We start from the raw sequence: 57003 nt of genomic DNA, 5'->3' as shown, positions 1-57003 counted from the left end.
GAAACCCGATGGGTTTTCCTTTCGTCCAAGGTGTGAAATCCCAATACAATAGACTATTCTTGTCTGGCGACCCCAGAGGGTTTCTTTCTTTTCGTCATGTCTTGTTGAAAATGTCCGTTCCTGGCCGATCTTAGACGGTTTCGTGACGGTTTTAGTACTCGAATGAATGTCCACTTTTCAAGCGAGACTCAGGCAATTCCGACTCTGTATGTCAGGTCAGTTGTCACAGCTATTACATCTAGCCATGTATGAAGCACCTTCTCTTCATTTGCAGTCAAAACCGATTGTGTAGCCCAACAGCAGAGGTTGTGTTTTCAAGTTATGATGGAGTTGGAAAAAGTGGACATTTTCCTTTTTTCACTCGGACGATCTCAGTAAGATTTGCAGCAATTGGTGGACGTGCCGGTCAGCAAAGACGAAGTGTATTTTATTCTGTAGACAATGTGGAGAGCGAGCTATTCAGCAGATGGTAAGTGACGCGGAGGATCCATGTTCTTATGGAGGATCCGGATAATGAGAATGTCAGAGCTTTTGATCGTATAAATGATTAGGTGGCTTTTATGCTGATAAATGCGAACTGGCGGATTAAATTCAGAACGCTCGCGGCAGATAAGCGGCGTTTGTGTCAAGATGGAAAAGCAATGTAGTAATTCCTGAGCGTATTTGTCAGCTTGAATCTCACCGAATGTAAAAAAGCTATAGTCATAAATAATATCTAAATCGTTTTCGGCTTCGGGTGTCAGTTTATAGGCCATGTTTTGCAGCCTTGGCTTTGGCCTTGGCGCGGGCCTCCTTGATAACATCTTCTACGTTACGATCACTAATCCCGCTTTCAATTCCCTTGGTTATGGCAGTTTGCAGGGCTTTGATTTGATCCTGCTCGTTTTGGTCACGTCGGATCAGATCACGAACATAATCGCTTGCACTACTATATTGTCCTCTTTCTTCAACTTGAGCTTCGACCCAGTCCTTCATAGGATCGGGAACGGAAATATTCATCGTCGCCATAATCATGTTTCCTTTCCCTTGCATTATGGCAGGTTATGACAATTTTTGCCAATATTTTCTGGCAAGGCTACAACGGTATCGACTTTCTGGACCCAGTGGATTGTATTAAAGAATTCACGAATTGAATCCTCCCGTCTTCGTTCGCCAAGTTTTGCCTCAAAAACAAGAGTATTAAAATGAAAGAAACCGCCGTATTATCGATGTGATATATGAAATCCTGTGCGACATTAAAGTTGAGGTCTTGACCTACCCCACCTGGGGTGGGATATGATGTGGGTATGAAAGACGAACATAAGAAAACCGCGATGAATCGTTTGAAGACCGTGCGAGGGCATATTGATGCCGTGATCAATATGGTTGAAGAAGAACGGTATTGTCCAGAAGTCATGAAGCAGGTTTCTGCACTGCAAGGGTCTTTAGAGAAAGTGAATCGGATTCTTTTGCAAAATCATATCGAAACCTGTGTCATGCATGCGGTTAAAGAAGGGCGCTCAGAAGAAATTGTTGATGAGTTATTAGAAACACTACGATATACGAATAAAGTCACTGGTCCCAATAACAAGTAAAGGAGAATTCTGATGGCATATGTCACACTTTCCGTCCCTGATATTTCTTGTGATCATTGCAAGCAATCCATCGAAGGTGCCTTGAAGGTGGTCGAAGGCGTTAGCGCGGTGGAAGTGCATGTGCCGGAAAAAACCGTGGATGTAAGTTTTGACGACACGAAAGTTCAACAGGGGATTCTTACTAAAACCATTGAGGATCAAGGGTATACAATAAAGAACTGAATTCCTGTCGCTCGTCGCTCGTCGCTTGTATCTCGTATTTCGTTTAGGATGAGAAATGATAATCTTTTTTTTCGAGAGACGAGCCACGATTCACGAGATACGACTGTAGTCTTGTAGGAAAATTATGAGTCAACAAGTTCTTGAAACGGTGAGTTTTGATGTGAAGGGAATGACCTGCGCATCGTGTGCGAGTCGTATCCAACGCGTTCTCGCCAAACAGGACGGGGTTCATGAAGCCACGGTGAACTTTGCCGGCCATGAAGCTCGCGCGGTACTCGCCCCAGGTGTTGACGTCACCGGATTACAGGCGGCCATTGAAAAAATTGGCTATGACATCAAACTCGTCAATGCAAACGAAGAGCGCGAAAGTATTGTTGAGCGCTATTCCCAGGAAGCGCTGACTCAGCGGCGCAATCTATTGCTTGCAGCGATGTTTACTCTTCCGCTGATGGTAGTGGCCATGGCGATGGATGAATCCATGGCGACTCGCCTGGCGCAATGGCTTCTTGCGACTCCTGTCGTCTTTATCTTCGGGTGGCAATTCCACCAACTGACGTTCAAGCGGTTGGCGACGTTGGATGCGACAATGGATACCTTAATTTCTGTAGGCACGCTCACGGCGTGGGGGTATTCGGTTTGGGCGTTGTTGACGGATCATGAAATATTTTTTGAAACATCAGCCATGATCGTTACGCTCATTCTCTTGGGCCGATATTTCGAAGCCCGCGCAAAGGGCCGAGCCTCACAGGCGATTGCTCGTTTGCTTGAATTGGGTGCGAAAGAGGCTCGTGTCATTCGAGATGGTCAAGAAGTTATGATTCCGGCCCCAGAGCTTCGGCACGGCGAGCATGTCGTGGTGTTTCCAGGAGAGAAAATCCCGACAGACGGGAATATCGTTAGTGGACAGTCTTCGATAGACGAAAGCATGCTCACCGGGGAATCGATGCCCGTAGATCGTCAAGTTGGCGATCATGTGTTCGGAGCGACCATCAATCAGCAGGGCCGGCTGGAAATAGAAGTAACCCAAATTGGTAGTCAGACGGCTTTGGCCAAAATCATTCAACTGGTGGAAGATGCGCAAGCCTCGAAGGCTCCTGTTGAAAAAATGGTTGATCAAATCTCTGGCGTGTTTGTTCCTGTCGTGATTCTCATTGCCCTTGCAGTATTAGCCGGTTGGTGGTTCGGAACGGGTGATGTGGCGACGGCTATCCGCAATGGTGTGGCCGTATTGATTATTGCATGCCCCTGTGCGCTGGGGCTCGCGACGCCAACGGCTATCATGGTCGGGAGCGGAAGAGGCGCCGAACTTGGCATTCTCTTTAAAAATGCAGAAGTCTTTGAGCAGGCTCGAGCTATTGATACTGTAGTATTTGATAAAACAGGCACCTTGACGCATGGGGCCATGACGCTCACGGATGTAAAAACGGATAGTGAAGAAGCACGCTTTTTATACCTTGTCGGAACTATTGAGGCGGCAAGTGGACATTCGATAGGAAAAGGCGTGGCGCTTGGCGTGGAGGAACGGAACATCGAACTTGGTACACCTGAAACATTAGATAGTGTTACTGGAAAAGGGGTGGTAGGAAGAGTCGACGGGACCGAGGTGATCGTGGGGAAACGAGAGCTGATGGTGGAACGTGATTTGGATATTCCAAGTCACTTCATGACAATCTTGCAGGAATGGGAAGAAGAGGGGAAAACCGCGTTCTTGGCAGGATGGGATGGATCTGTTCGTGGGATTTTAGCCGTGGCGGACACTGTTCGTCCAACAGCTGCTCAAACGGTTTCCGACTTACATGGCATGGGGTCGGATACGGTGATGCTCACAGGGGACAATCGGCAGACTGCAGAAGCCATTGCCACGCAGGCGGGTATGACCAAGGTCATTGCTGAAGTGTTGCCGAATGAGAAGGCTGATCATGTCAATCGGTTGCGGACAGAAGGAAAGACGGTCGCATTCGTTGGTGATGGGATTAACGATGCGCCTGCACTGAGTACGGCTGATCTTGGCATTGCTGTTGGTACGGGTACCGATGTGGCCATTGAGGCCGGAGATATTGTGCTGATGTCCGGGGAGCCATCGTTAGTGGTCACCGCACTGCAATTGGCGCGAGCGACATTCAAGACCATTCGTCAAAATTTATTTTGGGCATTCTTTTATAATGTTGCTGCGATTCCTCTAGCCGCGGCTGGATTTCTCAATCCCATGATGGCGGCAGGTGCCATGGCTTTCTCCAGCGTGTCAGTCGTCATGAATTCTCTTCGTTTACGAAAGTTTTAGATAACGTCTACCACGACCTTTTTCTCTACGACCATCTCTCTTCTGTCGTGTAATTCTTTGAGCCATTCAAGAAACTTGTAGATAGATATCTTTGGACTCACTTGCCCGTTTATCGAGCTATTTTTACTAGCCAGTTCGCTATCTTCTGAGCGTCACTCATATTTGGTCTTCCGTTTTACAATTGCTACTATTACTTTTCTACAGGATTTTAAATATGCTTGGGACTACTACTATTGCGAAACCAAATAACTTTCAACCGAATGTACATCATGTACACAGCGCAAAAACACACGTCGTACAGACGGAAGTAAATTGGAGCGGCTATAGTAATGTGTCGTGCTATACCCTCAACACATCGTGTTGTCTATGAAAACTCAGGCAATAGGGATTGAAGCCCTTCGGTATCTGATGCTTGGATGGGATCGGTACGTCATGAATCCGTTTGTCAGGGTTTGGCCGAAACGAGCCGGTAAGAAAATTTTATGTTTTGGCGACTCCAATACATGGGGTTCTATTCCCGTTACAGGATTACGGTATCCATTCCGGGTTCGTTGGCCCGGCGTACTTCAATCGGAATTGGGGAAGGGTTTTGTGATTATTGAAGAGGGTCGAAATGGGCGGACGACGGTCCTGGACGATCCCAATCAACGTGGGTGTAACGGGAAGCCGGCCTTGAAGCTGACATTACATGTTCATTACCCGTTGGATCTGGTTATTCTATTACTGGGGACCAATGATCTGAAGAACTCTTTTGATCGAGATGCTGAAGATATTGCACAAGGCGTGCAGGAACTTGGACGAATCGTATTGTCGAATGATCAGTCGTCAAGAGGAATAGCTCCGATGCTCCTACTGGTTGCTCCGCCAATGGTGAGGGGGGAGGCACATCCTTCAGGTTTTTTTCGAGGGGCCGACTTGAAGTCATCTTTTCTTGCTGAACAGTATCGAGTGGTCGCCAGTCGTTTGGGATGCGAGTTTTTTGACGCAGGAACGATTATTCAATCCTCGCTTGAGGATGGAGTTCATTGGAATAAAGAGGCACATGAAATGTTGGGCCGAGGATTGGCTCAATGCGTGAAGGCCACTTTGGTGAGTAGAGAGACCGTATGTTAAAAACCCGTGTGTCACGATTGTTCATCACATGTTCTCTGAATTTGTTATGACGGACGCGCGAAACCTTCTTTTTAGTTTGCGATGAAGAACATGACAACTGTTGGTGTGATTTCGGATACCCATGGACTCATACGTCCAGAAGCGCTTGCTGGGTTGGAAGGCTCGGAGTTGATTCTTCATGCGGGTGACATTGGGAGTGCTGCAGTCCTTGAGAGATTACAAGACATTGCCCCGGTGTATGCCGTGCGAGGGAACAATGATCGAGATGTCTGGAGTCGAGACATTCCATTGACTCAACGGGTTGAGGTTGGTTCGCATGCATTCTATGTGCTTCATGAGATAGAGCAACTGAACTTTGATCCCTCTGCCGTTGGGGTGAGCGTGATCATTTCTGGACATTCTCACAAACCACTCGCCGAAAAGCGAACCGGCGTCCTGTACCTCAATCCTGGGAGTGCCGGACCTCGGCGGTTTAGGCTTCCTGTCACAGTTGCTCGACTGTATGTGAAGAAAGAGTCACTCGATTATGAAATTGTTGAATTGTCGGTGTGATAAGTAAAGGATCGTGTCGTAATGGCGCTGTTAAAAATTGCTCGGTTAGGACATCCGGCCATTCGGGCTGGCAGTGAGATCATGACGGCGGGGGCCTGTGCCCGAGAAGATTTCAACATATTTCTAGAAAATCTTGTTGATACCATGCGCGATGCGAATGGTGTGGGGATTGCCGCTCCGCAAGTTCATGTGTTGGAGCGTGTGATTGCGATAGAGGTTGATCCGCAGAACCCCCGGTATCCCGATTATCCCCATGTACCGTTGACTATTTTAATCAATCCCCAGCTTGTTGCTCATTCCACGGAAACGAATGAGGATTGGGAAGGGTGTTTGAGTGTGCCAGAATTACGAGGCCGCGTTCCTCGCTGGACTTCGGTTCAGGTCCAGGCGATTGACCGGGAAGGGCGAACGGTTGACTTCACCGCCGAAGGATTTCATGCCCGTGTGCTACAACATGAAATCGATCACTTGGAGGGCAAGGTCTTCCTTGACCGAATGCGTGATTTTTCAACCTTGACACACCTGCATGAATACCAACAGTTTTGGCGAACATTGGAACGTCCGAGGTGATTGTCTGTTTGGACTTGTCGATGATTCTCATGGCTTTTCACGTTCGTCTTTTTCAGACAAGGTCTCTTGGCTGCTACAGCCAGTGACGGATTCGACGACGCCTTGCGCGTCAAAGTTGACTTTTGATGTGCCGTAAGCCCAGGTGTCGTAACGCTCATTGGCGTAAGAATGTTTTTCACCTGAGGGTTGTCCTAAGACTTTCTTGACGTCAGCGGGCGCCATTCCAGGTGAAACAAATTGACAGGCCATGTGTCCTGTTTTTCTGAGGCGCGTAAGAATGGCTTGTTGTATGCGTTGAAGTTCTTCTTCATTCTCCTGAAGTTTTCCTTCGGTTTCCTTCAAACTCTGAAGCTTGAGCCGTTGTGCATCGCCCTTCGTTGTATATTGCTCTAACAGTTGGTTGACCTGTTTCATCTGTTCGTCAATTGAGGTGAACTTTTCTTCCAGTGTCAGTTCAAGTTGAGTGATCTCCGCCTGCCGTTTATCAAGTTCTTGTGTTTGTTGGGCATACCCCTGTTGTTTTTGTGTGATGTGGTCAATGAGTGTATCAAGCAAAGCGGTCTGTTCATCGATGGTCTGCTGTCTTTTGAGTAAGACCTTCTGAATGTTGGCGAGTTGCTCTTCCGAGGCTTCGAGCTTAACGGCTTGTGCCTGGCGTTGAGCATGGAGGCGTGTTTGTGCTTCCAGGATCGCCGAGGTAGGAATGCGGAGAAGTTGAAACACATTCACCGATCCATTGGGATTCTTTTCGACGTAGGAGTGACGCGTCTCTACTTCCAACTGTTCTGCGTCAATTTCGGAGATCTTCGCAAAATTCATCAACTCAAGCTTTCCATGGACCAAGGCCTGTTGTTTGGCCTCTGGTAACGAATTCATGTTGGAAACCGTTCCGACAAGATAGATAAATTCGCCTTCAATATACGAGGACGATTGTGTCCAAAACGGACGAGCCGCGTGTGTTGGTTCAACGCCGATCGATATCAGCGACAGAATGGTGAAGAGGATTCCCGCATACATGGCTTGTTGGGATGTTGATGCATGTTGTGTGTGCATAAGTGAGGTCTGGTGGTTATTGATGATAGGCAAGAATACGATTGTCTTATAGTAGAATACCGTATTGATTACGTGATGCAAAGGGATGAAGCTTTTGCCTAGAATAAGATTGAGCCACGATAGAGTACCCTCAATTGTTATTGAGGGTATCGTATGGCCATGTATGCGGATTGACCGATTACAGCGGTATTTTGGGAGGAGTGGACATGTCACGAAATGAGAGAATGTGGCGATGGCCTTTCCCGTCATCCTTGATGATGAGTTCAATTGCCGTACCCTTAGGCAGCGTTTGCAGTTCTTCGAATTGGGTCGTGTTCGTCGGGTGAACGGCGAGAGTCGGTTCACCGGGAACGAATTGCCAATCCTTGGTAAAAAGCGGGCGATCGTCTGATCGTTCTTCCCAGTCAAGCCAAATGATTTCTTCTTCGACTTCAATATATCGGAGTTTCCCTCGAATGCCGGTAGGCTCCTGAAAGTCGAGTATATGATCCAAGAAGGTATCAAGGGGATGAGGTTCCGTTTCCAATGCATGGCCGGATACACTGAAGAGCAGGTAAAAGGAAATACATAGGGCCGTTGTTCTGAATTGGAAAGATGAAAAAAGCGACGGCATGAGCATGACCTCACAGAGAGTAAGGCGTATGGTCTTAGGGAGGCAGACTTGCTGATTGTATTAAATCATGTCTGTCAGTCTGAGCACAAGGAGACTTGTGTCATGAGGGTGAAGAGAGGATGATAGAATGCTGTGAGTTGAGCAAAACGTGAAACGCACTGTCCCGAACGGCCTTGTTCGTTGTCTTGCGCATGGCTGTTCTGATGCTGGTGGAAATTGATGATTATGCCTATTGGTCTTGATTGGAAAAGAATTGAGCAGACGTTTCGATTGCTCGGCTATGCGCAGATCCCAAAGGTCCTGGACCAGCGTGCCTGTTTGGACCTTATTCACAATTATCGGGATGACCGGAACTTTCGAAAACGTATTGTCATGGAGCGGCATAACTTTGGCGTAGGAGATTATGCCTATTTTGCCGATCCGCTTCCTCCCTTCATTGCACAACTTCGAACGGAGTTGTATCGAGGGTTGGCTCCAATGGCGAACCATATGATGGAAGCTATGCATCAAGAGCATCGGTATCCCAACACGCTTCGGCAATTTCTCGCGCAATGTCACGCACAGGGGCAGACACAACCCACGCCTTTGATCTTGCATTACGAAACAGGGGGAATGAATCGTTTACACCGTGACGTCTATGGTCCCACGATCTTTCCCTTTCAGGTGCTGGTCATGCTCAATCAAAAAGGTTGTGACTTTGAAGGTGGGGAATTCGTGTTGGTTGAACATCGTCCAAGGCAGCAATCCTTAGCAACGGTGCTTACCCCTGATCAAGGAGACCTTGTGATTTTTCCAGTCTGTGAACGACCGATTGAGGGCAAGCGGGGAATGTTGCGTGCCGGTATTCGCCATGGTGTGAGCCTGATTCATTCAGGCGAACGGTGGGTCTTAGGCGTTATTTTTCATGATGCGCCATAAGTGTTGTTAGCCATGGGGGTTTTCTCTGAGTCGGTCGTATTGAGGTTTTCCGAAATCTTTCCACAACATAAACAGTAGCCAACATATGGCAACTGTAGAAATGATCTGTGCCATGATCCAGACACCATTGCCTCCGCTGGTCCCAGCCATCATGAGATAGGAGTTGAAAAAGAAGGACAGGAAGTCAGCAAGAAATCCCCTGAAATACATCGCACCGAGGAGTGTGGCGAGTGCCGCAAAGAACAAGAGCCCGAGATGAAGTATTTTCATGATAAATGAGTAGAGTCCCCCGTTGGTTGTCCTGTTCCTGTTTTCAGTAATAAGCTAGAATGGGTTGATGGGAGTCGTCAGTACATGAACCTTGTCACTGGTTGATAGTACCAATGTCTATCGCGTTAAAGCGAGTGTACGAAAAGCCCACGAACCGTGATGGGTATCGCGTGTTGGTTGAACGTCTTTGGCCACGTGGTCTATCGAAAGAACAGGCTCACATTGACCTGTGGTTACAAGACGCGGCACCTTCTACGACCTTACGAAAGTGGTTCAGCCATGATCCAGGCAAATGGCATGAATTCAAACAACGGTATTTTGCAGAACTCGCTCAGCAGTCAGCCGTGCTAGAAGAGATTGGAGTGTTAGCGACAACACAGCGAGTGACCTTTGTCTATGCGTCAAAAGAGGAGCAGTATAATAACGCCGTTGCCTTAAAGGAATATATAGAACATGATCGGTGAGGACGCGTGACTGCGTGGTTTCTTGAGTTCAATGAATTGGTATGCTACAAGCGGTACCCTATGAACGCTGTTTTATTTCTTGTTAGCTGAGGGAGGATTTATGCAACGATTTCGTAATCATCAGACATCAAGCATGATCGCACTCGTGCTGATTGGTCTTCTGTTCATACAAGGATGTCTCCAGACGTCGAGAATTAATACCGATCCTCCCGGTGCGCAAGTCACGTTGAATGGTGCGCCGCTAGGTGAAACTCCAGTCTATCACAACACGCGTGCGGGAATTCCTAAAACTTACTTTCTTGAAATTGAAAGGCCGGGTTGTAAGAAAGTTGAAACCAAGCTCGAATCTGCTTATCGAGCAGATCTTTCTCTTGCCCTCTTGATTCCAGGGATCGTGCCGTATTTTTTCAGCGCACGGTTAGAGGATGATTATAAATATACGCTGTTACCGGCGGGCAGCAAGGCCAAGTGTTGATTTCGACGTACCCCTTTGTTGACTATCCAACAAGGGGGTCGTTGTTGGCTGGAAATTGAAAGCTCAAGCGGTATGGCTTTTCTGAATTCAGCGTACGTTGTTCTCCTGTTGTGTTCGTTCTGAAAGCTGAATCTGTCTCACATGCATTGGGAATTTTTCCAGAGAAACTATTATCGCCACATCCCATGTCTTCATCGTCTCAAGTTTCCTCAATCAAGAAGCCATATCATTGGCTTGTTCCTCTTCTTTTCATTGGAATGCTTCTGCTGGGTGTTGTCTTTCTACAATTAACAGAGTCGTATCTCCAAGATAGTAAGCCGTCCTCACAAGAGTCTCCGCCGGAAGTCTTCGGTCGCTCCACTATTCTCGTTGTGTTTATTGCGATGGCGGCTGGGTTTCCGGCTATCGGTATCGGGACATACTTGCTCTATAATGGCACCCAGATTCAAGCGACTCAGAAGTACGCTTTGTCTAAGGCTCAGATGAGAGATGATTTCCCAAGCAGAAAAGATTCTCGCTCCTCACTGAAAGGCCAGGCACTGATGATCTCTGGTGGGATCATTATCATGAGTGGATTGAGCCTACCGATTCTTGCGTGGTGGTTGGCGGAAAATTTGTAAGGGAGACGTTTTTTATGATTGTGACACTTCATCGTATTATCAAATCGTGTTTCATCTTGGTGATACTCAGTCTGATGTTCTTTATGATTATGGGATGCAACGTTGAAAAAGGTGTCTATGATTCGATGCAGGATTGGAAAGAACAGGAATGTTTTCGTGATCCTTCCAGGAACTCACCCGAATGTCTCGAACAAGGTGATTCCTACGAAGCCTATGAGCGTCAGCGACAACGCACAAATCCATGAGTTGTACCCATTTCATTTGAAGAACGTGGGTGTGATGAACGTTTGCAGTATGGGGTTTATCCCTAGGCTCTGCTCGTGACTTTTCTGCTAACTTTGAGTTCCTATTCCTTCTGAGTGTATGGTTTTCCCTTCATGGAATCTTCCCCGTCTTGCATGATCCCTCGCCTTGCATGTATCTAACTCATTGTCCTTTCGTGAGAAAATTTTCGGTATTCCATTTGTGCTTTTAGTGGCAAAATATTTGCTGCTGTAATACGTATGGTCTCTGAGTTCTCATTGGTCCATTTATTCAGTAGGGGGAAGATATTATGAAATATACATTACTGACCGTTGTTCTATTGATGGGACTGCCTTTCTTGCTTCATGCCGGGCAAGGTGATGCGATGCCTGGAATGGCTTCTCAGGGAATCGTTCGTTTGCCTTCCCCAGGAATGGTCGAGCAAACATTTGATCGAATGCGTGGCACCTCTCCTAGGCCGCATACGAGTCGTCCGTTCAAGTGGACGTCACCGAGAATTGACACAGCACCGCGAGAAACGCTGAGTACCGAACAGAAACTTCCAACTAGAGATGAGCCACTCGATAACGCGACTCACGTGAAACCCTCTGGTCAGTATCTGACTCGGTGATCAATCAATCCTTCGTTTTCTCGCTGTTCATTGAGGAGATACGAAGGATTGCGTGAGTAGGTCTACCTTCGCAAGTGAGAATGATATGAGACGTTGTCTTGTGTATTGCTCGTGCGTCTCTCTTCATTTCGGCCTTGCTGTTCATTGCTGTCTCACCACAGACCTGCTTCTCTCCTTTTACACATAAACGCTTGAGTTTACCTACACATTCGTCTTCGTTATGTCTCGCTTCATTATCGTATGAGGGTAGGAGTGCGATGTGATAGTGGGGACCCATGTAATGTTTTTCGATGTTCCGAGACTTCCTAATACGAAACCTTGCATATGTTGTGCATGGTAAGTGATGCGGGACTTTAGTCATGTGTAGATAGAGATAGAGAATGGAGAGTGCGGTCATGAAATTTCAGTTCCTAAAACGGATTTCCGTATGTGTGATCTTGGTAGTTTTTGCTACGCAACCTGCGTGGGCTTTTGATTTTTCGACGTGGGATAGCTTATTAAAGAAATATGTGAAGGAGACGACAATTGATGGCGTCAACCTTCATGGTGTGTATTATCAGAAACTTGCACAAGATCCTGCGTATAGGAATTTAGTGAACGATTTAGAAACGGCCTCGCTCTCTGACCTTCGAACGACACAAGACAAATTAGCATTTTGGATCAATGTGTATAACATCATGGCTGTGAAGATGGTCCTCGACCACTATCCTGTGGAGAGTATTAAAGATGCAGGAAGTTTCTTTCAGGCTGTGTGGAAAAAAGACGTTGGAACGGTTGGGGGAAAAACGAGAACGCTCAATGAAATCGAACATGAAATTTTGCGCAAGTTGAGTGAACCACGAATTCACGTTGCCATTGTCTGTGCTTCAGTCAGTTGTCCGGATCTTCGAACGGAAGCCTATAGGGTGAAAGATCTGAATGCGCAGCTTGATGATCAACTGCAGAAGTTTCTCGCCAATAAAGACAAAGGACTTCGCGTAAACCGTGCAAAGAACCAAGTCTATCTCTCGTCAATTTTCAAATGGTTCAAAGAGGACTTTGATTCTAAGGGGGGCGTGATTGCGTTCATCACTCCCATTGCCCCTGATGATATGCAGGCTACGTTAAAGAACGGAAAGCTTCGTATCTCTTATTTGGATTATAACTGGGATCTCAATGAGCGTTGAGTCATTTGATTGCGGAATCGTATCTGGGTTGTTGTTATGACAATTCAGTTCCGTGCATTCGAGCAAAGAGCTCCCAGTCAAATGGCTTGGGTGCGAGGGCATGCAAGGGGATCGGTTGGATAATTCCGGAATCGCGATAGGCCAACATGCACCCGATAACGTGTTCGGGCTGTTCGAGCAACCGCCGAATGGCTTCATAAGCTAAGTGTTGCGCCATGGTTTTATCCACTGGAGTCGGAGAGGCCCCTCGTAAGGTATGGCCAAGAATGGTCGCTTTGGTCGCGACGGAAAGAGGGTATGAGCCAGGCCGAGTTTGCAGGTGAGTCCACCGAGAAATTCTTCCGGCAACATAGTCTACCAGACCATGCACTCCACCTTCAGGATGATGATGATGTGGCGTGCGTTCGGCCACAATAATGATGTGGCTTTTATTTCGAACGCCCAAGGTCTGTTTTAGTGTGCCTAAAATGACATCTTCGATGTAAGCATCAGGATCCGGATGTTCATTGACTAAGAGTCCCTCGGCTCGTGCTTGGTAGGCACACATTAACGCGAGGTGACCGGACCCGGCTCCCATGACCTCGACAAAAAACACACTACCCATGGCAGCGCTGGTCGCTTTCAATGATTCAATAGACTGGTTGGCGAGAGCGACCGCAGATTGAAGCCCGAGTGATGTTGTTCCGGCGATATTGTCATCGATGGATCCCGGAATGCCCACAACCTGTACCCCAAATCGTTCAAAGATCGCGCGAGAACCGCGCATGCTGCCGTCGCCCCCCATGACAATTAACGCTCCATCTTCCATGTAGGGGGTGAGGTGATGGATGGCTGCTCTTTGGGCTTCCTCCTCCTTGAAAATTTCAAATCGGCTGCTTCCAATTGGGCTGCTGGCGTGATTACTCATGCCACGGGTGTCTTCCTCCGTCACTCGTTCAATCCAATTATTCGCTAACCCCAGGAAGCCGTGATGAGCAAAATAGACTTCCAGGCCTAACCGGTTTCCTGTGACGCGGAGTTCCTTCAATGCTGCACCAGCTCCAGCAAAATCTCCACCAGACACTAACGCAACGAGACGCTTCATTCGACGTGGTTTCAGGGTTACCTTTGTCCGCCGTTCTTGTTCCACCGTCATCCACGCCTTACGGATTGCCCGTTCTCGCTCCGACAATCCCACGGCGGTAGAATATCCTGATAATTGTCCATGCTCGAAGGTAAGAAGGACGACGTTATCTTGTCCTTCTTTATAGGCTCCAAATTCTGAAAACGCTTCACTGAATGGGCGGGGGTCTAGAAAAATTAACAAGGCACGCAAAGTCGAGCTATGCGTATACAAGCAGAGAACCTTTCCCTGATGTGTTTGTCCCAATTGATGAAATCCATCGACTAACTCGATGTAGAGTTCGAAAAACGAATGGCCTCCCGGATAACTGTACAGCGGATGTTTAATCAGACGTTGTGCCGTGTTTGTGTCGACGCCAAAGGCTTTGGCGGCTTCTTCGACTTCGGTCGTTTTCTCAATGCCTGTCGCCCATCCAAAGTCCTGTGATTCTAACGCCCATTCGGTAATAGGCTGGGTGGTTTCGGCTGTTTCAGGCGCAAGGATGGAGACGACCTGTTCAAAGAGCTGGCGGGTATTAGGACTTTGACTCACCATATGGACAAAGGAATTGGAGTCCAGGTAGTTGTGCAGATGGAGGAAGTCTAGTTGTTGGCCTACTAGACCCAATGTCCGGGCCAGGGCAGTCCCGATTGCCTCAGCTTTGGGGATTCCCTTTTCAGGATCAAGTATGTTGCGGAATCTTCGTCCAACACGAAATTTCTTACTGTCCATCTGGGAGACTCCGTGCCGCATGGTGAAAAACAATGTGCGAGCGCGTAAATCTCTGGGCATTAACCAGTATCGATCGTCGCCAATATCAAGGACGATCCGTCCTTCCGCTAAATTGGGGGTCATATGTTCTCGAGGCACGATAGCCACGGGGCGGCGGCGTATGGGTTTTTTTGTGGCCCCAATCGGCGCACGCAATAAAGGCGACAGTCCACCTTTGGCTAGCAGCTGATTCCACGCAGCAAAAAACACCAATGCATCGCCCCCGCAGGCTTCCTGAATGAGCGTCTGCCTTGCATGGCTGTATGATGCAGCATTGGCAAACCCGACTTGGGCATCTTTCACGAATGCGGTTATGGCGTTCATGGCTTCTTGAGCGCGTTGTGGACGGTCTTTGACTTGAGACGGAAGAGGTGGAACCTCAGCTCCTTGTACAGGCGGACAGTGCGCTATTGTCTCTCCGTAGGAGAGAAGCCCATCAATAGTCACAAAATCCAATGATTGACTGTTGTCTTCAGTCATTTCTTACCTCATCAGTGTGCCCAGTTCATGATCCACGAAATACGGAGTATGATTATAGCTGATTCAATGAATGTCCGTACCCTTGAAGCGTGTGATGCCACGTTGAACGTTCTATACTTGAACACCTGTAGTCAACACATCAATCGGCATCTGATGCCAGCTTAGGCGGCATTTCACACGCTCTCCGTTATCCAACTACCGTGTTCAAGCATACATGCTGTACATGTGGATTCGCTATAATACTACTGTTTTTGTTCTCGAGCGTAAACCTCGCGCGGAGTCTGAGTTTTGACGATAACGCGGTCGTCAGGAAGATATCACAATTTCTCGGGAGTGACGTTTCGGACGATGACTCCATTTTTCTAACATGTACACGACGTACAGGGTTTCGAGCATCCTCACTGCATTTGCAAATCCCTCAAAATAAGCGATAATTCACTTTTCACGGAGAGTCTTATGCAAAAAACACGAATTATCTGCACCATTGGGCCAGTCACAGAATCTTATGAGATGCTTCGGAAAATGTATGATGCCGGGATGAATATTGTTCGTCTCAACATGTCCCATGGAAGCCACGAATCGCATGCCAAAGTCATTAAGCACATCAAAACGCTGAATAAAAAGGTGGAGTATCCGATTCCAATACTCTTAGACACGCAAGGTCCGGAAATTCGTACAGGGGATTTGTCGATTGATCTCAATCTCAAGCAAGGCACGATTGTGTCTATCTCCGCACGTGGGCCTATGGATGTGGAGGAAAGTTCTATTCATATTAATTATGCGGATTTAATGGAGACCGTGAATGTGGGCGATAAGATTACCGTGGATAATGGGTTGATCAATTTTGAGGTTCTGGAAAAACAGGATCGGCTCATGCAGTGCCGCGTGCTTGATGGAGGGGTGTTGAAGAGTAAACGTCATGTCAATTTACCAGGGATTCGTGTCAACCTTCCGGCAATTACGCAGAAGGACGAAAAAGATATTGCGTTTGGGTTAGCTGCCGATGTGGATTTTATTGCACTTTCGTTTGTGCGAGAAGCTGACGATGTTCAGAAATTGCGACATCTCATGGGCAACAAAAATAGAAAGATCAAAGTCATTGCCAAGATTGAGGATCAGGAAGGTGTTCGCAACCTTGAAGAAATTATTGAAGAATCGGATGGCATCATGGTGGCGCGTGGAGATTTAGGTGCAGAAATCGATTTGGAGGATTTACCAAATGTACAGCGCAGAATTGTCCGACTCTGTGCTGAAGCTGGCAAGCGCGTGATTGTCGCAACTCATTTGTTGGAGTCGATGATTCATAATCCGATTCCCACGCGTGCTGAAGTTACAGATGTGGCGAATGCGATCTATGAAGAAGTTGATGCCGTCATGTTGTCAGGAGAAACGACGGTGGGAAAATATCCACTAAAATGCGTTGAACATTTAAAGAAAATTGCCATAAAAACGGAAGCCATTCCGGGCTTACAGTTTGCGAAACAGTTACGGCAGACAACTGACAAGCAGCAATTAGCGGTCGCGGCCGTTCAACTTGCGGAAGGATTGAAAGCGAAGGGAGTTGTGGTAATCACTCGACGAGGCCTTATGGCAGACTTTGTGTCAAATTGCCGTCCCTTTTCCACAAACATTTATACCTTTACCAACGGGAGTCAATCCCGTCGGACGATGACTTTGAATAGAGGCGTGTATCCATTTCGAATTGATTTCAGCTCAGACCCGGAAAAAACGTTACAAACCGCATTTAGGATTTTAAAAGCCCGTGAGCATTTTCAGTCGGGTGAAAAAGTCGTTATCATCTCAGACGTCTTAGCCCAACAGCGAGTGGACTCCATTCAAATCCGTGAAATTCCATGAATGCATCTTCTTCTGTACGGCAATTAAAAGGCAATACGTTGTGGGTAGTATGAAGCATTAGGGGGCGTATCACTCGGAATGGAAGAATTAAGGGTTGCTTGCAAGCTTCCATTGAAAAAACCTCAGGATATTCCGCAACAAATTGAACCCAACAAACGATGTACGACTTACTATTTCCCAAAATATGAAATGGACTCGTGTTTTTTCTCTCACGTTTGTCTCTATCTTTTTGTATTGTATGTACGAGGTATGATTTCCGGGGTAAGGTGAGGTCTACATGGATATCTATGTTTTGCAATATGACCAAGTCTAAATTCTTGAGTACCTCCTTCCAACTTAGCTTTGCCTGAACTCATCAGGGGGAGAGCAATGGTGGCTCATATTTACACAGATCATTCGTGTGGAGTATAATAGCTATAACTATAGCTATTAAGAGATCGGAGGTGTGATGAAGACAGTGCAAATGACTTTAGATGAAGGTCTTCTTGTTGCAGTGGATAAAGCCGCTCAAAAGATAGGCACAACACGCTCGGGTTTTACACGTGACGCACTGCGATTGGCATTGGAGAAGCTTCGAACGACAGACGCTGAACGAAAGCATCGTGCTGGGTATCGGCGAAAGCCTGTTAAAGCAAAAGAGTTCAGCGATTGGGAAGATGAACAGGTATGGGTAGAGTGAGATGAAGCATGGGGACATCCATTGGTACCGATTTTCCAAACCGGACAAGAAACGACCGGTGGTGATTCTCACACGAGACTCTGTATTGGAGTGGTTGTCTGAAGTGACGGTGGCCCCGATTACCTCCACCATTCGTGACATTCCATCTGAAGTGGCGTTGACTACGGCCGACGGGATGCCAAAATCCTGTGCAATAAACTTCGATCATCTTCAAACCGTGTCAAAAAGTAAAATCGGTCCTCGCATTGCTTCGTTAAGCACCAGTAAGTTGGCCAATGCACGGGCCGCGTGTCTATTCGCGTTAGGATTTTAAGTACGATTGCTAGTGAAGGAAGAAGAGATAGACTCAATTTTGACACCAAAGTTGAGTCGTGTGCAGATTCACGAAGTCGTAGAGCGGTACAAGTGTCTCATTTTTATCTTCCATAAGTCCGTGTGTCTTTCGCATTTCTCGTTAAAGGTTTTGATATGACTCAAGGATTTTCACATACTAATCGCAGTGAGTATGTCTTTACTTCATTCCTGATCGCCTGTCCCATTATGGCTAGTCAAGTTACAGTTGATCGTTATCCTGATGAGACGGAGCAATTTCCAGATGTGGTGACAACATTGAATGGGTGTGAAGTCTGGTGGGAGCTTGGAGAGTGGCTCAACCCAAAACAAATGCAAGCAGCAATGAAACTAAAGGATTTACGCTCGAAGCTTCGGGCTACTTTCGATGGACTTGATAATCTGACAAGGCATGTCATGCGATGCACATTACAACTTCGCAGGACAATGGAAGACCTGTCCGATAATTTGGCCCCAAAATGCTGCAAAGAGTTGTCCGACCTACTTCTTGACGCTGATGCGCTCCTACAGACTCAAGGTCAACTATCGGAACCAATTCTCTACCCAAAGGTCAAAGAGTATCAGGTGTTAGCAAAATTCATCGATCGTATTTGGATTTGGAAGAAGAGTGAACAGCAAGATAGGTTTTCTTCGGTTCCTTGGATAATGTTCCAAGATCCTGGAGGTTCATATGATCCAGAAGAAGCGAATTCAGCTCTTAAGAAAGTGGTCACGAAAAAGGTAAGCAGATATGCCCTTACCTTTGATAGAGATGTACGACTCATTATTCACTACGGTCAAGCCTATGCATACAATACGCCTTTTGAAAGTCCAACTCATCTCACCTTCAAAGAATTGGCACAAAAGTGTGCAGATTGGTTATCCTATCTTCCTCCTTCTGCATTCAGAAAAGTATATTTGCTAGATGAATGTAAACGGGAGGCTTATGAGTTAGCGCCTTTGTTCTGTAGTTGTGAATGATTGGATGATTAGGTATTTTGATTTCTTGAATATCCGCTTTCAAAGATTCCTTGGTGCTGTGTGAGAGCTAAGCGATGATGCCGTAATAGGACGATAGTCCTCTATCACTAGCCTAGAGGGTCTGTAGCAAAAGATTCATTTTTATTTTTTCCGTAACATGTTTCTGGTCGGCTGAGCCTGTAACGGGTCATCTGGCCAATAATGCTTGGGGTAGCGACCTTTGAGTTCCTTTTTTACTTCCTGGTACGTATTCCTCCAAAAGCTGGCGAGATCTTGTGTGACTTGAATCGGACGTCGTGCTGGCGACAGAAGATGAAGCATGACCTGTCCTTTCCCATGTGCGAGCTTGGGCGTCTCTTGTAGTCCGAACAGTTCTTGTAGTCGGACCGCGAGAATGGGAATGTCGTGTGAACAATAATCCAACGAAATTCTTGACCCTGTTGGCACCGTCATATGTGTCGGGGCTTGTTGTTCAAGCACCTGTTGTTGGTTCCATGCAAGATGTGCATGTAGCGGAACATTGAGTTGCATGTTCTTGACCTCGTGCAGCCGAGACATGCCGCTCACGTACGGTGCTAACCACTGTTCTAATGTTTCCAGGAGATGCGTGTCGCTAACATCGGGCCAGCCAGATTCTTCGCTTTCTATCTTTCGAATGTAGAGCACGCGTGCTTGCCAATTCCGAAGATCTTTTGTCCATGGCAGGCAGTCGATCCCATGTTGTCTGATGCCGTGGAGTAATGCGGATGTAATGAGACTGGACGACGATTCTTGAAGTGGGCGATCTTTTATCACTAATTCGCCGAGTCGGCGTTGTCTGCGTGCCTGTACAGCCAAGCGCAGGTCATCCCATTCAACGAATTCGATGTCGTTAAAAAGGTCAGGGCACTGCTCCTCGAGTTCGTCGATGCTCACTGGGGCGACGAGAACAACTTGAGCATGAGGTTGTGTGCCGTTCAATTTGGCGCACACGACATACTCTTCTGTCGCCAGTGATTCTGATTGAAGGAATCTGGCACTTTTGCCGTTGGATAGCCGAAACTGACGGTTCTGGCGGCTTTGGCGTTGTGCGATACGGTCTGGATAGGCGAACGCGAGGAGAAGGCCAATGGAATGAGTGCTAGAATAAGAGGGACGCTTATTTGGAGAAAGTTTCAGTTGAATTTTTAACTGTTCAATTGATTTCAGGATACGTTGGTAGTTTGCCCGATCAATCGTCTGCATTTGTTTGTTGATGGCTGATGGTTGCAGAAGATCGAGTCGAAGTCGAAGGTCGGCATTTGGCTTGCCTGCATGTGTGTGAAGTATGTCGCGCTCGTTCAGAACCGTTGCGATTTCTGAGGCGAGAAGTTCCATTCCTAATTCTTGAGATTTTAAAATCATATGCGCGAGCCGTGGATGTAGGGGGAGGGTTGTCATGTGTTTGCCGTGCGGGGTGATGCGGCGTTTCTCATCAATCGCTCCCAATCCTGTCAAGAGCTGTTGGGCTTGAGCAAAGGCTCCATCCGGTGGAGGATCCAGCCAAGAAAGTGTGTGAGGATCGGTAATGCCCCATGCCGCAAGTTCGAGTGCGAAGGTCGACAGATCGGCTTCGACTATTTCTGGAGAGGTTCGTGGACGTAATCGTGATTGCTCATTGGCTGACCAAAGGCGATAGCAGGCCCCAGGTTCCAGACGTCCGGCTCTTCCACGTCGTTGCTCCGAGGAGTCTTGGGACACGGATATTGTAGCCAGCCGAGTCATACCGCTATGTGGGGCAAAACGTGGGACCCGCATGAGCCCTGAATCGATGACCACACGAATGCCTTCGATGGTCAAGCTGGTTTCGGCGATCGAGGTGGCTAATACGATTTTGCGAATGCCAGCCGGAGTCGGTTGTATCGCCTGGTCTTGTTCTTGTTGAGACAGGTTTCCGTAGAGTGGTGCAATGATAAAGTGTTTCCCTACATTGGCCGTGAGCAGCATCCGTTGGACTCGATGAATTTCTCCCGCACCGGGGAGAAAGACCAATACGTTGCCTGTTTCATGTGTGAGTACGTGTTTAATACAGGCCACGATGGCTGACTCAATTTTGGTATTGGGGGGTTGCGATAGATAGTGAGTTTCTACTGGAAAGATCTTTCCTTCGCAGGTGATGATTGGTGCATGATTCAGAAGATTTGATACAGCTTCCGTGTCCAACGTTGCCGACATCACCAGGATGCGGAGATCTTCCCGTAATACTTCCTGAGTTTGCAGGCAAAGGGTCAGCCCCAGATCGGCGTGAAGACTACGTTCATGATATTCGTCAAAGATTACGAGGTTATATGGCGTGAGTGACGGGTCAGCTTGTAACAGTCGCGTGAGAATGCCCTCTGTCACGACTTCCAGACGAGTATGTGGTCCAATTCGCGTATCCAGTCGAGTGCGGTATCCGACGGACTGCCCAACCTGTTCATCTAAACGTGAGGCTATAAATGTTGCAGCGGAACGTGCCGCTATGCGACGTGGTTCTAGCATGATCATTCGTTGATTCTGCATCCATGGTTCATTGAGCAAGGCTAGTGGGACGCAAGTTGTTTTTCCCGCGCCGGGCAATGCACTCAGCACGACATTTCGATGAGTCAGAAATGTATGTTGTAACTTGGGAATGATCGTATCAATTGGCAGGTGAGGCATCTGTTGGCTTCATGTTTGCTGGACGCCTTCGTGTCCAGCCGTTAGTGAGAAACATGAGAGAGTGGGACGATGTATTGACGGGGCATGGCATTTCGCAAAAGGGTCGATTGCCCCTTGAAAAACAAATCAAGGTTTTGAGTATGGAGTAGCAAGCCGCATAAGTGGTGGGGAAAAATAGTAAGACGAATAACTTTTCAGTCTTGGTACGGGTCAAATGTGATAACTGATGAATCTGCTTGCCGTTGTCCTTGCATGTGTGCAAGCAGGGTGGATACAGATTGTGGATGCTGTGCTGTGGCGACAAATATGTGGTGAAAGTTTTCCTGTGCTTGCGTCTGAAACAATGCCATATTCTCTTCTTGAATCTCGAGCAAGGCTCCTAATGCGGTTAGGTATTCACCCTCTCCCTGAGCCATGTCTTGTTGAAGATTACGATAATTCGTTGCAATAAACGCATTCACTTTTTCCTCTGGCTTGAGAAGTCCATCGGCGGTAAACCAGGCTCCTGGCGTGGTAGAGGAGAGAATGTTGGTGGTGGTGTCTGTCAGTGATTCGGTGGTGGCTTTTAAGGTACAGCCAGCTCCCAAGAGAAGCAAGACACTTAACGTCATACTGTTGGCAATACTACATATGTCATGGTTCATGCCCGTTTCTCCTTTTTCATGCGCCTGGGTTACTGTCCCGTATGGTGGCGATAGTTTGGGTCGAGAGTCAAGTCCTGACACAATGCCTGGGTTCTCAAATAGCTCTCGCGCGCGCTCGGGCCCGTCTATCCTTCCTGTAGAAAGGTATGGCTCCGGAATGTGCGTTGAGTCAGTCGGTAAAATATTTGGCTCATTGTTTCAGGTTTTTAGAGGTTAAGCCAATCCTCCAATATTCCGATAATTATCTAGAGAAATGTGTGAAGCTTAATGATAGTGCGTTTGCAAGACCATTACTGACATTACATCGCGATCTATGAAGCCAGCCATACCCTTCTTTAGTCCGAGTGCGACACACACCTTTAGCAGTGCTTTGCGCGTATTGATCGTAGATTCTTGTGCGCCTGATCATGCGAGACTCGGAAAAGTTTTTGAGCATCATGATGTGGCTGTTGTTCCCTGTCGTGATGGATCAGAGGCTCTTCAGTTGGTTCAAGAGCAGGCATTTGACTTTATTTGCGTGAACTTTCCTCTAGAGCAGACAACGGAAAAGCGGTTTTTCGGTGGTTTGAAGTTGTCTGAATGTAATCAGCGAACGCCGGTCTTTATTTTTACGGAACATGGGGCGCAAGCTGTACGCACGGATGTCCATGATGGGTTAGTTCAGGTATTTTCGAACCAAGACCTGAATGAATTTTTTGAGTATATCACGGGTCTTATCGGATTGATTCAAAAGAATTGTTTTTTTAAAGGCCGACTCTTGTATGTCGATGGTCATTCTTCTGCTGCGAAGTCCATGAAAGACGCGCTTCAACGTATGGGACTGACCGTGGTGCAATTTGTTTCCGCGCAATTGGCCTTTGAGGCCTTTGAACGAGAAGACTATGATTTGGTGGTCGTCGCGATAGGGGAGAAAAGTCCGTCACGCGAATTTGATTTAATCGATGCGGTTCGATCGAGTCAAAATCCTAAATCTCAATGTCCGATTTTGGTTATCGGTGGGTCCCAAAAACGTTCGTCCGTGCCGGAAGCGCTGAAAAAAGGGGCGAATGATGTTGTCGGGAAACTTGCCGTTGAAGAGGAATTACAATGTCGCGTAAGAAATCTTCTCCTCATTAAAAACCTTGCGGATAAGGTTGAGTCTCAAGAGCAAGAGCTTCGTCAGTTAGTGATGACGGATGAGTTAACCTCTCTGTTCAGTAAGCCCTACCTTCTCAATGCCGGAAGTCAGCGAGCCAATGAAGCCTATCGGCACGGGTATGCCTTGAGTCTTGTCGTGTTTGGCCTCGATCATTTTCATCTCATTAATGAGCGGTACGGGCAAAGTATTGGAGATATGGTCTTGCAAGACGTGGCTAAAATACTCAAGACCTTTTCTCGGAATGAAGATATTGTCGCGAGGACCAATGACGATGAATTTGCATTGGCGTTGCCTCACTGTAGCGAGAGTGATGCACGCGAGAAAGTCGACCGTTTGCGCAGTGTTGTGGAATCCGCGAACCCAAGCGGTATTCCAGTGACCGCGAGTTTTGGAGTTGTCAGTCTCCCGTCGAACTTTCCTTGTGATTTTGAAGATATGTTTTCTGCTGCCGACCGCGCGATGGCTCAAGCAAAAGTCGATGGACGAAATCGCGCCGTCAAAAGTGAATTAGTGCCTTCGGAGTCTGGGCTTCTCAAAGTTGTCCTCAATCAATTCGTCTCTTCATAATTATTTTCCTCACCCTGTAGACAGCCTTTCTTTTCAAGCGTTTCTGCAATCAGGCTGAACGTGACAGTTTCGTATCCTCCGTTGAACAACTGCGTCAGTTTTCAGTCATGAGGAACCGAATTCAAATATCTTGATCTGTGGTTTTTCTTCTCTGTGGATGTAATCAAAGTTTGTTGGGGCCCCAGGGCGGTATTTGGGGAAGAGTTCAATGCCCGAATGGGTTGTGCGGCTTGTGGATTTGGGGGATGGAGGAGTACGCCATTCTAGTGCAGGTCGCGGTGGTGACCGCCATGGTAATCCCGGGGATTGAGGTTTTCGCCATTCCGATGATTCGAGAATCGTCTCGGAAAAGTTTGAACGATAGGAGTCCTCATCAGGAAGGATGACATGTTGGCCTGATTGTTCAATGATACCTGCTGCAAAGAGAAGAGGGATCACGAACATGAGGCCGCAGAGGTATGGTGAGGACCATTGTGCATGGCCATCAAGGCGATCTGTCATTGCTTCACTCCAGCATCTTTTCTCCACTCTAATGATCTAAACCAATATTTATGGGCCGATGCCAACCATGTGTCGGCTTCCCGGGCGATGATCCACGCGTTCAAGAAATTAACAAAATCAGCATCGCCCTTGTTGACCGCGAACCCCGCTTTTGTTGTCAGGAGTGGTTTTGATAATGGAGTGTCTACCTTGTCCGGATGATCAAGGGCGAGAAATGTGGGGAGCGGGTTGTGCTCGATATAGCCATGGACTTTCCCGGCCGTGATAGCAAGAATGGCTTTTTGGCTTGTGAGAAACGTCTGAATCGAAGCATTCGGGAATACCCGACGAGCTAGGTTTTCCGCTACGGTGTCCGTGACGACGGCAATCGTACTGTCAGGTTGATTCAAATCCTTGAGGCTGGTAAAGGATTTGGTACGTTGGTGATTGGTGGCGAGCCCTATGCCAGACTCAACATACGGATGACTGAAATTCACCTTCAAGGCTCTTTGTGGAGTAATCACCATGCCTGCGATGATAATGTCGATATCTTTATTGAGTAGTGCAGGGAGGATGTCATGCCAAGCCAGTACGTGGAATTTTGGTGTAACCCCCATATCTTTGGTCAACTTCTTAGCGATATCTATCTCAAAGCCCACAAGCTCTCCCTGTGAATTCTTTAACGTCCAAGGAGTAAACAGCGAAACGCCGATGTCTAATTGACCTTTTTTGAGGATAGAATTAAAGGTACTGGGCTTTTCAGGGTGCGCATTGTTGGTCTTGGCCATGCTTGCTGCACTCATGGAACTGATCAATATAAGGATTAAAAAGAAAGTGCCTAATACGTGTCCCGATTGTTGGTGAATCTTCATAGTTCCGCCGTCATGGTGAAATGATTAATAGTGAACGATAGTTGAATGTACCATAAACGTTTTGAGGGTAATAGTAGAGCTTCCACGAAAGTCGAAATTCGACTTGGAGAAGACAGGACGCATTGGAGGGAACCCAAGAAGGATGAGTAATGATGGCCCTAGGGTACACACGAAGGCGTTAGCCGTGCTTGGTACGGGTTCGGATGTCGGAAAGAGTCTCGTCACGGCTGGTTTGTGTCGATTGATCTACCGATGTGGGCTCAAGGTTGCACCGTTTAAAGCGCAAAATATGTCGCTCAATTCTTTTGTGACGCTTGAAGGTGGAGAGATGGGAAGGGCGCAAGTTCTTCAGGCCGAAGCTTGCGGGCTACCGCCGCATGTGGATATGAATCCAGTTTTACTCAAACCTCAAACGGATCAACGATCGCAAGTCATCGTGCAGGGAAAGGTCTGGAACACGCAAGAAGCGCAGGAATATTTTGGGAATAAGGCGGCCTTATTTGATATCGTGAAAACCAGTTATGAACGTCTTGCACAAGACTATGAAGTGATTGTGATTGAAGGAGCCGGGAGTGCGGCGGAAATGAATTTACGCGATCGGGACATTGTGAATTGGCCGGTTGTCGAGATGGCCGATGCGTCTGTGGTGTTAGTGGCAGACATTGATCGTGGCGGGGTGTTTGCTCAAGTCATTGGGACTCTGGATCTTCTTGTCCCCAACGAACGGGAACGCGTGATAGGGATCATCATTAATAAGTTTCGGGGTGATGCGACGCTGTTTGAAGATGGAGTGACGATGATTGAAGAGCGAACGGGTGTGCCTGTGTTAGGCGTGCTTCCCTATCTTCGTCATCTTGAGCTTGATCAAGAGGATAGTGTCGAAGTTGATCGATTTCGAACAACGTCTTTTCTTGCGACAACGATCAATGTCGCGGTGTTGCTATTGCCGCATATGAGTAACTTTACGGATTTCAATCATCTGTCTGCTGAATCTGATGTTGCCCTGCGTTATGTAAGAAGTCCCAAGGAATTAGATGGAGCTGATGTGGTGATTCTTCCTGGCAGTAAGACCACAATTACAGATTTGGAATACTTGAAAAACGAAGGATTCATGCAAGCACTGACAAGGCAGCTAGACCACGGTGTTGAAATTGTGGGGATCTGTGGTGGGTTTCAAATGCTGGGTCGTCAGATAACTGATCCGCAGGGCGTTGAAGGCGGGGGCGTTATAGAGGGATTGGGTCTGTTAGAGATGATCACGACATTGACTGCCGAAAAGAAGACTGTGCAGGTAAAAGCTCATCCTTTACTTTACGATTCGTTTTTCGGTCATGTTGTTGAAGGCTATGAAATTCATATGGGCGAGACAACGGGGAATGACCTGCACCCATGTTTTCAAATCATGTCAGACACAGAGCGTGTCTTTGATGGCGCCTGTCGCGAAGACAGAAAAGTTTGGGGAACGTATATTCATGGCGTGTTTGATCAACCCGTTTTTCGCCGTATGTGGTTGAATCGAATTCGTGAACGCAAAGGGCTTTCGGTGGTTGACGTATTAGAGTCAGAAGCTGTATCGCAACGATTATCGGATGCACTCGATCGATGGGCAGACCATGTGGAAAAGCACATCAATCTTGAACCGTTGACTTCATGTCTTCGGCCTTAACGACTTTCAAGTTGTAGAGACTTGAAGAGAACGATGCTGTTGAGACACGATACTGAAGTCCATGATCACTCTGAGTCGGGACACAGATTGCCTCGGAGCGTGTGTGTCGTGAGTTAGGACATACGCGAATATTCGAAAGGGGGTAGCGATATGGCCAAGTTTGAGATTCTCCCAGGACTGACCTTCGTTGATCGTCAAGGCTGGGGAGCCAAAAGCACGTTTCCGCGTCAGGGTCACCGTGTTCCACGGAGCAAGCGTACGCATGTGATTATGCATCATACCGTCGTGTCCGATAGGAGCGATTCATCTCCGTCCGTATGGGAAACCTTGTCGGAGGTGTACCGCAATATGCGCACGTTGCAAACGATTCGTCCAGATTTGGGCAATGACGTGCCGTATAATTTCGTGGTGTATTTGATGTCCAAGAATAATGGAATCGTGGTGTGTGAAGGTCGTGGCGAAGACCGTTCCGGCGCACATACGAAAGGGCATAATACCGAGGGTATTGGCATTGCATTGGCTGGAAACTTTGACGATGGCATGGTGGCTGGAATCGATGTGGGCAAGCGAATGTATCTGCTTTCAGGGTTTTTAGGATGGCTCAAGCATGACCCCAGTCATCCGAACTATGGAACGTTTCGGGCCATGAAGCATCTTGGCTCCATGCGTCCAGCCGATCGCGCGGTCTATGTTCATCGAGATTTTAAGAGTACCGCATGTCCCGGAAAGCGTGCAATTCCACATCTATCTCAACTAGCTTTTATTCACCCCAATGACTATTAAATCGGGTGCGTGGATTTTCTGTTTCTTGCTGTTGTGCCTACTCGGGGTGTGGTGTGATATTGCCGCCGCGGAGGCTGATGGCCCGGATTATTGGGCTGTGCATGGTGTGTCGCATGGAGCTGTGCTCAATCTACGAAAAGGGCCGACGATTCAGTTTCCGGTTCTGGCTCGGATTCCTGCAGGCTATGCACATTTAGAAAACCTGAGCTGTAGTCCGGAGTTCACGATGCAGGAATGGACACGTTTCACCGAACCGGAGCGTGACTTGGCGGTCTCGTTACGATGGTGCCGTGTGAGATATGAAGAGCAGACGGGATGGGTGAAAGGCACGTACCTTCAAGAGGGCAGGCCCCCAGAGGAATGAGTTGGCCTGTCACGCGAGAGTTCGTCGATGACACTAATCTGGTTGTCAGTCCTATTCTCCTGCGTTCTGCGCGACGGGGACATTCTTCGCGAGTGCCGCAATCGCTTCCTCTTCCGTCGGATAACAGGGAAAGACCTGATCGAGCCGTGTCATTCTTAGGAGAGTCTGAACATTTTTTCTGACCTCGCAGAGGGCAAACTCACCTTGTTTTTTGCAGGCCTTGTACACGAGGGCGAAGATGCCGAGTGCACTGCTGTCTAAGACACTGACTTCTTTCATGTTCAACAACAAATGCGGTGGATCAGTTTTGAGGAGTTCTAGCACTTGCTTCTTAAATTCGTCCGCGATGACTGCGTCTAATCTGGTTTCTTCAATTGTCACAATACGAACCTGCCCAACCGTTTTCTCTTGCAGTTGCATAGCACTCCTCAGGCTAGATTTATGAGAGAGAAGACGTTCACTCCTCCGTACCCTTATGAAATCGGTCATTGACCGGCGAGACTTTAGGTCGCGGCATGGGGGGCCTAATGTGAACCTTTTCTGTCGATAATCGAACGGACAGGTAACATCAGAAACGAGTCGAGAGGCCCAGCGAGAACGAAGCCCAAGATTGACCTGATTTGGGTAGCTAGGGACTGCGCGTAATCAGCTTCCAGTAACTTTGAGCGTGATGAAGCGTTGTCCAGGATGCGAGCGCTTGGATGATGCTCTCCTGAACGAAACCCTAGAGAAACATGCCCGTTTGTGTTTGAACAAGATCAAGTTGACAATCCTGGAACTACTGGCCTACAGTCGACGGCAACATATTAAGAGTGGAAGAAGGGAAGTGGGTGCAAGTCCCACGTGGTCCCGCCGCTGTAACTGGATGCAAATCTAGAAGCCAGAATACTTCTCCATTCAAGACCTTCTTTCCCTCGTGGGCTGGGGAATGGGTGAGGATGATGAAACGGGTGCAATCCTCAGGGTCTTTCAGGCCTTGGGGATTTTTTATTTTTGTGATTCGCTATGACATTCGGCATATTCTCGCAGGACTGTTGTGTTGTGCCATGGTGTGCGGAGCGAGCGTATCGGCGGCTCTGGCTACGGATGACTCAATTATGAAACGACGTCAACAAGGAATATTAACTGGGATGCCGTTTATGGCGAACTTGGCGCCACGGACATTTCTTGATGATATGGGGCGGAAGTTATTTCTGGCTAAACATCCCACACGGATTATTTCACTGGCTCCGAGTATCACAGAGATTCTCTTTGCCATTGGTTTAAACGATGAGATTGTGGGAGTCACAGAGTTTTGCGATTATCCTCCACAGGCCAAAGAAAAGACTGTGGTCGGGTATGCACAACCCAATATCGAGTCCATTGTCGCACTGAACCCCGATCTCGTCTTAGCTCCGAAATCGTTTATGCGAGCCGATCTCCTCAGGAAACTCGAGCAGTTGAAAATTCCCACATTTATCTTAGATCCCCATACCGTTGAAGAAATTATGGCGCATATCAAATTACTTGGACGGATGGTGGGACGCTCCGATGCGGCGAATGAGCAGACGACTTCGTTGCGCAAGAAAATTGCCGAGCTATCGGAGCAACTGAAAGATCGTCGTCGTCCAAGTTTGTTGTATGTCTTAAATTCCGAACCACTCATCACGGTCGGGCCGGGGAGTTTTATCCATCATTTGATCGAGCTTGCCGGTGGTCGCAATGCGGCTGAGGAGGCGACGACGCCATATCCTCGACTGACAATGGAAGAAGTCTTGCGGCAAAACCCAGAAATTTTACTGTTTCCTGTTGGCCGGTTTGAAGGGATTCCGAAAGCCGAACAAGACCGCTGGAAGCGCTGGGATACCATCACGGCCGTAAAAGAGAATCACCTGTTTCAAGTGCAAAGCGATCTACTGAACCGGCCAGGTCCACGGATTATTGAGGGGCTCAAGCAGCTTGTTCGGTTCCTTCATCCCGAAGTGCTGCAGAATGAGACCATAAACCAACGTGATGATTAGTCTAAGGTCTGAGTTTTTTTAAGGTGCCCCTTTAGACCTTAAACGTAAAAACTTTTCTTGTGATCATATCGTGAAGCCCACATTAGAGATTCCACCCTTACCGTCCTCGCAGTCTTCAGTCGATGTCGCTGCGCCAGTTCGTTCGGAGGTTCACCGAAAACCGATTGTCTCGAATTTTCGCTCGCTCACACTCCGTCGTTGGTGTGTCTGGGTTAGTGCCTTTCTTGTGTTCGCCATGTTGGCTTTGATGGTCTGTCTGCGGTATGGAACGCAAGTCATCGAACTCCCACGCATATTCACTATTCTCGTGCAGGCCATGACGGCGGTATCTCAAGGTGGTTCGGGGGAGGACCCAACACATGTGATCCTTCTCCAAGTCCGATTGCCACGTCTTCTCTTGGCGTTCTTGGTTGGTGCCAGTTTGGCTGCGGTTGGCGTATCGCTTCAGGCACTGTTGCGTAATCCTTTGGCAGACCCATTCGTCCTCGGGATTTCCAGTGGCGCTGCGCTTGGGGCTGCTATCGCACTTTTATTTGGAGTCGGTGTGTCTATGTGGAGTTTATCGGCGTTGCCAATATGTGCGTTTCTTGGAGCGGTTATTTCATTATTGATTATTTACCGGATCGCCGCAACGCAATACGGATTTTCTATCTATACCCTGCTTTTGGCCGGGGTGGTGTTGAGCGCGGTGTTTTCCGCCCTGATCATGTTTCTGACGAGTGTGGCCGATCCGAATCGTGCCTTTGGCATGTATGCCTGGTTGATGGGATCACTGACTGGACCCGATTACCCGACGTTGGGAATTTTGGCAGTGTATCTTGGCATTGGGCTGTTGATCTTGGGGTCTCAGGCGCAGTCGCTCAATGTGTTGACGTTAGGCGAAGAGGCGGCGCGATCCCTTGGCGTGGAAGTGGAGCGAGTGAAAAAGTTGGTGTTCTTTGCCACAGCCTTGGTGACGGGAGCCGTTGTGGCGTTTAGCGGCCTGATCGGGTTTGTGGGGCTCATCGTTCCGCATGCGGTTCGTCTGGCATTGGGAGCAGATCATCGTCTTTTACTGCCGATTGCTGGGTTAACCGGCGGTATCTTTCTGATGGTGGCCGATACGGTGGCGCGAACGCTCTTTAGTCCGGCTGAGATTCCCGTCGGAGTCGTGACGGCCATCGTCGGGGGACCAGTTTTTCTTTACCTCTTAATGAATCGCCGAGCGCAGCTAGTGTCGTAGAATCAAATGATTGTGATTTTACCTAAGAATAGTCAAGTTCATTACGGAAAAATTGTTAAAGGAGCGTAATATCTTCCTTGCTACAGGGTTTCGGTTTACGACACTATAGCGAAACCAAGTAACTTCCAGCCGATTTTACATCATGTACACAGCGCAAAAACACACGTCATACAGATGGATGTATATTGGAACGGCTATAGTGACATGATGAAACTGGAGAATTCCCGTACGCCCCCTGCATTGTCTGTGCGAGGGATGACCTACCGTTATCGGTCCCGCTTTGCGAAAACCCCCGAGGCGGTCTTAACGGATGTGAACTGTTCGATTGATGCGGGGTCAATTCTCGGGATACTTGGACCCAATGGATCCGGGAAAAGTACCTTGCTCAAACTCTTGGCGGGAGTATTCTCCATCCAAGAAGGACGTATTGAGTTCTACGGGCAAGATATGCAGCGGCTCTCGCAAGCAGCCATTGCCAAAGCCGTGGCATTCGTTCCACAAGAAACGCAGCAAATTTTTCCGTTTACCATTGGCGAAATGGTTTTGATGGGTCGTTACCCACATCATACTGGTTTGGGGGGCTGGCACTGGGAAGATTCCGAGGATCTTGTGATTGCGGAACGTGCGATGCAAGATCTGGATGTCGCTCATCTGGCTGATCGACTCATTACGGATGTCTCGGGAGGTGAACGACAACGTGCAATCATTGCACGAGCGCTCGCTCAAGATCCGAAGGTGTTACTCTTGGATGAGCCGACGGCATTTTTAGATTTGCATCATCAGTTGGATATTGCCAGAATATTGCGAAGATTGAATCAAGACCGCGGACTTACGGTCGTTCTGGTCTCACATGATCTCAATCTTGCCAGTCAATATTGCGAGAGGTTGATGCTTCTGGATCGTGGGCGTATCGTGAAAAGCGGTACGCCGGAAGACGTGATCCGACCGGATGTCTTAGAGCAGGTCTATGGATGTTCGGTGTTGGTCGATCGGCATCCGCAGTCGGGGATGCCGAGAGTTTCGTTGCCGGTCTAGAATTTCGTATCTCGTATCTCGTCGTTTGTATCTCGCAAGAAAAGAACATGCATGAGAAGATTTGTTTCGCGAGATGCGTTTTTAAAACTTACAACAATAAGGAGAAGAGGTATTTAAGTAATCGCGTTGGCAGTGAAGGGGAAGCTGGTGGAAATCCAGCACGGTGCCGCCACTGTAAGCGGGAAGCAACTCTACAAACAGGTCACTGTGGATGCTACATCCATGGGAAGGCGTAGAGGCGCAACGATCCGCAAGTCAGGAGACCCAACTGTCCAATTTTCTCCATAACACCCTTCGTGCGAAAGGGAGGTGGGTTCATGTTTTCTTGCTATCATCGATCGATTATTCGTGTTTTCGTGTTTTTATCTTGGAATCTCGCCGTATTTTTTCCCACGTTTCTGTTGGCTGAAGAGGCACCGACATCGGAAGACGTTCAACAGTTAGACCCTGTTATCGTCAGTGCCACCAAAACTCCATTGCCGCTCAGTCATATCACGAGTGCAGTCGAAGTTATTACAGCAGAAGATTTTCAACGTCGAAACGATCGCACCCTTGTTGATGCACTTGGGTTGAGCCAAGGCGCAGCGATTTTTTCAACAGGCGGACCAGGGACGACGGCATCTCTTCGAATTCGGGGAGGACAGTCTGGACAGACATTGGTGCTCATTGATGGCGCTATTATTAACAGTGCCACGTTAGGGGATGCGAATCTGGGAATATTGACGACGGACAACATTGAGTCGATTACGGTGTTGCGAGGAGCCCAGAGCATGTTGTGGGGATCGGATGCTATGGGAGGTGTAGTTGATATTCGAACGAAACGGGGCAAGGGAGTCCCAGTGGCAAGAATTTTCTCTGAGTATGGGTCATTCAATTCGACTCGAGAGGGTGGAAGCCTTGCTGGACAGGTTGGACCTATAGATTTTTCTGTGGCTTTGTCGCGTTGGGATATGAGTAAATTTTCCTCGATCAATTTTCGTCGAGGTGCTGGAGAACGTGACGCGGTTAGAAATTGGCAAGGGTCTTCGTTGATCGGGGTGAATACGCCCTGGGATGGACGGTTGGAATTTGCGTTTCGATGGATTAATAATGATATCGACCTTGATAATCCGAGTACCATTGGCGGACCTTTTGATGTCTACAAAGCCAAGTCAACGAGCCGTCAGTATATCTACAGCGGGACGTATCATCAGCCAATCACAGATTGGTGGGATCAAAAGATTACGGTGTCTCAAGCCCGTGAAACCGGGATCACTCAAGCAGGGACGAATCAGCTCAGCCTCACGACAGGACTCACGAGTGTCCCACCGGATTTTGGGAATTCAGATATTCGAACGAAAAGTAATCGGCTTGAATGGCAAAGTAATTTCTATATTGGGAAACCTGTCATTGTGACGGTCGGGTATCAATTTCGTGAACAGCTTGGGAAAAACAAGGGCAGTTTTGCAGAGAAAGTTATTTCGAGTCATGCGGGCTTTGCCCAGGCGCAACTGAATCTGTTTGATCGATTTTTTGCAACAGCTGGAGTTCGTCAGGATGCGCATAATACGGCCGGGGATAAGACCACCTATCGCGTGACCGGCGGGTATTTATTGAAAGAGACGGGGACGAAATTACGAGCGAGCTATGCCACAGGTTTTCGAACGCCTGATATCAATGAACTCTTTTTCCCAAACTTTGGGAACCCTACGTTAGTCCCAGAAACTAGTCAAAATTTTGATGTGGCAATTGATCAGACGCTCTTCCAAAAACGTCTTAATATGAGTATTGGATATTTTTGGAGTCGATATCGGCAATTGATCGTCACTGCGTTTGATCCAGTCGGTTGTGCGCCGTTTACGGTATTTGGGTTTTGCGCGCAAAACATCGGAAGTGCGAGAGTGAAAGGCGTGGAAACAAGTCTAAATGTGGTCGTTGCTGAAGACTTGCCAGGTTTTAAACGTGTTAGTTTGGATGGTCAATATACTTATACCTCGACGAGAGATCTGATGACCGGCACCCGATTAGCGCGGTGGCCTGTTCACCAAGGAAGTGCGTCTCTGACATATCAGCCCACGGAGCCGTTGAGTCTGACGGGTACTGTCCGCTATGTGGGATCGAGGTTTAGTACGACAGGCAATCAACGTCCTCTCCCTGATTTTTATCTCTTCAATCTTTCAGCAACCTTCCACATGACGGACAATGTACAAATTTATACGCGTGTCGAAAATCTCGCTGATAGAAAGTATGAGGAAGTTTTATTTTACGGGACACCTGGTCGTTCAGTCTGGGGAGGTGTGCGTGTGAATTTTGAACTTCCTGTTTTCTCTGAACCTTCAACAGAAGAGTAAATGATGACCTATCCTCGATTATTGATTGCCGGTACACATAGTGGCGTGGGCAAAACGACCGTGACCTTGGCGCTTCTTGCGGCGTTCCGGGCGAAGGGGCGTTGCGTCCAGCCGTTTAAAGTTGGCCCGGACTTTATCGATCCGGGGCACCATCGCATGGCTAGCGGGCGGGATTCAAGAAATCTTGATGGGTGGATGCTCGACCATGAGACTAATCGAACGACCTTTCTGACAGCGGCTCGCGATGCGGATCTTTCAATCGTTGAAGGCATGATGGGCCTTTTTGACGGGAGTTCTGCTGTCAGTGATCGAGGCAGCGCCGTTGAGCAGGCCAAGCAGCTTGGAGTGCCTATTCTCCTAGTTGTCGATGCCAGCGCCATGGCTCGTTCAGCTGCGGCCATGGTGCATGGATATGCAACGTTTGATCCAGCCCTTCATATCAATGGTGTCCTATTTAATCGAATTAAAAGCGATGGCCATTTCCAACTTTTGAAGGATGCGGTTGAAAATGAAACGAAGGTCAACGTGGTGGGCTATCTTCGTCCGAATCCTGAACTGACGATTCCCGATCGGCATTTGGGTCTTCAAACAGCGCTTGAGGGAAAAAGTGAACAGTTTTATACAACGTTAGGGGAGTCGATAGCAGAAACAGTCGATCTGGATTTGATTGAACAGCTTGCGCAGTCAGCGCCTGAACTGACGAGTCACGAGGAGCGTGAAGCAAGAGATGTTCCGAGTCGAAAGGCGAAACGCACAATCAAGGTTGGTGTGGCCTATGATCCAGCCTTTTGTTTTTACTATCAAGACAATCTTGAAATGCTCGAGGCAGAAGGTGCAGAGCTTGTGAAGTTTTCTCCACTCAATGATGAAGAACTGCCGGATGTCGCTTTACTCTACATTGGTGGTGGCTATCCAGAAGTCCATGCCGCGCAATTGGAGCAGAATGTGTCGATGCGAAAGGCGATTCAGGAGTTTGCCTCTCACGGGAAGCCGATATATGCGGAATGTGGCGGCTTGATGTACCTGACCTCTACTCTTGTAGATTTTGATGGGCGATCACACGAAATGGTTGGTGTGATTCCTGGGGAATCAGTCATGAGTCGAACGAAGATGATACTTGGGTATCGCGAATTGACCTTGACGTGTCCTGGGATTCTAGGAGAGCAGGGCATAAAAGTTCGTGGTCATGAATTTCACTATTCATGCCTCCAAGCCAAGGGTGACCTGGAGTATGGTGGAAGGATTGTCGATTCGCAGGGACGAGATCGAGGCAGTGATGGGGTTAAGGTCAGAAACGTTATGGCTTTGTATACGCATTTACATTTTTCCAGTAATCCTCAGGTTGCATCTGCACTGCTGCAGGCTGCACGAGTTTGAGAACCACGATGACAAGTGTCGGGTATCGAATGACGATTTCCACTTGCACCGCAAGGTTCTTTCGTGTGCTGGGTGGCATGCTGTTCATTCTCATTCTGACGACGAATGTGAGTTTTGCAAAGACGCTTCTGGCTATTGTCTCGGATCGTTCGGCTGCCGATCTTGCGGCTGGGGCGGATTTCTTTCATGAGCGGTATCAATCTCATCAATTAGTGTTTCGAACGAATTTCCAACTTTCTACGATGAGTGATGCGGAAGTTCAAGCATTACTCGACCTGAGTGATGCGTTCTTGGCTGTAGCGATGTTTGGGGATGACGCAGCACGACTTCAACGTTTACTGAAAAATTACCGTTCAAAGCCCATATTCGCTATCAGTTCGTCTCCGTCTCTGGTTACGCAGTCGCGTGATCATATGGGGCTGGTCTTTCGTGGCATGAGCGCCGATGCGATTAAGGCAATTGGCGAAGCTCCACGAAAGAATCAGAGCGCCTTGGAGTGGATCAAGGAACGTTCCACGAAATTTTCCCGTCAAAAGAGTTGGATAGAAGTCAAAGCCTATTGGCATGCTCGTGGTCAAGCGAATCTTGCGAACATGATTGCTCTGATATTCAAGACGGTCGGAGTCGACATGGCTATCGATGGTGTTCGTTCTCGAGATAATGTTCGCATCTATCACCAACATGCTATGAAGCCATTAGATGAAATTGCGTTGCAACCCGAAACGCCATGGATTGCCATCCTCGATCATGATCGAGGAGATAGTAAGGGTAATATTGATCTGATCAATCAATTATGTGCGTCAGCCAGCAACGAAGCATTGGATTGTCTTGCCGTCTTTGCGATATGGGGGGAAAGTAGTACGCAAGCGTTGACGCTGATCGAAAAATTGAAAACGCATGCTCCACTGGCCGGCATTATTTCATTGCAGGATTTCGTGATTGGTGGCGGGGAGGGGCGTGCAATAGCCACCCAGGCCTTGTCGCGTCTCAACGTGCCGGTCCTCAAAGGACTTCGTCTGACTGATCGTACGCATGGTCAATGGGAACTATCGGGTGACGGACTTCCTTGGAATTCTGTCCATTATCGTATTGCGATGCCTGAAGTTCAGGGTGTCAGTCAGCCTCTCATACTGGCGACCGCTACGAAATCTTGGATCCATCAATTGACGGGTTTGCGTCTCAGTATTACCAAACCTCTTCCTGAGCAAACGACCCGGATCGTCAAGCGAGTGAGTCAGTGGTATCGGTTACGTAAGATCTCAAATGCGGAAAAGCGTGTGGCCATTGTGTATTACAATCATCCACCAGGTCGACACAACATTGGGGCTGACAATCTCGATGTCCCTGCAAGTCTTTGGCATTTGCTTACGCAGATGAAGGCGCAGGGGTATGAGACGGGAAAGCTTCCACCTGATCCCCAAGCATTATTGGACCTTATTCAGGAGCGCGGCGTGAACTTGCCAGAACAGGCAGATTCTCTACGTCGCATGTCCAAGCTGATTGCCACAGTGTCTCCGAATACCTATCGAAGCTGGTTCACTCAACTCCCGGCTCCCTTGCAAGCTGAAATGGAGTACGGTCCGTTAGGGTATCTTCACGAAAATGTGCGTAGTGCAATTGAGGCGACTGAAGGAACGCTTGCGGTGAAATTATTGGAGTCGGTCCTGGAGAACGTACGATTTGTTCTTGATGGGGCAACGCATGCCAGTCGAGATCGTGCCCACGACCTCTTAGTGCAACTGGAACACGAATATCGTAGGCTGATAAACGGAGGAACCGACTGGAGTCATGCCCAAGCGTTGATTCAGGCTATTCGTGACGCTGAAATAGAAGGCTTGAGTGGATGGGGGCCGAGCCCTGGGCGTGTGATGGTGCAAGACCAACAACTGCTTATTCCCGGCATACGATTTGGAAATGTGTTCATTGGTCCCCAGCCACCACGAGGTTGGGAATTGAACGAAGAACTGTTGCATGCCAATACGACGTTTCCTCCCACGCATCAATATCTGGCGTTTTATTCTTGGCTTCGCGAAGCGTTTCAGGCCGATGGCATCATTCATTTAGGGCGGCATTCAACCTACGAGTTTCTTCCACGCCATAGTACTGGTGTTGGTCTGTTGGACTACTCTTGGCATATCGCAGGAGACACGCCCGGCATCTATCCCTACATTGTTGATGGCGTAGGGGAGGGGATTCAGGCCAAACGCCGAGGTCTCGCGGTGATGATTAGTCATCTAACCCCACCGTTGAGTACGACAGAATTATACGATGATCTGTTGGGTCTTCGGCAATTGGTCGAAACGTTTGAGGCCGCAGATCCTGACCCTGCTTCATCTGCACGCATTCGTTCCGTGGCGGCCATTCGCGAGCGGATTGACGGATTGAATTTACGAGATGAGCTGGCCGTCAGCATGGCCGATGAATTGAGCATACGCGGCATAGGTTTTGAGGACGTTGATGATGACCTTCTCGTGCATGAAACCGGACATTATCTCACGAAGCTACAGGAAAACTATATGCCACTAGGACTCCATGTTTTTGGTAAAGATTGGACCCCGCAGGCTCTGGACACCATGATGGCCTCCATGGGGGGGGATAGTGAAAAAACATCAGAGTCTGGGTTACGACGACAGGATCTCGCAAACTCGCCGAAGGAAGAGTTGCGATCGCTGTTTAATGCTTTAGCTGGAGGCTTTGTTCAGCCGGGAAAAGGCAATGATCCGATCCGCACTCCCGAAGTCTTGCCAACTGGGCGAAACTTTCATGCGCTTGATGGCAGTCTGCTGCCTACACGCTTAGGGTTTGCCTTGGGAAAGGAACTGGCGACCAAAGCACGATTGGAGACACCAGCATCAAAAGATGGCAAAGAGGCCGTAATTCTCTGGGCATCCGATGCGGTACGTGATGAAGGGGCGATGGTGGCCTTTGGGTTGAACATGTTGGGCATTGAGCCGGTATGGAATAGCCGAGGCATCTTAACGTCGATTCGCCGAGAATTGTTGACGGACAACAGTGAACGCCGTGATGTTGTCTTTGTGACATCTGGTTTGTTTCGGGATTTATATGGAGCACAGTTGGAATGGCTGGATAAAGCCGTGTTGTTGGCGCTCGATGGGGCGAGCGAGACGATTCGACGTCAGTATCCGTCGCTTCGCTCGGCATTCGAGGCTGCGTTGGAACCGTTAGGACCATTGGCCAATGGTGGAGAGGAATCTCTTCGGCAAAACCGAGTGGCTGCCCAATGGGTGAAGGAAGCGACGGCTTTACTGGCAACGGGTGTGCTGGCGCAAGTTGCTGGACGAGAAGCCAGCCTGAGAATCTTTGGAACAGCCCCGGGGTCGTATGGGGCTGGCGTCAACACTTTAGTGGAACGTTCCGGTGCATGGGAAGACCGAAAGGAGGTGGCTCAGGCTTATATCAATCGTATGGGACATGCGTACGGGGTCGGCTATCGCGGAAAACGTATGCAAGAACAATTTCAATCGAATTTACAACAGATTGAACATACATACTTAGGACGTGCTAGCAATCTTTATGGGCTATTGGATAATAACGATGCGTTTGATTACCTGGGGGGATTGAGCCTTGCGGTCGAAAGTCTGACGGGGTCTTCCCCGCATTCCCGCATTGTGCGGCATGCCGATCCGAAAAATGCCAAATTGGTGAATTTGGATGAGGCCCTGATGACAGAACTTCGTGGGCAATTTCTCAATCCTGTCTGGTTGGGAGCCTTAATGAAACACGATTATGCTGGTGCTCGCACAATGGGGAGTGAGTTTCTTGAGTATCTGTGGGGTTGGCAAGTGACGAACCCCGAGATCATCTCAAGTGCGATGTGGGATGAGGTGAAATCGGTGTACCTGGATGATCGCTATGACCTCGGCCTCGATTCGTTTCTTGAGCAAAGTCATAACGTTCATGTCAAGACCAACATGCTGGCGGTGATGCTCGTGGCCGCGCAAAAGGGTTTTTGGAAAGCGGATGAACGAACCTTGAACGAACTGAGTGCACAACTCACCGATTTAATCATTCAACATGGGTTGCCAGGTAGTGGTCATACTCGACCAGATCATCCAGTATTTGACTGGATGGCGAATCGTCTCGACGCCGGTCAATTGAAGGGGTTGCATGAGGTGTTCGTCCGTGAACAGATTCCAGAGGTTGCTCAAGAAGAGAGTCCGACAGCGATTGCAGAGATTGAGACGGATGAGGCCTCGGCGAACACGGATGCCTCTCAACTGGAAGCGGCTAAGAATGTGGTCGATGCGGCGGTGTCGCATGTGTGGATTCTTCTGAGTCTCGCAGTTCTTCTCCTTTATCTTGGTATTCGGACAGGACGTGGTATGCGTCGGGAGAATACCTAATGTTCAGTGGCGTTACTATTACGGTCATGCATGACTTTGTGTCGGTTCTGTTGTATCCCATTATTTTTGGGTTGGGTCTTATGATGATGCTAGCGGTGTGGGAAATCGGCATCACGATTGGTGAGCGGTTTTGGGGATTGAAGGAAATTGTAACAGCCAGTGATCGCATGCATTTCGAAAAGGTTGCACGATGGCGAATCGAACGAACTGATATCTTAACCCGCGTGTCTCCAATGTTGGGGTTGATGGGAACCTTGATTCCCTTAGGGCCAGGTCTATCGGGACTAGGTCAGGGAGATCTGTCTATTCTGACAACCGCAGTCACCGTAGCATTCGATACCACAGTGTTGGGTCTATTAACGGGTATCATTGGTTTTGTGCTTGGACGAGTTCGCCGGCGTTGGTATGACGAGGTGTTGAGCGTGGTGGAGGAATGAAGAAGATATGCATGTGAAGCGATCTACCTGGCGATCAAGTCGCTTTGATATACAGGAAGATGAGCCGTTGGGGCCACTCGCGAATTTGGTGGATATCATGCTTGTCTTTGCGTGTGGTTTAATTGCCGCCCTTGCGGCCCTCAGCCCAGAACTGATTGAACGGTTGACTCAGCCTCAAGTGGTCGAAAAAGGACAAGAACTCCCCAATGTCCCACCTGGGATTAAACATATGGGGGAAGGATACGAGTCTATGGGGCAGGTTTTCCGTGATCCCAAAACAGGGAAACTCTATCTGATCGAAAGGAGTTCGGAACAATGATGATGGTCCACTAATGCTCGCATAAACATTCTCCATCTGGTTGAGGGAAGATTGGTGGAAATCCAACACTGTCCCGCAGCTGTAAAGGGAACGAAAGCCATGAAATGCCACTGTCATGTTTGACGGGAAGGTGTGGTGAGTAGGAGGCCCTGAGTCAGAAAACCTGGCCAGACTTTAGAAAGAAATCCTCGAGGAAAGGGATAAGGATGAAACGAGCAATCGAGATGTGTCTGGCTGTCATGATCCTGGCCGGGGCGCTTTCAGACGTGCGGGGCGAGCAACGCCTGAGCGAAAAAACAGAACAGTCAGATGACCCCATTCGGTTAGATGAAGTGGTTGTCATGGGACAAGATCTTCGCTTCAAAGATTCTCCAACAACCAGTAGTCGACTTGGGTTGACACCATTACAGACGCCTGCATCTATTCATATTATTGATAATGTGCGATTAAAAAAGAATGGATATCAATCTGTCGCACAGTCTGTTGAAATGGTTCCTGGGGTGCTTTGGGGAGACCCTCCTGGTCAACCCTTTAGCTTTTCAATGCGAGGATTTACCGTCAATCAAGTCACAGTGTTGCGTGATGGGATTTGGCTTGGTCCGGCCTCGATGGTCGGTCGTCCACAGAATGGATTTAATTTAGATCGGATTGAACTCTTGAAAGGTCCTGCCTCCGTCTTACACGGGCAAGGCGCCATTGCTGGAACATTGAATATGGTCACGAAACGTCCTCTAGTTCAGCAGGAAGAATCATGGGAAATGTTGACTGCCTATAGTCGTTACAACACGGTGAAGCTTGGGGGCGGGGCTGGCGGATCGTTGAATGACACGCTTTGGTATCGAGCGGATTTGAGCCATTCCGTTTCGGATGGCTATGTGGAGGATGCTCGCTCGCGATCGTTCAATGGCACCGCGTCACTCCTCTGGAAACCTCTCGAAGAATTGGAGGTTGCTCTTGGTTTTGATTACTTAGAAGATACCTTGCCAAACTATTGGGGCACTCCGCTGGTTTCACGGACATTCGGGACCAGCCCTCTCAAGGGTGTCGTTGAGACGTCAGATGGTCGAACGCTCGACAAGCGGACGCGGTTTCAGAATTACAATGTTTCGAATGAGCGGGTGACGTCACATCAATACTTCACGAATCTGGATGTGAAGTGGACATTGAATCCTTCGTTCTCGTTACGCAATACGTTTTACTATTTCGCTGCAGATCGTGAGTGGCGTAATTCGGAAACCTATACGTTCAATGCGGCGACAAATCTTATTGACCGTGATCGGTTTTTTGTGTCGCAAGATCAACTCACTTTTGGCAACCGTGTCAATGCGACGGTGAACAATACTGTCGCAGACTTGCCTTATACGGCTTTATTCGGCGTGGATATTAGGTATGTCGATTTTACACGAAAAAGCCGGTTTGTGGGGAATGTCGATAGTGTTGATCCTTTCAATCCGAATCCTGGATTATTTTCAGACCCTGGGCAATCGTTTCTGAACCCGACAACAATCACAACGATAGCGGTGTACATCGAAGATGCTCTTGAAGTGACCTCCGATTTGCGACTTGTTGCGGCGTTGCGTCAGGATTTCATTCGACTTAACCGTACCAGTTTTAATTTAGATGGGACGATGAATTCCGCCAATACGTTTGAACGAACTTTTCGGCCGCTCAGTTGGCGACTTGGGGTCGTGTATGATTTTACTCCTTCACTTGTGACCTATGGCCAATGGACCTCAGGGGCCGACCCCGTTGGATCTAATATTTTCCTTGTCAACGGTAATCAAGACTTTGACTTGACCAACGCGAATCAATGGGAGGTTGGGATCAAGTCTCAATTCTTTGATGGGCACGCAGAACTGTTGGTAGCGGGATATCATATTGAACGGAAGAATATTCTTGTGGCCGTAGGGAGTGGTGGACAGGTTGACAATGTTGGAAAACAACAGTCGAGTGGATTTGAGCTTGAAGGAACGGTTCGAGCAACCTCTCAATGGTTGATGGGAGCTAATACGGCCTATACCGTCGCCGAATTTAATTCTTTCGGAGAGAATTCAGGAAACAGGCCACCGAATGTCCCTCAATGGATTGTGAACGTATGGACACGGTATCGCAATGTAGCAGATCTTCCATTTGAGGTCGGCGGACGGTTCAGGTATCTCAGCGATCGATTTAACAATAATGCGAATACGGTGACATTAAAAAGTTATGAACGTGTTGATGTTCATCTTGCCTATGACAACGGACCTGTACGGATCCTAGCAAGGATTAGCAACATTTTTGATACGGTGTATGCGTATTGGGGTGATACGTTTTACCCCGATCAGGTTCTGTTGGGATCTCCTCGATCATATGAATTGAATATGCAAATTGACTTTTAACCTCTTTGAGCTGTCGTGACTATGTCTGTGATTCGTTTGCTGCATCGTTGGATAGGCATCGTCCTGTGCTTGATGTTTTCAGCTTGGTTTATCAGCGGTGCAGTCCTGATGTATCATCCTTTTCCTTCGCTTTCTCCGACAGAACGTCAAATGCACCGTTCGACAATCGATTTCTCCAGTATTGTTCAATCGCCCAAGGCCGCACTCAACGTTTCAGGAGTGAGGAAGCCAACTCGTTTGCGAATAATCGATAGAGATGGAAGCCCAACCTATGTTGTCCATTCCGGCGAGCGCTCTGTTATCCCCATTGATGCTGACGATGGAGAAATTGTTCGTTCCATGACAGGGGAAATGGCTGGTCGTATTGCCTCTGCTTTTTATGATCATGCTGTCCTGAAGGTTGAAGGCCCTCTCGATTATGATCAATGGATTGTGCATCAACGGTTTGACCCCTATCGACCTTTTTTCCGTGTGATATTTCACGACCAACCGGGAACGGTCCTGTATGTCTCAGCACGGACAGGCGAAGTCTTGCAGAAAACGCAGCGATATGAACGAGCGTGGAATTATGTGGGAGCCGTTGTTCACTGGATCTATCCCACGATCTTGCGCCGTCATTGGGCATTGTGGGATCAAGTTGTTTGGTGGATCGCGTTTTTCGGAATCTTGACAACGATTGCGGGGTTATGGCTTGGTGTGAAACGATTACGCCAGGTAAAGAAATCGTCATATGCTCATGGCTTCAGTCCTTTTCACGGTTGGTTGCGTTACCATCATGTCTTAGGGTTAGGTGTTGGGGTGCTTGTCTTGACATGGATTGGAAGTGGATGGATATCAATGGATCATGGGCGCATCTTTTCAAGCCCGATACCCACTCCAAAGCAAATTGAAGCTTTTCAGGGGATATCCTTAAACGATGCAACGACAGTCTTTACGACGAAGTCATTGCGAAATCTTTCGCATGTGAAAGAGTTAGAGTTTCTGGCTGTTGCTGGAAAACCGTTGGTTCTTATCAAGGAGAAGCAGGGGCTTCAATTATATGAGGTGTTGAACTCTCAACGCCTCGCAACTATAACGTTGAAGAGGGATGAGATTGTTCGTGCGATTCAGCGTGGCTGGCCTGGGTCATCAGTGAGAACGGTCCAAATACCCCAAAAAGACGATCTGTATGGACAGCTCAGAGCCAGTGTTCTTCCTCACGGTACCCTGCGCTTTGAGTTAGATGATTCTTCTCAGACCTGGATTCATATTAATATGGTAACCGGTGAAATAGTCTCGATCATGGATCTGGGCCGACGGATCTATCGTTGGCTCTTCAATGGCTTACATAGTTTGGATTTTCCAGGGTTAGTCGACTACCGTCCATTGTGGGATATTGTGATGCTCATTCTTCTATCTGTTGGCTTTATGTTTAGTGCCACCGGGGTCGTTATCGGGTGGAGGAGGGTATTTGAATGATGTTGATTCTTAAGAAACTTCAGAATGGCCTCTGATGATGTTAGAGGGGATGCAGTGAGGATGACAAGGGTGAGAAATTTTTTTTGAGAAAGAAAAAGTCTGAGTTGCTACGGTACAGGCTTAGGGGCTGGTCTTTACGTATAAGAATTAATTCTTGCCGCGCAATCGTTGGGAGAGGTCGCGAGTTGTTTGTCGGACTTGAGTTTTTTTGAAGAACGAAGGGCAGGTAGGTATAGTGTCGGACGTCACCATTCGTCAAACTACTGTCAGTGATGCAAGCGCTATTGCGTTTATGGTTTATGACCTGCTTCAGGAAGTCATGCAAGAAACAAATGTGTCTTCTTTTGATGTGAGTCTGGATCTAATGAAGGCGCAAGCTAGACAGTATATTGAAGCCGAACAATACGTGGTTTTTCTTGCAGTTCTTCCTGACCGGGAAGAACCTCTCGGCCTGTTGTCGGTGTGTGAATGTTGTGCCCTCTATGCGGGAGGAACGTTTGGGGTCATTCCAGAGTGCTATGTTCGTCAAGATTTTCGTTCTCAGGGTATTGGTGGCTTGCTCATAGCAGCTGTCAAAGACTATGGAAAACAAAAAGGTTGGAAAAGACTTGAAGTGACGACTCCACCGCTTCCAACGTTTCGGCGAACCTTCAGTTTTTATCAGAAGGTTGGCTTTGACGTATCAGGTGGGAGAAAGTTAAAGGTTTTACTATGATGGATCAAGATCATCAGGCACGAATGCAGCGACTCAAAGCATCGGTCGATCGGCGCATTGAAGCCGCCCAAGAAGAAAAAGGGCTCCTAATCGTGTACACGGGTGCGGGAAAAGGCAAGACGACGGCTGCTCTGGGTATGGCGATGCGCAGTGTCGGTCATGGGATGAACATTGCGGTCGTGCAGTTTATCAAAGGGGCGATTGATACGGCAGAAGAACGGATCTTGAAAGGCTTTGGCGAACAGGTTACGTTCTTACGCATGGGTGAAGGGTATACCTGGGAAACGCAGGACCGGGAACGGGATAAGCGGTTTGCGCAAGAGGCGTGGAGCATGGTGCTGACCATCTTGCGTGATGAGCGGTACGGCATGGTGATTCTCGATGAGTTGAATATTGCGATTCATCATGAGTATGTCACCCTTCAGCAGGTCTTGGATGGACTCAATGAACGTCCGTCGATGATGCACGTCGTCATCACGGGTCGTGGAGCTAAGGAGGAGTTAATTGAAGCCGCCGATCTGGTGTCGGAAATGAAAATGCTCAAACATCCATTCCGGAAGGGGATTAAGGCGCAGAAAGGCGTCGAGTTTTAATTCGTGAATCGTCGTTCGTATCCTGTATCCCGTGTTTAGTTTTGCGTTTCACATTTCACGCTTGCGCGCCGGGGGCGCTGCACGAATAACGCTTTACGTTTTTTCCAAGACGAGATACGAGCAACGATTCACGAGCGACAAGCCTATCAGAAGCACTTCATTGAATTGTATGCTAGCTAATATGGCAACATGAAGTATGGAATATCAGAAGCTTAAATCCTGCAGCCGATGTGGAGTCTCGTTCGGATGTACGTCCGGCCATGACTGTTGGTGTCAGGATGTGTCGCTGACACGTGCGCAACTCCAATGGATCGAATCACGCTATGATAATTGTCTCTGTCCGGATTGTTTGATGGCTGTCGGGCAGAGGCAGCTTGGCGGCATTGATGAAAAGACTGTATCCCCCAATGAGTAAACATGCGTTTTCTACGATGGAACGTGATGCCGTGTATCGGGCAATTTTTGAGCGGCGCGATGTGCGAAGGAATTTCTCAAAGAGGCCGATTGCCAAAGCGACATTAGAGAGAATTTTGCAGGCATCTCATCATGCAGGTTCTGTCGGGTTCATGCAGCCATGGGATTTTGTTGTCGTTCGTGATAAGAAGACCAAACAGTCAGTGAAACACTTGTTCACGAAAGCGAATGACGAAGCATCTCAACGGTATCGTGGATCGAAAGCGAAATTATATCGTAGCCTGAAGCTTGAAGGTATTGAAGAGGCGCCGATCAATCTGTGCGTTACCTGCACCAGGCAACGTGGAGGACCACATGTGCTTGGACGATCAACCATTCGCGAGACAGATTTGTACAGCACATGTTGTGCGATTCAAAATCTTTGGCTGGCGGCTCGCGCCGAGGGCATTGGAATCGGCTGGGTGAGTATCCTCGATTATGACGCGTTAAAGAATCTTGTAGGAATTCCACGACCCGTGAAGGTGGTTGCGTATTTGTGTATGGGCTATGTCAAAGAATTTTCATTGAATCCAGATTTAGAGAAGGCCGGTTGGAGAAAGCGACTGCCGCTCGAACAGTTGGTGCATTACGAGACATGGGGACGAAAACATGGAAATGACAATGTGAAGAGAACTGCGAAACGGTAATTGGTCGTAACGATGAGAGTCTTTCACAAGGAGGAGTCGAGCCAAGCCGTAAATTTTGACCGGGGCCATGGTTTATCCATCCATGAGGTGTCCGGCAGAGGCCGAGTCATGGCTTCTTCGACCGTTTGCCAGCCTGAAGGTATGTCAACGTATGCCGTTGTTCCTTTTCGAGTGATCCAGCGAAACGCGTTATTCTTTTCACTGGTTTCGGCAATGTCTAACGTCAGTCGACAGTCTTGAGCGACATAATCGAGAACACGCTGATATTCGCCATCTTTCCACAATTGAGGAGCAACTGATCCGTCAACGTTTTCGGGTTTACTGAGTCCAAGGGCTTTGGCCGCGGCGTTGAGCCCAACACCAAATCCTTTTTCGCAGAAAATATGAAACAAGATGTCAACGTGCGTACGTGCCAAGTATCGACAATCATCCCAACGATTAGATTCTTCGGCAAGCACATCGAAATCGAATCCCAAGCCGTTCAGTGTGAGGATGCTGTATCCATTCTGGGCTTGATCCAGAAGAAAGTCGACAAATGCTGAGAGGTCCTGTTGGTTCATTTGAGCGGTTGGCGTCCCATCGGGTTGTTGCGAATAAAACAGTTGGGCTGACGCTTCCTGGCTGCCCCATGTTGCAGCACAGCAGATTCCAAGTGGACGATGCGCAAGCAACTCGCCAAAGTCTTCTGGAAGAATTTTGGCAGTCTCAATATCAAATGCCAAATACTTACGGTTCATGATTGACTCCTGTCATGTCTAGAAAACAATTTGTGACGCGTCATATTCTTCATAAAGGGTTTGTCTTCAATAATCAAAATGGTCTCAGTTAGTCAACTCATGGTTGTCTTCACGTGAGGGCGTTTCGATCGTTTCATCTTTTAGTCAATGGTGTGAGGAGATAGGCATGCGAATTTCTAAAGTGTATACACGTACGGGCGATGCTGGAAAGACGCGGTTAGCGGGAGGCCAAGAAGTCTGGAAAGATTCCCTGCGTGTGGAAACGTATGGGACGGTTGACGAATTGAATGCAGTCCTTGGATTGGCTCGGGTCTTCAATAGCCAAGAGAAGCCGACACGTGATGAAGCTGAACGTTTGGAGCAGACGCTGCAGTGGATTCAAAATAAATTATTTGATCTTGGAGGCATCTTAGCGACCGCTCCGGGAGAGACGTTTCAGAATATGCCGACCGTCACAGCCGAGCATGTGAAGCGCCTTGAAAACATCATTGACGAGTGTCAACAGGATCTTGAGCCATTGAAGGAGTTTATTTTGCCGGGTGGCGGGAAAGTCTCGGGGTTTCTTCATCAAGCCAGAACAACTTGCCGACGTGCCGAACGATTATGTGTCACGCTGGCACGAGATGAGCCAGTTGATGAACACATGGTCAAGTTTCTGAATCGATTAAGTGATGCCCTCTTTGTCTTGGCGCGATGGGTCGCGAAAACGCAAGGTGAACCCGAGTATCTGTGGCAGCGAGAATCGGCAGAATGAGAGAAGTGGGGAAATGCAAAGTGAACAATGCAAATGGCAAAATGAAGAGTCAGAAACCTCAACTGAAGTAACGTTCACAACCCAGGTTCTCGTTTCCTAATTTTTATTTCTACTTCTACCTTGTAATTAACTATAAAATGGCAGGTGTATCAAAAAGAAATAGGACGAAAACATCTTCTCCTGCCAAAAAACGGTCTTCTCAAGCGAAGTCAACGAACAAGCTGATTTTCATCTTGGGAGGGGCACGATCAGGGAAAAGTGACTTTGCCCTAACTTTCACTCGAACGATGAAGCCACGGGTGTTTCTTGCAACAGCAGAACCATTAGATCAAGAAATGGCTCTGCGGATACGGAAGCATCAACGAAGCCGTCGAGGAACATGGGATACTGTAGAGATTCCCGTATACATGAGTCAGTGGTTCAACACAAAGGGCCATGGATATCAGAGTGTGGTGGTTGACTGTCTGACTCTTTGGCTTAGTAATATTCTTGGAGATACAATTCTTCGTAAGAAATTCCCTTCTTTGCTAAAAGAGTTTCTGAAGTCTGTTCGTCAGGTGCCTGGTCGAGTCATTGTGATTAGCAATGAAGTTGGGCTCGGTATTGTTCCCGGTGATCCCTTGACTCGGGAATTTCGAGATCTTGCAGGCCGTATGAATCAACAGGTCGCCGCGGCTGCCGATGAAGTCTATTTTGTGGCGAGTGGAATTCCACTTCAACTGAAATGATGATTGAACGAACAATGAAACCAATTCTTCCTTTAGATCCTCGTCTTCTTGTCCATGCGCAAAGCAAGCTCGATCGACTGACTAAACCGCGTGGCAGTCTGGGGCGTCTTGAAGAACTGGCTGCGCAGTATGTGGCGATTTCGGGGGAGGAAAATCCGTCGTGTCCCAAAGCCAGAGTGTTGACGCTTGCGGCGGACCATGGCGTAGTCGCCGAAGGCGTCAGTGCTTATCCGAGTTCTGTCACGGCGCAGATGGTGGCCAATTTCCTCAATGGTGGCGCCGCGATCAATGTGCTGGCCCGTCAAGTCGGGGCGGACATGCAGGTCGTGGATATGGGCGTAGCTGGCAATCTCGATCACCTCATTGGATTGGTTTCGAAAAAAATTGGACCAGGCACCAAGAACATGGTTATGGGGCCGGCAATGTCTCGTGACGAGGCTATCCGTTCCGTCGAAATAGGCATTGAATTAGTTGAGCAAGCTGTTGCCGACGGTGTGGGAGTGGTGGCGACCGGAGAAATGGGTATCGGCAATACGACTTCAAGCGCGGCGATTACCGCCGTCATGACGGGGCAGCCTATTTCCCGCATCACGGGTCGAGGCACCGGTGTGGATGACGAGGGCTTGACTCGAAAGCGACGAGTGATCGAGCAGGCTCTTCGAATCAATGATCCACAAGCTGGCGATGCGTTTGATGTGCTGAGCAAAGTCGGCGGTTTTGAAATTGGTGGGTTGGTGGGCGTCATGCTTGGCGGGGCAGCTTGTCGAATACCTGTTGTCTTGGATGGGTTTATCGCAGGAGCCGCGGCGCTCCTTGCTGTGACGCTTGCCCCTACATGTCGAGAGTATTTGATCGCGTCTCATCAATCGGCGGAAGATGGTCACGGAGTCGTGTTAGAGCATTTACGATTGCAGCCGTTACTCGATCTTCAGCTTCGTCTTGGCGAAGGCACAGGTGCGTGTTTAGCGATTGGATTATTGCAATCCAGCCTTCTACTCATGACGCAAATGGCGACATTTGATACTGCAGGAGTGGATGAACGTGAAACGACTGAACCGGAGAATGTATGAAGGGGCTCTGGCAGTCATTTTCGTTAGCTTGGAATTTTCTCACCATCATCCCCTTGCCCTTGAGTCGTCAATCGCATATTCAGCCACAGATGATCGCCGCATCATTCGGATGGTATCCGTTTATCGGATTTTTGCTTGGGACGATACTTGTGCTCAGTGATCGACTGTTAGTGATGGTGCTGGCTGCACCAGTCGTCAATATGGTGTTAGTCATCGTTGTGGTGCTGCTGACCGGAGCGCTGCATCAGGATGGGCTCGCTGATACGATTGATGGTGTGGCAGGGGGGAAAGATCCTCATCATCGATTAACGATAATGCGAGATAGCCACATTGGGGCCATTGGAGCGACGGGTCTTATCCTGGCAATTGGATTGCGGTATGCCGGATTTGTCAGCCTTCCTTCAGGATCTCGTGAACCGTTATTACTCTGTATGCCAGCACTTGGTCGATGGTCCATGGTGATGGCTTCTTGGAAAGTCACGTATCCTCGTCCGGAAGGTGGGGTCGCGGCGGCGTTTATTCAGTACATTTCTGTTCGCGATGTCTTCATGGCCACGATGATCATGGTCATTGGTCTGATGTGGGCGATTCATCCATTCCAGGCCATTGTGCTGTTGTGCGGGATTGTTCTCCTGACCAGGTTGATGGTTTGGTGGGCCTCACGTGTCTTTGGTGGAGTGACGGGCGATATTCTCGGAACGATCAATGAAGTTATTGAATTGATGTTCCTGGTGTCAGCTCCGTGGCTCGTGGGCAGTCTGTAAAGGAAGTCGGAAAATGAAACGTCGAATTCCTAAGACATGTGAACGATGCCAGCAAGCGTTTATCTGTGGCCTCTTTGGTTGTTGGTGTGGTTCGATGCCGGTGACCAATGAACAATATACATCGATTGTCGAACAGTTTCATGAATGCCTCTGTCCCGCATGTCTCGCTGAGTTGACCGGAACAACTCTCCCGCCTGCTGTTCTAAAGTTGAGTGTGCCTCATACTGACCCATGATTGTTGCTTTAAAAGTGTTGGCCGCCTGTGGCTTAGATGCAGCTATTGGCGATCCGCGATGGTTTCCGCATCCGGTTCGGCTCATGGGGTTGATCGCTCACTGGTATGAACAGCGCGTGTTGGTTTTGGCTCGAAGTACGAGGAGTCAATATGTCGCAGGTGTGGTGTTGGCGGTGGGTCTTCCCTTGTTGTGCTATGTCAGTGTCGAATGGATCCTCTTCATGACCTCAGAATTCAATGAGTGGATTAGTCATACCCTGTGGATTTTGTTGGGCTATACGGCGCTGGCTGCAAGGGATTTAGCCGATCACGCGAAGCAGGTGTATCGTGCGTTTCAGAATGGATCGCTGGAGCAGGCCCGTGCTGCGCTCTCATTGATTGTTGGTCGGGATACGGAAGAATTGTCTGAGCCTGAAGTCATTCGAGCGACCATCGAGACCGTCGCCGAGAGTACGTCTGACGGAGTCGTGGCTCCATTATGTTATCTCGCGCTTGGTGGTCCATCGCTCGCCCTTGCCTATAAGGCGGTGAATACCTTGGATTCCATGATTGGTCACCGAACCGAAACGTATCAGTACTTCGGCTGGGCTGCGGCGCGTTGCGACGATGTGTTGAATTGGGTGCCGGCACGATTGAGTGGAGTGTGTCTTGTCCTGGCAGCAGGGCTTCTTAATGGAACTGGAGTTCATGCATGGAAGACCCTGCTGCGTGATGGGGGAAAACATGCCAGTCCCAACAGTGGACGTCCTGAAGCGGCGATGGCGGGAGCGTTAAAAGTGCAACTTGGCGGAAGCAATTACTACCAAGGAATTCTTGTGAATCGGCAATTGATTGGTGAGCCAATTCATCCTCTAGTATCCAGTCATATTGTTCAGGCGATTCAATTGATGGCCATAGCTTCTCTACTTGTCGCCGGTCTCCTGGTAGGTCTGGTGTGGTTGTGATACCGTCCCCTTTACATGGAGGTAATGTCCATGCGGTAGCTCGATCACAAGGCCGGTCTGTTCAGCACGTGCTTGATTTTAGCGCCAGCATCAATCCCCTCGGACTTTCTCCTTCTGTTCGCCGTGCTATTCAACGGGCAATTGCCCTTGCCATTCATTATCCTGAAATTGACGCACAGTCTTTGCGAGCGCAACTCGCGAAGCATCATCGCATTCCTGAAGAATGTTTGATTGTCGGAAATGGATCAGCTGAACTGATTTCCGTCATACCTCGTGCGCTTGGTAGCCGTCATGGTCTCGTGATTGGTCCGACGTTTATGGAATTTGAGCGCGCGTTGATGTTGGCCGGGGCGCACTGTACGTATGTTCATGCCACGCCAAATGCTCGGTATGCTCCTCCCATTGACGATGTGTGCATTCTATTACACAAGCAGTCGGGTATGAGAACAAACCCGTCTCGTCGTGGGATTCACCCGATCGATACCGTCTTTCTCTGTCATCCGAATAGTCCGACGGGGCAAGTGATTTCTCGAACATCGTTTCAGCAATTGTTGGAGTCCGTGCAACAGGCTGGCGCACGTCTGGTTGTGGATGAAGCATTTGTTGATTATTGTGCGACTCGCTCTGTATTTCAATATGCGGGGAAGAGTGAAACGCTGTTAGTCCTTCGCAGTTTTACGAAATTCTTTGCAATTCCCGGTCTTCGTCTTGGATATGTGGGCGGGCCTGCGAATGTTGTAAGTCACATTCGTTCAATACTTCCGCCTTGGTCGGTGAATGTGCTGGCATCGGCTGCCGCAGAGGCGGCGCTTCGAGATACAACATATCGGCGACAATCCGTGCAATGTATGAAAAAGGAGCGATCGCGCTTTGCTCAGGCATTGCGTCAGATTCCAGGCTTGCGTGTATATCCTTCAGCAGCCAATTTTCTCCTCGTGCAATTGAATGAACACGATCAGGTTTCCCTATTAACTCAGGAGTTGTGCGCTCAAGGCATCGTCATTCGAAATTGTCACAACTTCGCAGGAATCGATGCCCCAACCATACGACTTGCGGTGCGTCGTCCAAAAGAGAATGATCGATTGGTGAAAGCCTTAACGCGTGAGTTGAAGAAATGGAGTTGACCAATCCAGAGTTTTGGACAACCGCATACCGAGTTGCTGATCGTACGCTTGTTATCCCTTTCACTTCATCTCGTCGTGTGATTTCATCTGCTGTTCATGGTGGAGGAATCGTAAGTGCCAATGGCATCATTAATCATCAAGTTCTCGACCAAAGTTCTGCTACACATCATAATGATCGTGAGCAAGATCCCAGTCGGTTTCTGGGTGAATTAGCTAAACACCGAGGCGTTCACGGTCGATGTGTCGGGTTGATGACGGCAGTGGATATGCGCTGTCTGATTCTTCGGCGTGTTGAAGCTGATGGGCTGTGGATCGAAGGATTTTTTACCGTAGGCGTGACGAATGCTGTTCGTGCCGGTGAGGCAACGATTGTCGATTCAGGACAAAAGACTCTATCCAAAGTTGGGACGATAAATATCATTTTGCTCACAAATGCACGACTGAGTTCGGCGGCGATGGTTTGTGCGGTTGGCGTGGCGACTGAAAGTAAAGCAGCAACGTTATTGGAAGAGGGCATACTCAACGCTTCAGGAACGCTCAGTGCGACCGGAACAGGGACGGATGTGGTTGCCGTCGTCTCAGGACAAGGTCCTTTCTGTCGGTTTAGCGGCACACATACCACAATAGGAGAACTCATTGGTCGAATTGTCAGTCACGGTGTCAAAGAAGGACTGGAAAAAGACAGAACTTGGAGAAATTCATAGAAACGCTATGCGCTTGCCCGCATAAAGAAACTGTTTTCTATCTGTCTGTCAGATACCTTGTTGTATTTTACTCTATGTAATCATACGGGTTTGGTGTACGTGTTAGAGTACACGAAGTCTCGAGTTTTCTTTGGATTAAATACCGCATTGAAAGCTCTTATTGATGATAGGTAGTATTTGAAAGTCTTGAGTTGATACTGCTGAGCCTTTCTGAATCAGATCAAATAAAAAGACTCATGGATGCTGGGTACTAATGAAGGTTATGAAGTGGAAAAAGGAGATCATGATGAGTAAACTTCTTCGATTTGTATTATACGTGCAACTGCTTTTTATTACATCGATACTCGTCTCCTGTACCGGAATTCACCTTCCTGAGACTCTGTCATGGAATGAGATTCCTATTGCGGATATCAAGCATGTCGCTGGAAAATGGGAAGGCATGACCTGGTCTGAGCCAAGAACGGGCCGTCAAGATGATTTAGTGAAAGTCCTCATTACAGAAGAGGGGCAATTCAAGTTTGCCAGTTATCGTCTGATTGGTGTGTGGCTGGGAACCGGTACTCTGAATCTGGAAAATGGGAAGCTTGTGACCGAATCGAATCCGGATACGGGAAGTGCGACGTTTACGCTTCATGAGAGTCATGGGAAGCTTATGTTGAAAGTGCAGGGCGTGACCAAAACAGGTGTTCGGCAAGTTGCAGAATTAACCCCGGTAGAAAAATAAATCCCAGCCTATGTAGCGGCTATCAGCATGCGTCAGGACAAGATGAGAATGTTACGATCTCCGGGTGAAAAATTAGGTCGATACATTCTTCTTCCACGAACCATAGATAAAGTTCGCTTGCATGACCAAGGGCAACTTCCTTCAGCCTATCATGGCAATCTGTTGAAACCTGGATTCACGTTAGATGGTCAGCTCTTGGCGTTCACAGGTCTAGATGGGTCAGAGCTGCGAGAGATCATCTTGACACAGAAGTCAGACAAATCAATCTTAGCCTGGGTGGAATCTCAGTCGGGTATGCACTCAGAAGAGGAAGTTCTGCAATGGACTCAAAGTCTTCAAACATTTAGAGTAAGTCCTCTCTTAGCCAAGCGACTCCGGACTCAGTATCCGGGCATGCCTCCTCATCTTGATTTCACCGCCCATAGCCTATTTGACCTTATTGATATGGACGAAGGCCGTCGGCCGGTCCCTGATGCTTCTTGAGAAGACTGACAATCTCACGATGTCGAGTCTGGCGTGTGATCGTTGGATATGTTGCTGTATGGATTTCCCAAGTACTGGTATTTCTGATGTTGCCCAATCCCGACACTTAGTGTAGCCGTCATGCTCACGAACTTGGCGGGTATGCGTGAAACCCTCCGATTTGTGCAATTCGAAGACGGCTCGGAGGTACTGGAGTTTTCAGGCTACCGATTCAGAAAAACGTCGTAAGGTCTTGATTTGCGCATAACTACGATCATTCATCTGAACTTTATGCTTCATTCATACCACATGAAGTGTTCCTAGGGGTCTTGTTTCACAATCATTGAGACTTGCACAAAATACTGATAAAACTTATTATCATTCATATGGACAGTGTTGAAGAAATAAAGCGAGCCATAGAGACTCTCACGGATGAACAGCGAAGAGAACTGGAGGCCTGGTGGCATCCTACATATGACGAATGGGATCTTCAGATGGATTCAGACGCAAGAGCCGGTAAGCTTGACGCTATGGCAGAACAGGCGTTAACTGATTTTCGCGCTGGCAATTGTGACGAATTTCCATGAAGAGTGTTCGTTCGCCTGCCTTTAGAAAGCTTTTCGAAAACCTCCCTCACGATATTCAAATTCTTGCAAGAGAAAAATATCTCCTATGGAAGTCGAATCCCCGTCACCCCTCCCTTCATTTTAAACCTGTTGGGAAATATTGGTCGGTACGAATCACTCGAGAGTACAGAGCCGTATGTTTACGCTCAGGGGAAACATGTATTTGGTTCTGGATTGGGAACCATAGTGAGTACGATAAGCTCCTCTAGCGCCTCCGTCTCTTTCTTCTTGCTCGATATGTTTCGGAGACTGTTTAGTGGAAATATGTCAATTTATAAAGCTATGACGAATGTAATGATAGTACGTTGCTCTTTGAAAGACATGCCTCGCGGAATAGAAGAACTTGGGATCAAAATCCGTAATGAATACACGTTGGCGTTTGCACAGAAAGTTCAATCCTAATGTGATGCTGGGTATGTGAAGGATGCCAGATGAATTTCGGTGTGCTGGTTTTCAATCAAGTCGAAGAGCTTGACTTTGTGGGGCCTTGGGAAATGTTGGCCCGGTGGGGCAAGCTTGAGAGTGGCCCGAAAAATTGCCTGATCGTGGGCGAGTCGCTTGCTCCCATTATCTGTGCGAACGGACTTTCCATAAATCCTCACGTGTCATTTACCAATTGTCCAATCCTTGACTATTTGCTCGTACCAGGCGGACAAGGTACGCGGC

60 protein-coding genes, 1 pseudogene and 3 riboswitches (1 of these 64 only partly in view) are annotated in these 57003 nt (G+C 48.3%); of the genes and pseudogenes, 49 read left to right on the top strand and 12 right to left on the bottom strand.

Features of this window, described 5'->3' with window-relative positions; translation table 11 throughout:
* Positions 1-248 precede the first annotated feature (248 nt).
* Positions 249-332: pseudogene (locus ACWHX8_RS12520) on the top strand (phosphotyrosine protein phosphatase); the annotation flags it as partial.
* Positions 333-455: 123 nt separating this feature from the next.
* Here the strand turns inward: ACWHX8_RS12520 and ACWHX8_RS12515 are convergent.
* Positions 456-755 carry a type II toxin-antitoxin system RelE/ParE family toxin gene (locus ACWHX8_RS12515; RefSeq protein WP_447968464.1) on the bottom strand — a complete coding sequence of 100 codons (300 nt, stop codon included), beginning with the start codon at positions 753-755 and terminating at the stop codon, positions 456-458.
* Positions 745-1014 (bottom strand): type II toxin-antitoxin system ParD family antitoxin, encoded by a 270-nt coding sequence (locus ACWHX8_RS12510; protein WP_447968463.1) that lies wholly within the window; start codon positions 1012-1014, stop codon positions 745-747. Before ACWHX8_RS12510 ends, ACWHX8_RS12515 begins: the two co-directional genes overlap by 11 nt.
* A gap of 272 nt (positions 1015-1286) precedes the next feature.
* Between ACWHX8_RS12510 and ACWHX8_RS12505 the strand changes: the two genes are divergently transcribed.
* From ACWHX8_RS12505 to def, 6 genes are all read left to right on the top strand, one after another.
* Positions 1287-1574: a metal-sensitive transcriptional regulator gene (locus ACWHX8_RS12505; RefSeq protein WP_447968462.1), complete on the top strand. Its 288-nt coding sequence runs from the start codon at positions 1287-1289 to the stop codon at positions 1572-1574.
* A 12-nt stretch (positions 1575-1586) separates the two neighbouring features.
* Positions 1587-1796 (top strand): copper ion binding protein, encoded by a 210-nt coding sequence (locus tag ACWHX8_RS12500; RefSeq protein WP_447968461.1) that lies wholly within the window; start codon positions 1587-1589, stop codon positions 1794-1796.
* A 124-nt stretch (positions 1797-1920) separates the two neighbouring features.
* Positions 1921-4077 (top strand): heavy metal translocating P-type ATPase, encoded by a 2157-nt coding sequence (locus tag ACWHX8_RS12495; protein WP_447968460.1) that lies wholly within the window; start codon positions 1921-1923, stop codon positions 4075-4077.
* A 366-nt stretch (positions 4078-4443) separates the two neighbouring features.
* Entirely contained in the window at positions 4444-5190 is a 747-nt protein-coding gene (locus ACWHX8_RS12490; protein WP_447968459.1) for an SGNH/GDSL hydrolase family protein, read from the top strand.
* Positions 5191-5280: 90 nt separating this feature from the next.
* On the top strand, positions 5281-5742 hold the full coding sequence (locus ACWHX8_RS12485) for a metallophosphoesterase family protein (RefSeq protein WP_447968458.1): 462 nt from the start codon (positions 5281-5283) through the stop codon (positions 5740-5742).
* 21 nt (positions 5743-5763) lie between these two features.
* Positions 5764-6312 carry a peptide deformylase gene (gene def, locus ACWHX8_RS12480; protein WP_447968457.1) on the top strand — a complete coding sequence of 183 codons (549 nt, stop codon included), beginning with the start codon at positions 5764-5766 and terminating at the stop codon, positions 6310-6312.
* A gap of 27 nt (positions 6313-6339) precedes the next feature.
* Here def and ACWHX8_RS12475 read toward each other — a convergent pair whose 3' ends face one another.
* Together ACWHX8_RS12475 and ACWHX8_RS12470 are read right to left on the bottom strand one after the other, a co-directional pair.
* Positions 6340-7365 (bottom strand): hypothetical protein, encoded by a 1026-nt coding sequence (locus ACWHX8_RS12475; protein WP_447968456.1) that lies wholly within the window; start codon positions 7363-7365, stop codon positions 6340-6342.
* Between the two features lie 178 nt (positions 7366-7543).
* Positions 7544-7858 (bottom strand): hypothetical protein, encoded by a 315-nt coding sequence (locus ACWHX8_RS12470; RefSeq protein WP_447968455.1) that lies wholly within the window; start codon positions 7856-7858, stop codon positions 7544-7546.
* Between the two features lie 339 nt (positions 7859-8197).
* Between ACWHX8_RS12470 and ACWHX8_RS12465 the strand changes: the two genes are divergently transcribed.
* On the top strand, positions 8198-8896 hold the full coding sequence (locus ACWHX8_RS12465; protein WP_447968454.1) for a 2OG-Fe(II) oxygenase: 699 nt from the start codon (positions 8198-8200) through the stop codon (positions 8894-8896).
* 6 nt (positions 8897-8902) lie between these two features.
* On the opposite strand, the gene ACWHX8_RS12460 is transcribed toward ACWHX8_RS12465, so the two are convergent.
* Positions 8903-9166, bottom strand: coding sequence for a hypothetical protein (locus ACWHX8_RS12460; RefSeq protein ID WP_447968453.1), 264 nt, complete (start codon positions 9164-9166; stop codon positions 8903-8905).
* A gap of 113 nt (positions 9167-9279) precedes the next feature.
* On the opposite strand from ACWHX8_RS12460, the gene ACWHX8_RS12455 reads away from it, so the two are divergent.
* The 6 genes from ACWHX8_RS12455 (at position 9280) to ACWHX8_RS12430 (ending at position 12765) form a co-directional block, all read left to right on the top strand.
* Entirely contained in the window at positions 9280-9630 is a 351-nt protein-coding gene (locus ACWHX8_RS12455) for a DUF488 domain-containing protein (protein ID WP_447968452.1), read from the top strand.
* Between the two features lie 100 nt (positions 9631-9730).
* Positions 9731-10105: a PEGA domain-containing protein gene (locus ACWHX8_RS12450; protein ID WP_447968451.1), complete on the top strand. Its 375-nt coding sequence runs from the start codon at positions 9731-9733 to the stop codon at positions 10103-10105.
* 185 nt (positions 10106-10290) lie between these two features.
* On the top strand, positions 10291-10725 hold the full coding sequence (locus ACWHX8_RS12445; RefSeq protein ID WP_447968450.1) for a hypothetical protein: 435 nt from the start codon (positions 10291-10293) through the stop codon (positions 10723-10725).
* Positions 10726-10739: 14 nt separating this feature from the next.
* Positions 10740-10970, top strand: a complete 231-nt coding sequence (locus ACWHX8_RS12440) for a hypothetical protein (protein WP_447968449.1) — start codon at positions 10740-10742, stop codon at positions 10968-10970.
* Positions 10971-11278: 308 nt separating this feature from the next.
* On the top strand, positions 11279-11599 hold the full coding sequence (locus ACWHX8_RS12435) for a hypothetical protein (protein WP_447968448.1): 321 nt from the start codon (positions 11279-11281) through the stop codon (positions 11597-11599).
* 395 nt (positions 11600-11994) lie between these two features.
* Positions 11995-12765 (top strand): DUF547 domain-containing protein, encoded by a 771-nt coding sequence (locus ACWHX8_RS12430; RefSeq protein WP_447968447.1) that lies wholly within the window; start codon positions 11995-11997, stop codon positions 12763-12765.
* A gap of 34 nt (positions 12766-12799) precedes the next feature.
* Here the strand turns inward: ACWHX8_RS12430 and ACWHX8_RS12425 are convergent, their stop codons facing one another.
* Positions 12800-15118 carry a 6-phosphofructokinase gene (locus ACWHX8_RS12425; protein ID WP_447968446.1) on the bottom strand — a complete coding sequence of 773 codons (2319 nt, stop codon included), beginning with the start codon at positions 15116-15118 and terminating at the stop codon, positions 12800-12802.
* 456 nt (positions 15119-15574) lie between these two features.
* On the opposite strand from ACWHX8_RS12425, the gene pyk reads away from it, so the two are divergent.
* The 4 genes from pyk (at position 15575) to ACWHX8_RS12405 (ending at position 18965) form a co-directional block, all read left to right on the top strand.
* Positions 15575-16975, top strand: a complete 1401-nt coding sequence (gene pyk / locus ACWHX8_RS12420; RefSeq protein WP_447968445.1) for a pyruvate kinase — start codon at positions 15575-15577, stop codon at positions 16973-16975.
* 448 nt (positions 16976-17423) lie between these two features.
* Entirely contained in the window at positions 17424-17654 is a 231-nt protein-coding gene (locus ACWHX8_RS12415; RefSeq protein WP_447968444.1) for a ribbon-helix-helix domain-containing protein, read from the top strand.
* A 1-nt stretch (position 17655) separates the two neighbouring features.
* Positions 17656-17967, top strand: coding sequence for a type II toxin-antitoxin system PemK/MazF family toxin (locus ACWHX8_RS12410; protein ID WP_447968443.1), 312 nt, complete (start codon positions 17656-17658; stop codon positions 17965-17967).
* 155 nt (positions 17968-18122) lie between these two features.
* Complete coding sequence (locus ACWHX8_RS12405) at positions 18123-18965, top strand: hypothetical protein (RefSeq protein ID WP_447968442.1); 843 nt, start codon at positions 18123-18125, stop codon at positions 18963-18965.
* A gap of 141 nt (positions 18966-19106) precedes the next feature.
* Here ACWHX8_RS12405 and hrpB read toward each other — a convergent pair whose 3' ends face one another.
* On the bottom strand, positions 19107-21623 hold the full coding sequence (gene hrpB / locus ACWHX8_RS12400) for an ATP-dependent helicase HrpB (RefSeq protein ID WP_447968441.1): 2517 nt from the start codon (positions 21621-21623) through the stop codon (positions 19107-19109).
* A gap of 194 nt (positions 21624-21817) precedes the next feature.
* Positions 21818-22267 carry a DUF3015 family protein gene (locus tag ACWHX8_RS12395; protein WP_447968440.1) on the bottom strand — a complete coding sequence of 150 codons (450 nt, stop codon included), beginning with the start codon at positions 22265-22267 and terminating at the stop codon, positions 21818-21820.
* A 313-nt stretch (positions 22268-22580) separates the two neighbouring features.
* On the opposite strand from ACWHX8_RS12395, the gene ACWHX8_RS12390 reads away from it, so the two are divergent.
* Positions 22581-23972, top strand: a complete 1392-nt coding sequence (locus ACWHX8_RS12390; protein WP_447968439.1) for a diguanylate cyclase domain-containing protein — start codon at positions 22581-22583, stop codon at positions 23970-23972.
* Between the two features lie 105 nt (positions 23973-24077).
* On the opposite strand, the gene ACWHX8_RS12385 is transcribed toward ACWHX8_RS12390, so the two are convergent.
* Positions 24078-24473 (bottom strand): hypothetical protein, encoded by a 396-nt coding sequence (locus ACWHX8_RS12385; RefSeq protein WP_447968438.1) that lies wholly within the window; start codon positions 24471-24473, stop codon positions 24078-24080.
* Positions 24470-25255, bottom strand: a complete 786-nt coding sequence (locus tag ACWHX8_RS12380) for a transporter substrate-binding domain-containing protein (protein WP_447968437.1) — start codon at positions 25253-25255, stop codon at positions 24470-24472. Before ACWHX8_RS12380 ends, ACWHX8_RS12385 begins: the two co-directional genes overlap by 4 nt.
* Before the next feature lie 211 nt (positions 25256-25466).
* Here ACWHX8_RS12380 and ACWHX8_RS12375 point away from each other — a divergent pair, with 211 nt between their 5' ends.
* The 3 genes from ACWHX8_RS12375 (at position 25467) to ACWHX8_RS12365 (ending at position 28137) form a co-directional block, all read left to right on the top strand.
* The gene (locus ACWHX8_RS12375) at positions 25467-26990 is read left to right on the top strand and encodes a cobyric acid synthase (RefSeq protein WP_447968436.1); all 1524 of its coding nucleotides are present in this window, start codon (positions 25467-25469) and stop codon (positions 26988-26990) included.
* Positions 26991-27140: 150 nt separating this feature from the next.
* On the top strand, positions 27141-27773 hold the full coding sequence (locus ACWHX8_RS12370) for a hypothetical protein (RefSeq protein ID WP_447968435.1): 633 nt from the start codon (positions 27141-27143) through the stop codon (positions 27771-27773).
* Positions 27763-28137, top strand: a complete 375-nt coding sequence (locus ACWHX8_RS12365; RefSeq protein ID WP_447968434.1) for an SH3 domain-containing protein — start codon at positions 27763-27765, stop codon at positions 28135-28137. The genes ACWHX8_RS12370 and ACWHX8_RS12365 overlap by 11 nt, the downstream gene beginning before the upstream one ends.
* Positions 28138-28188: 51 nt before the next feature.
* On the opposite strand, the gene ACWHX8_RS12360 is transcribed toward ACWHX8_RS12365, so the two are convergent.
* Positions 28189-28557 carry an STAS domain-containing protein gene (locus ACWHX8_RS12360; RefSeq protein ID WP_447968433.1) on the bottom strand — a complete coding sequence of 123 codons (369 nt, stop codon included), beginning with the start codon at positions 28555-28557 and terminating at the stop codon, positions 28189-28191.
* A 356-nt stretch (positions 28558-28913) separates the two neighbouring features.
* Positions 28914-29048, top strand: a riboswitch (cobalamin riboswitch).
* A 27-nt stretch (positions 29049-29075) separates the two neighbouring features.
* Between ACWHX8_RS12360 and ACWHX8_RS12355 the strand changes: the two genes are divergently transcribed.
* From ACWHX8_RS12355 to bluB, 14 genes are all read left to right on the top strand, one after another.
* Positions 29076-30137 carry an ABC transporter substrate-binding protein gene (locus ACWHX8_RS12355; protein WP_447968432.1) on the top strand — a complete coding sequence of 354 codons (1062 nt, stop codon included), beginning with the start codon at positions 29076-29078 and terminating at the stop codon, positions 30135-30137.
* 70 nt (positions 30138-30207) lie between these two features.
* Entirely contained in the window at positions 30208-31359 is a 1152-nt protein-coding gene (locus ACWHX8_RS12350) for a FecCD family ABC transporter permease (protein WP_447968431.1), read from the top strand.
* 204 nt (positions 31360-31563) lie between these two features.
* Positions 31564-32394, top strand: coding sequence for an ABC transporter ATP-binding protein (locus tag ACWHX8_RS12345; protein WP_447968430.1), 831 nt, complete (start codon positions 31564-31566; stop codon positions 32392-32394).
* Between the two features lie 90 nt (positions 32395-32484).
* A riboswitch (cobalamin riboswitch) is annotated at positions 32485-32680 on the top strand.
* A 31-nt stretch (positions 32681-32711) separates the two neighbouring features.
* On the top strand, positions 32712-34724 hold the full coding sequence (locus tag ACWHX8_RS12340; protein WP_447968429.1) for a TonB-dependent receptor plug domain-containing protein: 2013 nt from the start codon (positions 32712-32714) through the stop codon (positions 34722-34724).
* On the top strand, positions 34725-36101 hold the full coding sequence (locus ACWHX8_RS12335) for a cobyrinate a,c-diamide synthase (RefSeq protein ID WP_447968428.1): 1377 nt from the start codon (positions 34725-34727) through the stop codon (positions 36099-36101).
* An 8-nt stretch (positions 36102-36109) separates the two neighbouring features.
* Positions 36110-40465: a cobaltochelatase subunit CobN gene (locus tag ACWHX8_RS12330; protein WP_447968427.1), complete on the top strand. Its 4356-nt coding sequence runs from the start codon at positions 36110-36112 to the stop codon at positions 40463-40465.
* Complete coding sequence (locus ACWHX8_RS12325) at positions 40465-40902, top strand: MotA/TolQ/ExbB proton channel family protein (RefSeq protein WP_447968426.1); 438 nt, start codon at positions 40465-40467, stop codon at positions 40900-40902. The genes ACWHX8_RS12330 and ACWHX8_RS12325 overlap by 1 nt, the downstream gene beginning before the upstream one ends.
* Positions 40903-40915: 13 nt before the next feature.
* On the top strand, positions 40916-41221 hold the full coding sequence (locus ACWHX8_RS12320) for a hypothetical protein (RefSeq protein WP_447968425.1): 306 nt from the start codon (positions 40916-40918) through the stop codon (positions 41219-41221).
* 20 nt (positions 41222-41241) lie between these two features.
* A riboswitch (cobalamin riboswitch) is annotated at positions 41242-41407 on the top strand.
* Between the two features lie 20 nt (positions 41408-41427).
* A complete protein-coding gene (locus ACWHX8_RS12315) occupies positions 41428-43599 on the top strand; it encodes a TonB-dependent receptor (protein WP_447968424.1) in 2172 nt (723 codons plus the stop codon).
* Between the two features lie 21 nt (positions 43600-43620).
* Complete coding sequence (locus ACWHX8_RS12310; RefSeq protein ID WP_447968423.1) at positions 43621-45057, top strand: PepSY domain-containing protein; 1437 nt, start codon at positions 43621-43623, stop codon at positions 45055-45057.
* A gap of 235 nt (positions 45058-45292) precedes the next feature.
* Positions 45293-45772, top strand: a complete 480-nt coding sequence (locus ACWHX8_RS12305; RefSeq protein ID WP_447968422.1) for an N-acetyltransferase family protein — start codon at positions 45293-45295, stop codon at positions 45770-45772.
* Positions 45769-46365: a cob(I)yrinic acid a,c-diamide adenosyltransferase gene (cobO, locus tag ACWHX8_RS12300; protein WP_447968421.1), complete on the top strand. Its 597-nt coding sequence runs from the start codon at positions 45769-45771 to the stop codon at positions 46363-46365. Before ACWHX8_RS12305 ends, cobO begins: the two co-directional genes overlap by 4 nt.
* Before the next feature lie 196 nt (positions 46366-46561).
* Entirely contained in the window at positions 46562-46780 is a 219-nt protein-coding gene (locus ACWHX8_RS12295) for a cysteine-rich CWC family protein (RefSeq protein ID WP_447968420.1), read from the top strand.
* Entirely contained in the window at positions 46773-47465 is a 693-nt protein-coding gene (bluB, locus tag ACWHX8_RS12290) for a 5,6-dimethylbenzimidazole synthase (RefSeq protein ID WP_447968419.1), read from the top strand. The genes ACWHX8_RS12295 and bluB overlap by 8 nt, the downstream gene beginning before the upstream one ends.
* 23 nt (positions 47466-47488) lie before the next feature.
* Here bluB and ACWHX8_RS12285 read toward each other — a convergent pair whose 3' ends face one another.
* Positions 47489-48202, bottom strand: coding sequence for a ribonuclease H-like domain-containing protein (locus ACWHX8_RS12285; RefSeq protein WP_447968418.1), 714 nt, complete (start codon positions 48200-48202; stop codon positions 47489-47491).
* Positions 48203-48368: 166 nt separating this feature from the next.
* On the opposite strand from ACWHX8_RS12285, the gene ACWHX8_RS12280 reads away from it, so the two are divergent.
* The 13 genes from ACWHX8_RS12280 to ACWHX8_RS12220 all read left to right on the top strand — a co-directional run.
* On the top strand, positions 48369-48956 hold the full coding sequence (locus tag ACWHX8_RS12280; RefSeq protein WP_447968417.1) for a cob(I)yrinic acid a,c-diamide adenosyltransferase: 588 nt from the start codon (positions 48369-48371) through the stop codon (positions 48954-48956).
* Between the two features lie 137 nt (positions 48957-49093).
* A complete protein-coding gene (gene cobU / locus ACWHX8_RS12275) occupies positions 49094-49684 on the top strand; it encodes a bifunctional adenosylcobinamide kinase/adenosylcobinamide-phosphate guanylyltransferase (RefSeq protein WP_447968416.1) in 591 nt (196 codons plus the stop codon).
* Positions 49681-50754, top strand: coding sequence for a nicotinate-nucleotide--dimethylbenzimidazole phosphoribosyltransferase (cobT, locus tag ACWHX8_RS12270; RefSeq protein WP_447968415.1), 1074 nt, complete (start codon positions 49681-49683; stop codon positions 50752-50754). The genes cobU and cobT overlap by 4 nt, the downstream gene beginning before the upstream one ends.
* Positions 50751-51518: an adenosylcobinamide-GDP ribazoletransferase gene (gene cobS, locus ACWHX8_RS12265; RefSeq protein ID WP_447968414.1), complete on the top strand. Its 768-nt coding sequence runs from the start codon at positions 50751-50753 to the stop codon at positions 51516-51518. The genes cobT and cobS overlap by 4 nt, the downstream gene beginning before the upstream one ends.
* 13 nt (positions 51519-51531) lie before the next feature.
* Positions 51532-51753, top strand: coding sequence for a cysteine-rich CWC family protein (locus ACWHX8_RS12260; RefSeq protein WP_447968413.1), 222 nt, complete (start codon positions 51532-51534; stop codon positions 51751-51753).
* Positions 51750-52697 (top strand): adenosylcobinamide-phosphate synthase CbiB, encoded by a 948-nt coding sequence (gene cbiB / locus ACWHX8_RS12255; RefSeq protein ID WP_447968412.1) that lies wholly within the window; start codon positions 51750-51752, stop codon positions 52695-52697. Before ACWHX8_RS12260 ends, cbiB begins: the two co-directional genes overlap by 4 nt.
* Positions 52694-53821 (top strand): threonine-phosphate decarboxylase CobD, encoded by a 1128-nt coding sequence (cobD, locus tag ACWHX8_RS12250; protein WP_447968411.1) that lies wholly within the window; start codon positions 52694-52696, stop codon positions 53819-53821. Before cbiB ends, cobD begins: the two co-directional genes overlap by 4 nt.
* On the top strand, positions 53812-54525 hold the full coding sequence (locus ACWHX8_RS12245) for an adenosylcobinamide amidohydrolase (protein ID WP_447968410.1): 714 nt from the start codon (positions 53812-53814) through the stop codon (positions 54523-54525). The genes cobD and ACWHX8_RS12245 overlap by 10 nt, the downstream gene beginning before the upstream one ends.
* Before the next feature lie 283 nt (positions 54526-54808).
* Entirely contained in the window at positions 54809-55249 is a 441-nt protein-coding gene (locus ACWHX8_RS12240; protein ID WP_447968409.1) for a hypothetical protein, read from the top strand.
* 48 nt (positions 55250-55297) lie between these two features.
* Complete coding sequence (locus tag ACWHX8_RS12235) at positions 55298-55732, top strand: DUF5069 domain-containing protein (protein WP_447968408.1); 435 nt, start codon at positions 55298-55300, stop codon at positions 55730-55732.
* A 365-nt stretch (positions 55733-56097) separates the two neighbouring features.
* Positions 56098-56298: a hypothetical protein gene (locus tag ACWHX8_RS12230; protein ID WP_447968407.1), complete on the top strand. Its 201-nt coding sequence runs from the start codon at positions 56098-56100 to the stop codon at positions 56296-56298.
* The gene (locus ACWHX8_RS12225; protein WP_447968406.1) at positions 56295-56546 is read left to right on the top strand and encodes a ParE family toxin-like protein; all 252 of its coding nucleotides are present in this window, start codon (positions 56295-56297) and stop codon (positions 56544-56546) included. The genes ACWHX8_RS12230 and ACWHX8_RS12225 overlap by 4 nt, the downstream gene beginning before the upstream one ends.
* Positions 56547-56768: 222 nt before the next feature.
* A protein-coding gene (locus tag ACWHX8_RS12220; RefSeq protein WP_447968405.1) for a DJ-1/PfpI family protein crosses the window boundary here: on the top strand, positions 56769-57003 show its start. Its footprint extends 386 nt past the window's final position; only the first 235 of its 621 coding nucleotides appear in the window; its start codon is at positions 56769-56771; its stop codon lies off the right edge, out of view.

The sequence above is a fragment of the Nitrospira sp. M1 genome (genome assembly GCF_965152605.1).
The sequence above is the reverse complement of the archived record's forward strand: the minus strand, read 5'-3'. Positions and strand labels throughout refer to the sequence as shown.

Coding starts and splice junctions, on each gene's coding strand:
- ACWHX8_RS12485 (WP_447968458.1), top strand. CDS start 5,281: ATGACAACTGTTGGTGTGATTTCGGATACCCATGGACTCATACGTCCA.
- cbiB (WP_447968412.1), top strand. CDS start 51,750: ATGATTGTTGCTTTAAAAGTGTTGGCCGCCTGTGGCTTAGATGCAGCT.
- ACWHX8_RS12330 (WP_447968427.1), top strand. CDS start 36,110: ATGACAAGTGTCGGGTATCGAATGACGATTTCCACTTGCACCGCAAGG.
- ACWHX8_RS12395 (WP_447968440.1), bottom strand. CDS start 22,267: ATGAACCATGACATATGTAGTATTGCCAACAGTATGACGTTAAGTGTC.
- hrpB (WP_447968441.1), bottom strand. CDS start 21,623: ATGCCTCACCTGCCAATTGATACGATCATTCCCAAGTTACAACATACA.
- ACWHX8_RS12230 (WP_447968407.1), top strand. CDS start 56,098: ATGGACAGTGTTGAAGAAATAAAGCGAGCCATAGAGACTCTCACGGAT.
- ACWHX8_RS12390 (WP_447968439.1), top strand. CDS start 22,581: ATGAAGCCAGCCATACCCTTCTTTAGTCCGAGTGCGACACACACCTTT.
- cobU (WP_447968416.1), top strand. CDS start 49,094: ATGGCAGGTGTATCAAAAAGAAATAGGACGAAAACATCTTCTCCTGCC.
- ACWHX8_RS12235 (WP_447968408.1), top strand. CDS start 55,298: ATGTTACGATCTCCGGGTGAAAAATTAGGTCGATACATTCTTCTTCCA.
- ACWHX8_RS12345 (WP_447968430.1), top strand. CDS start 31,564: ATGATGAAACTGGAGAATTCCCGTACGCCCCCTGCATTGTCTGTGCGA.
- ACWHX8_RS12465 (WP_447968454.1), top strand. CDS start 8,198: ATGATTATGCCTATTGGTCTTGATTGGAAAAGAATTGAGCAGACGTTT.
- ACWHX8_RS12405 (WP_447968442.1), top strand. CDS start 18,123: ATGACTCAAGGATTTTCACATACTAATCGCAGTGAGTATGTCTTTACT.
- cobS (WP_447968414.1), top strand. CDS start 50,751: ATGAAGGGGCTCTGGCAGTCATTTTCGTTAGCTTGGAATTTTCTCACC.
- ACWHX8_RS12460 (WP_447968453.1), bottom strand. CDS start 9,166: ATGAAAATACTTCATCTCGGGCTCTTGTTCTTTGCGGCACTCGCCACA.
- ACWHX8_RS12365 (WP_447968434.1), top strand. CDS start 27,763: ATGACTATTAAATCGGGTGCGTGGATTTTCTGTTTCTTGCTGTTGTGC.
- ACWHX8_RS12310 (WP_447968423.1), top strand. CDS start 43,621: ATGTCTGTGATTCGTTTGCTGCATCGTTGGATAGGCATCGTCCTGTGC.
- ACWHX8_RS12245 (WP_447968410.1), top strand. CDS start 53,812: ATGGAGTTGACCAATCCAGAGTTTTGGACAACCGCATACCGAGTTGCT.
- def (WP_447968457.1), top strand. CDS start 5,764: ATGGCGCTGTTAAAAATTGCTCGGTTAGGACATCCGGCCATTCGGGCT.
- ACWHX8_RS12370 (WP_447968435.1), top strand. CDS start 27,141: ATGGCCAAGTTTGAGATTCTCCCAGGACTGACCTTCGTTGATCGTCAA.
- pyk (WP_447968445.1), top strand. CDS start 15,575: ATGCAAAAAACACGAATTATCTGCACCATTGGGCCAGTCACAGAATCT.
- ACWHX8_RS12415 (WP_447968444.1), top strand. CDS start 17,424: ATGAAGACAGTGCAAATGACTTTAGATGAAGGTCTTCTTGTTGCAGTG.
- ACWHX8_RS12325 (WP_447968426.1), top strand. CDS start 40,465: ATGTTCAGTGGCGTTACTATTACGGTCATGCATGACTTTGTGTCGGTT.
- ACWHX8_RS12510 (WP_447968463.1), bottom strand. CDS start 1,014: ATGATTATGGCGACGATGAATATTTCCGTTCCCGATCCTATGAAGGAC.
- ACWHX8_RS12515 (WP_447968464.1), bottom strand. CDS start 755: ATGGCCTATAAACTGACACCCGAAGCCGAAAACGATTTAGATATTATT.
- ACWHX8_RS12340 (WP_447968429.1), top strand. CDS start 32,712: ATGTTTTCTTGCTATCATCGATCGATTATTCGTGTTTTCGTGTTTTTA.
- ACWHX8_RS12355 (WP_447968432.1), top strand. CDS start 29,076: ATGATGAAACGGGTGCAATCCTCAGGGTCTTTCAGGCCTTGGGGATTT.
- ACWHX8_RS12425 (WP_447968446.1), bottom strand. CDS start 15,118: ATGACTGAAGACAACAGTCAATCATTGGATTTTGTGACTATTGATGGG.
- bluB (WP_447968419.1), top strand. CDS start 46,773: ATGAGTAAACATGCGTTTTCTACGATGGAACGTGATGCCGTGTATCGG.
- ACWHX8_RS12495 (WP_447968460.1), top strand. CDS start 1,921: ATGAGTCAACAAGTTCTTGAAACGGTGAGTTTTGATGTGAAGGGAATG.
- ACWHX8_RS12450 (WP_447968451.1), top strand. CDS start 9,731: ATGCAACGATTTCGTAATCATCAGACATCAAGCATGATCGCACTCGTG.
- ACWHX8_RS12490 (WP_447968459.1), top strand. CDS start 4,444: ATGAAAACTCAGGCAATAGGGATTGAAGCCCTTCGGTATCTGATGCTT.
- ACWHX8_RS12280 (WP_447968417.1), top strand. CDS start 48,369: ATGCGAATTTCTAAAGTGTATACACGTACGGGCGATGCTGGAAAGACG.
- ACWHX8_RS12335 (WP_447968428.1), top strand. CDS start 34,725: ATGATGACCTATCCTCGATTATTGATTGCCGGTACACATAGTGGCGTG.
- ACWHX8_RS12260 (WP_447968413.1), top strand. CDS start 51,532: ATGAAACGTCGAATTCCTAAGACATGTGAACGATGCCAGCAAGCGTTT.
- ACWHX8_RS12430 (WP_447968447.1), top strand. CDS start 11,995: ATGAAATTTCAGTTCCTAAAACGGATTTCCGTATGTGTGATCTTGGTA.
- ACWHX8_RS12360 (WP_447968433.1), bottom strand. CDS start 28,557: ATGCAACTGCAAGAGAAAACGGTTGGGCAGGTTCGTATTGTGACAATT.
- ACWHX8_RS12440 (WP_447968449.1), top strand. CDS start 10,740: ATGATTGTGACACTTCATCGTATTATCAAATCGTGTTTCATCTTGGTG.
- ACWHX8_RS12225 (WP_447968406.1), top strand. CDS start 56,295: ATGAAGAGTGTTCGTTCGCCTGCCTTTAGAAAGCTTTTCGAAAACCTC.
- ACWHX8_RS12505 (WP_447968462.1), top strand. CDS start 1,287: ATGAAAGACGAACATAAGAAAACCGCGATGAATCGTTTGAAGACCGTG.
- ACWHX8_RS12240 (WP_447968409.1), top strand. CDS start 54,809: ATGATGAGTAAACTTCTTCGATTTGTATTATACGTGCAACTGCTTTTT.
- ACWHX8_RS12445 (WP_447968450.1), top strand. CDS start 10,291: ATGTCTTCATCGTCTCAAGTTTCCTCAATCAAGAAGCCATATCATTGG.
- ACWHX8_RS12385 (WP_447968438.1), bottom strand. CDS start 24,473: ATGACAGATCGCCTTGATGGCCATGCACAATGGTCCTCACCATACCTC.
- ACWHX8_RS12475 (WP_447968456.1), bottom strand. CDS start 7,365: ATGCACACACAACATGCATCAACATCCCAACAAGCCATGTATGCGGGA.
- ACWHX8_RS12295 (WP_447968420.1), top strand. CDS start 46,562: ATGGAATATCAGAAGCTTAAATCCTGCAGCCGATGTGGAGTCTCGTTC.
- cobO (WP_447968421.1), top strand. CDS start 45,769: ATGATGGATCAAGATCATCAGGCACGAATGCAGCGACTCAAAGCATCG.
- ACWHX8_RS12380 (WP_447968437.1), bottom strand. CDS start 25,255: ATGAGTGCAGCAAGCATGGCCAAGACCAACAATGCGCACCCTGAAAAG.
- ACWHX8_RS12285 (WP_447968418.1), bottom strand. CDS start 48,202: ATGAACCGTAAGTATTTGGCATTTGATATTGAGACTGCCAAAATTCTT.
- ACWHX8_RS12315 (WP_447968424.1), top strand. CDS start 41,428: ATGAAACGAGCAATCGAGATGTGTCTGGCTGTCATGATCCTGGCCGGG.
- ACWHX8_RS12435 (WP_447968448.1), top strand. CDS start 11,279: ATGAAATATACATTACTGACCGTTGTTCTATTGATGGGACTGCCTTTC.
- ACWHX8_RS12375 (WP_447968436.1), top strand. CDS start 25,467: ATGAGTAATGATGGCCCTAGGGTACACACGAAGGCGTTAGCCGTGCTT.
- ACWHX8_RS12410 (WP_447968443.1), top strand. CDS start 17,656: ATGAAGCATGGGGACATCCATTGGTACCGATTTTCCAAACCGGACAAG.
- cobT (WP_447968415.1), top strand. CDS start 49,681: ATGATGATTGAACGAACAATGAAACCAATTCTTCCTTTAGATCCTCGT.
- ACWHX8_RS12455 (WP_447968452.1), top strand. CDS start 9,280: ATGTCTATCGCGTTAAAGCGAGTGTACGAAAAGCCCACGAACCGTGAT.
- ACWHX8_RS12500 (WP_447968461.1), top strand. CDS start 1,587: ATGGCATATGTCACACTTTCCGTCCCTGATATTTCTTGTGATCATTGC.